The following is a 57,671-nucleotide window of genomic DNA, read 5'->3' on the forward strand; positions in this document are numbered from 1 at the left end:
CCAGCCGCGGCACCACGACCGGGCCTCCTCGCCCGACTCGGCATCCCGCACCCACTGCGCTGGGGCTTCCTGGGCGTCCTCATCTTCATGACCGGCGACGGCATCGAGTCGAACTTCATCGCCCCGCACATCGCGGGAGCCCTCGGCACGGGCGGCACCGACAGTGCCGCGATGGTCATCGGCCTGTACGGCGTCGCGGTCCTGGTGGCCTCGTACTTCGCCGGGGTGCTGTCCGAGCTCTGGGGCCCGCGTCGGGTCATGACGATCGGCGCGGTGCTCTGGGTCGTGTTCCAGGTCACGTTCCTGGCGGCGCTGCCCACCGGGTCCGTCGGACTCATCGCGCTGACGTACTTCCTGCGCGGACTCGGGTTCCCGCTGTTCGCGTTCTCGTTCCTGTGCTGGGTGAACCACACCGTCGCCCGCGAGCGGAACGCCACCGCCGTCGGCTGGTTCTACGTCGTGTTCACCGGCGGCCTGCCCACGCTCGGCTCCCTCATCGCGATCGGCAGCATCCCCGCGTTCGGCGGTGGTGCCACCGGGGAGACCGGGTCGATGGCGCTGTCGCTGCTCTTCGTCGCGGTCGGCTGGGCCGTCGTCCGGTTCGGGGTCCACGAGCGCACGGGTCTCGGCCGGATCGCCCCGCGTGAGCACTCCGCCGCCCGGGTCATCGCCAGCGGCATCGAGGTCTGCATCTCGCGCCCCAAGGTCCTGCTGGCCGTCGTCATCCGCCTCGTGAACACCGCGCCGGAGTTCGGCATGTTCGTGATCATGCCCGCGGTCATCGGCACCGAGCTCGGCTGGGGACAGTCGAAGTGGCTCACGATGACCGTCATCGTGTACGCCGGCAACATCCTGTTCAACGCCGTCTTCGGCGCGATCGGTGACCGCATCGGCTGGATCCGCACGGTCAAGTGGTTCGGGATCGCCGCATCGGGCGTCGGCCTGCTGGCCTGGTGGTACGTGCCGCACCTGGTACCCGCCGGGTCCGAGTGGGGGTTCTGGCTGGCGACGGCCGCGGGGACGGTCTTCGGCATCATGCTCGCGGGCTTCACACCGATGGGCGCGATCGTCCCGGCGTTCGCGGGGGAGGACCGCCGCGGCGCGGCCATGGCGATGTACGCGACGGCCGCCGGTGGCGCGACCTTCCTCGGCAACGCGGTCGTCAGCGCGGTGCTGCCGTGGGGCGGCGCCGCAGGCGTCGTCTGGACGTTCGTCGTGCTCTACGCGCTCGCGTTCGTGGTGCTCAGCTTCCTCAGGGTGCCCGCGCAGGCCGAGGCCGCCGGCCACTGACCGCCACCACCTGACGGACGGGAGGCACGGGGCCGGCCGGCACCGTGCCTCCCGTCCGTCGTGGGTCCGGTCCACCACCGTGGCCGACACGCCCGGGTGGGTGCTGGTAGAGTTGTGGACGACTTCGGCGAGGGCCGCGTACGCGCGGCCGTGATCGACGCGGCGGATGACCCGGCAAGCTCTGGGAACGTTCCTCACGCGTGCACGCGTTCGAGTTGCAACACCACAGACCCCCCACGATGCCGGCACCCCGGTGTCGTTCCCCAGACCAGGAGGCACCCATGGCCGACTACACCAAGCTCGCAGCGGAAGTCCGCACCAAGTTCGGCAAGGGCGCTGCCCGCAAGCTCCGCGCTGCCGACAAGATCCCCGCCGTCATCTACGGTCACGGCACCGAGCCGAAGCACGTCAGCCTGCCGGGCCACGAGACCATGCTGCTCGTCCGTACCGCCAACGCGGTCGTCGACCTCGACATCGACGGCACGGCGCAGCTCGCCCTCGTCAAGGACGTCCAGCGCGACCCGGTGCGCCAGATCATCGAGCACATCGACCTCGTCGTCCTGCGTCGTGGCGAGAAGGTCACGGTCGACGTCCCCGTCGTCGTCGAGGGCGAGTCCTTCTCCGGCACGATCCACGTGCAGGACCTCAACACCGTGTCCCTGCTGGTGCTCGCCACCGACATCCCCGAGCACGTCGTGGTCGACGTCGAGGGCCTCGAGGACGGCAAGCAGATCCACGCCTCCGAGCTCACGCTGCCCGAGGGCGCCGAGCTCGAGACCGACCCCGAGGCGCTCGTCGTCGCGATCGTCACCCCGCGTGGCACCGCTGACGACGAAGCCGCCGACGAGGCCTCCGCCGAGGCCGGCGCCGAAGCCGGTGCCGAGGGCGGCTCCGCGCCGGTCGACGAGTCCGAGTAACACCCGTTCGGGACATCTGGTCGACGCTGATGACGACGTCCGCATGACGGAACGACTGCTCGTCGTGGTCGGGCTCGGGAACCCCGGGCCCGACTACGCGGGGAACCGTCACAACGTCGGCCAGATGGTCCTCGACGAACTCGCCGCCCGGATGGGTGCGACGTTCAAGAAGCACAAGACCCCGAACACCGTCGCCGAGGGGCGTCTCGTCCCCGGTGGTCCCCGGCTCGTGCTCGCCAGACCGGGGTCGTTCATGAACACCTCGGGCGGCCCCGTCTCGAGCGTGCTCGGGTTCTACAGCGCCACACCGGCCGACCTCGTCGTCGTGCACGACGAGCTGGACCTGCCGTTCGACACCGTCCGACTCAAGGGCAACGGCGGACACGGCGGGCACAACGGGCTGCGCGACATCATCAAGGCCACCGGCACGAACGAGTTCGCCCGGGTGCGCGTCGGCATCGGCCGCCCGCCCGGACGCCAGGACCCGGCCGACTACGTCCTGCGCGACTTCTCGCCCACCGAGAAGAAGACGCTGCCGAACCTGCTGGCGGACGCCGCCGACGCGGTCGAGGCGATCGCCGACCTCGGCCTGCTCGCGGCCCAGCAGCGCGTCCACGCGCCGTCCTGACGCACTGCGGTCGCTGTCGGTCGTCGCCGGTACCATGTCCTGAGTGACGATCTCGGGCATCATCCCTGCGCTCTCGCGCGCCTCCGCGTTCGATCGCGTCCTGCGCGCCGCTCCTCGTGACGCCGACTTCTCGGTGGTCGACGGCCTCCGCGTGCCGCTCCTGGCGGCGCTCATGGCCGAGCGCAAGGGCCCGCAGTGCGTCCTCGTGATCACCGCCACGGGGCGCGAGGCCGAGGCCGTCCGAGGTGCCCTGTCGAGCTACCTGCCCGACACCCAGGTGCTCGAGTTCCCGGCGTGGGAGACCCTGCCCCACGAGCGACTGTCGCCCAGTGCGCAGACCGTCGGCACCAGGATCGCCACGCTGCGCGCCCTGCAGCGGTGGCAGGACACCGACGCTGCCGATCGCGCCACCACCGTCGTCGTGGCGAGTGTCCGTGCCGCGCTGCAGCCCATCGCCGACAACCTGACCGAGCTCGCACCGGTCGTGCTGCGCACCGCGTCGCGCGGCAACGACCTCTCCAGCATCGCGGCGCAGCTCGTCGACCTGGCGTACGCCCGCGTCGACCTGGTGACCCGCCGGGGCGAGTTCGCCGTCCGCGGTGGCATCCTCGACGTCTTCCCGCCCACGGCCGACCACCCGGTGCGCGTCGACTTCTTCGGTGACGAGATCGACGGCATCAAGGCGTTCTCCGTCGCCGACCAGCGCTCCACCGACGACGACCTCGGTTCGGTCGAGCTCACGGCCTCACGCGAGCTCCTGCTCAGCGAGGACGTCCGCCAGCGCGCCCGCGAGATGCTGCACGAGTTCCCGAACCTGTCCCAGATGCTCGCCAAGGTCGCCGAGGGCATCCCGGTCGAGGGCATGGAGTCCCTCGCGCCGGCACTGGTCCGCAAGCTGGTGCCGATGACGACGTACCTGCCGAGCGACGCGACCATCGCTGTCTTCTCACCCGAGCGGGTCAGTGGCCGTGCGCACAGCCTGGCTGAGACGAACCAGGAGTTCCTGCAGGCCGCGTGGAGCGCCGCCGTCGCCGGTGCCCAGGCGCCGATCGACCTCGACGCGGGCAACTTCCTGACGGTGCCGCAGCTCCGTGCCACCCGCGGCGACCGCACCTGGTGGACGATCTCGCCGTTCGACAGCGGGGCGGACGAACCCCTGAGCGACGCGGATGCCGCCACCGAGGCGGGGGAGTACGTCCGCGTCCGGGCCGATGCGGTCCCGAGCTTCGCCGGCAGTGCCGACGGGGCGGTCGCACACGTCAAGGCGCTGACCGACGACGGCTGGGCGGTGGTCGTCACCGCCCAGGGGCAGGGGCTCGTCGAGCGCGCCGTGCAGGTCCTCGCCGATGCCGGGGTCGCCGCCCGGGCCGAGGCCGTCACCGCACCGCCGCAGCCCGGCGTCGCGATCGTCACGACGGCGTCGGTCGAGCACGGCTTCTCGATCCCCGACCCCCGCATCGCGGTGCTGAGCGAGGCCGAGTTCTACGGCCGCACGGCGCAGCAGGGCGCCCGCACGGTCAAGAAGCTCGCCAGCCGGCGCAAGAACGTCGTCGACCCGCTGCAGCTCAAGCCGGGCGACGTGGTCGTGCACGCCACGCACGGCATCGGCAAGTTCGTCGAGCTCGTCTCGCGCGAGGTCTCGAGCGGCGGGCGCAACGCGGTCAAGACGCAGCGCGAGTACCTGGTGCTCGAGTACGCACCGTCGAAGCGCGGCTACCCGGGCGACAAGCTCTTCGTCCCGACCGACCAGCTCGACCAGCTCTCCCGCTACGTCGGCGGCGAGTCCCCGAGCCTGTCGAAGATGGGTGGCAGCGACTGGTCCGCGGCGAAGAGCAAGGCGCGCAAGGCCGTCCGCGACATCGCCGTCGACCTCGTCAAGCTCTACTCGGCGCGCATGGCGTCGAAGGGCCACGCGTTCGGTCCGGACACCCCGTGGCAGCGCGAGCTCGAAGAGGCGTTCCCGTTCGCCGAGACCGCCGACCAGCTCACCACCATCGACGAGATCAAGCGCGACATGGAGCGCCCGATCCCGATGGACCGGCTGCTCTCCGGCGACGTCGGCTACGGCAAGACCGAGGTCGCGATCCGCGCTGCCTTCAAGGCCGTGCAGGACGGCAAGCAGGTCGCCATGCTCGTCCCGACCACGCTGCTGGTCCGGCAGCACATGGAGACCTTCGCCGAGCGCTTCGCCGGGTTCCCCGTGCACCTCCGCGCGCTCAGCCGGTTCCAGACGGACAAGGAGTCCAAGGAGACCCTCGCGGGCCTGGCCGACGGCACCGTCGACATCGTCATCGGCACGCACCGGATCCTGTCCCAGGGCGTGCAGTTCAAGGACGTCGGTCTGGTCATCATCGACGAAGAGCAACGCTTCGGCGTCGAGCACAAGGACCAGCTCAAGAAGCTCAAGACCAACGTCGACGTCCTGGCGATGTCCGCGACGCCGATCCCGCGCTCGCTCGAGATGGCGGTGACGGGCATCCGTGAGATGTCCACCCTGGCGACCCCGCCCGAGGACCGCCACCCCATCCTGACCTTCGTCGGCCCGCAGTCCGACCTGCAGGTCGGCGCGGCGATCCGGCGCGAGATGCTCCGCGAGGGCCAGGTGTTCTACGTGCACAACCGCGTCAAGGACATCCAGTCGGTCGCCGCGCACCTGGCCGAGATCGTGCCGGACGCCCGCATCGCCGTCGCGCACGGGCAGATGTCCGAGCAGACGCTCGAACAGGTCATGGTCGACTTCTGGGAGCGCCGCTTCGACGTGCTCGTCTCGACGACCATCATCGAGACCGGGCTCGACATCGCGAACGCGAACACGCTCATCATCGACCGGGCGGACAAGTACGGGCTGTCGCAGCTGCACCAGCTCCGTGGTCGCGTCGGTCGAGGGCGCGAGCGCGGCTACGCGTACTTCCTGTACGACGCCGACAAGCCCCTGTCCGAGACCGCCCAGGACCGCCTCGAGACCATCGCGGCGAACAACGAGCTCGGCGCGGGCATGCAGGTCGCGATGAAGGACCTCGAGATCCGTGGCGCGGGCAACCTGCTCGGCGGCGAACAGTCCGGGCACATCGCGGGGGTCGGGTTCGACCTGTACCTCCGCATGATCGGCGAGGCCGTGTCGCAGTTCCGCGGGGACGTCGCCGAGGGGCAGACCGAACTGCGCCTCGAGATCCCCGTCGACGCGCACATCCCCGAGGACTACGTCGAGTCCGAGCGCCTGCGACTCGAGGCGTACCAGAAGCTCTCGGCGGCATCGGCCCCGACCGCGCAGTCCGACGCGATCGACCTGGTGCTCGACGAGCTGACCGACCGGTACGGCACGCCGCCACAGCCCGTGCAGACCCTGGTCGAGGTGTCCCGACTCCGTCGCATGGCGCAGCAGGTCGGCCTGTCCGACGTGGTCGTCATGGGCTCGAACCTGCGGGTCGCGGGCAAGGAGCTCGCCGACTCGTCCCAGGTCCGGCTCAAGCGGATGTTCCCCGGCGCCAGGTGGTTCCCCCAGCAGAACGCGTCGAGCATCCCGATGCCGCGTCCGCACGACCAGGCCCTGCCCGACGACGCCCTGATCCAGTGGGTCGAGAGCATCCTGACGGCCGTGTACGGCGCGACCACGCCGGCAGCGGCGGCGACGGCCCCGTAGTCCGCAGCTGACGGACGGGAGGCCCGGTGCCAGCTGGCACCGGGCCTCCCGTCGGCAGGTGGGGTCGCGTCCGCTTCGTTGCGACGATCCCGATGTCGTACGACAGCGACGCTGTCGCTCTGCTGGCTGGCTGCCGCTCGCGCGACGATCCCGATGTCGTACGACAGCGACGTTGTCGCTCCGCCGGGCGACAGCCGTGCCCGGCGACGATCCCGATGTCGTACGACAGCGACGTTGTCGCTCGGCTGGCGGCTGCCGCTCGCGCGACGATCCCGATGTCGTACGACAGCGGGGTTGTCGCTCTGCCGGGCGGCTGCCGCTCGCGCGACGATCCCGATGTCGTACGACAGCGACGTTGTCGCTCCGCCGGGCGACAGCCGTGCCCGGCGACGATCTACTCGGTCGCCTCGGCCTCGGAGAGTTCGCGCCGCGCACGGTGGTGCCGCGCCTTGAGACTGACCACGATCGCCGAGGCGACCATCGCGATGCCGGAGCCGATCAGCACGGCCAGGACCCCCTCGTCGACGATCTCGGCGTTGCCCGCGAAGGCCAGTTCGTTCATCAGCAGGGACACGGTGAACCCGATGCCGCCGAGCACCCCGACGGTGACGATCGACCAGAACGACAGCGACGGACGCCCAGGCCCCCGGAACACCCGCGTCGCGACGGCGCCGAACAGCGTGATCCCGATGACCTTGCCGACGGGGAGGGCCAGGACGACGGCCCAGAACGTGGGGGAGAGCTCGCCGATGCCGACGGCGGGGATGACCACCGCTGCGGACGCGAACGCGAAGACCGGCAGCACGATCGCGTTCGACCACGGCTCGACCCGCTCGTGCAGGGTGTGTCCCGGACGTCGCGGCAGCACGAGCCCGAGGGCGACCCCGGCGATCGTCGCGTGGACGCCCGAGTGGTACACGAGCCACCACGTCACGACGCCGAGCACGACCATGCCGGCGATGAGCCAGCCCTGCCCCGATCGACCCGGGCGGAGCATCCGGCCGAGCAGCCAGAACAGCACGAGCAGGACCGCCGCGCCACCGAGCGCGAGGAAGTCGGTGTCGTGCGCGAACACCACCGCGATGATGACGATCGCGATGAGGTCGTCGAGCACCGCGAGTGCCAGCAGGAACACCCGCAGCGTGGAGGGGAGCCCGCGGCCGAACATCGCCAGCACCCCGAGCGCGAACGCGATGTCCGTCGCCGTCGGGATCGGCCACCCGTGCGTGTACTGCGTGCCCGCGGTGACAGCGAGGTAGATGCCGGCGGGTACGACGACACCACCGACCGCGGCGATGGCCGGCACGATCGCCGTCTTGGGGTTCGAGAGCTCGCCCGCCACGAGCTCGTGCTTGAGCTCGATCGCGACGAGCAGGAAGAACACCGCGAGCAGCCCGTCGCTGATCCAGTGCGCAACGGACAGGTCAAGACCGACAGCACCCCACGGCGCGTGCAGGTCGAGGACGTGTTCGAGTCCGGGGCCGATCGGCGTGTTCGCCAGGACGAGGCCGAGGACCGCCGCTGCGAGGAGGGCGATCGCGCTGAAGCGCGGGGAACGGATTGCTGCGAGCATGGAACTCCGTGAGGGTACGGGAAACGGTCCGTCGACCAGACTTCCCGACACGCCTCGGTCATCGTATCCGATACTGATGCGATGACCGTCTCGGACCTGACCGCCGTCGTGGACCGCCTGCTCGACCCGGACGGCGGGTGCGTCTGGAACCGCGAGCAGACCCATGCCTCGCTCGCGCGCTACGCCGTCGAGGAGTCCTACGAACTCGTCGACGCGATCGAGGACGGGGACGTCGAGGACGTCCGCGAGGAACTCGGTGACGTGCTCTACCAGGTCGTGCTCCACGCCGGGATCGCCGCCCGTGCGGGGGAGTTCGACCTCGACGACGTCGTCGAGTCCGCCCGCGAGAAGATGGTCCGCCGCCACCCTCACGTCTTCGGCGACGAGCGCGCGGACACCGTCGAGGACGTGGTGCGCGTGTGGCGGGCGGCGAAGGCAGCCGAGAAGTCCGCGCGCACGAGCGTGTTCGACGGAGTCCCGAGGGCGATGCCCCCGATGGAGCGTGCGGTCAAGCTGCTGGAACGACTGGAGGAGCGGGGCGACGCCGACGAAGCCGTCGCCGCCGTCGTGGGGCCGGATGGGGCTGACGCCGACTGGGGCTCGGAGATGCTCGGAGCGATCGCGGCGGCGCGGCGGTCCGGGATCGATCCGGTGGAGAGCCTGCGGGCTGCGGTTCGTCGGCTCGAGGTGGAGGGACGCGCGGGTGACTGAGCGGATGTGGCAGCGAGCGCTGGGGCGGGAAGTGCGGGCGTCCTCCTAACCCGAAAAAGGAGGACGCCCGCGAGCGGGGCCGTCGGTGCAACCAGGGATTGTGCACCGACGGGGATCCCGCTCGAACCGCGGGGCACTCTGCAGCACGGTGCCCTCGCGAACGACACGGCGAGTGGATCAGGCACTCGCCATGCCGAGGTTCTGCATCCACAATATCAGTGGGTCGGTCGGCACGCAACTCGTGGGCCGATCTGACAGGATTGGCCCATGGCAACGACCGTGACGGCACCCCGTGGCATGCGTGACTTCCTCCCCGCGGACAAGGCGCGGCGCGAGCACGTCCTCGGTGTCGTCCGCGACGTGTACGCCCGACACGGGTTCGACGAGATCGAGACCCCCGTGGTCGAGGACGCCGCACGACTGCACTCGGGCCTCGGCGGTGACAACGAGAAGCTCGCATTCGGGGTCATGCGCCGCGGCCTCACGGTGGACGACCTGCGAACTGCGGCTGCGCCACTCGACCTCGCCGACCTCGGACTCCGCTTCGACCTGACCGTGCCGCTCGCCCGCTTCTACGCCTCGCACCGAGCCGAGCTGCCCTCGGTCTTCCGTTCGGTGCAGATCGCCCCCGTGTGGCGTGCCGAACGTCCGCAGAAGGGGCGCTACCGGCAGTTCGTGCAGTGCGACATCGACGTCCTCGGCGAGCCGGGGCAGCTCGCCGAGGTCGAACTCATCCAGGCGACGACGGCCGCGCTCGACGCGCTCGGGGTCACCGGGACGTCGATCCGGATCAACGACCGCCGGGTCCTGCTCGCGCTGTTGGCGTCGTGGGGCATCACCGACTCGGCAGCGGCCGACCGCGCGCTCATCACGGTGGACAAGCTCGACAAGATCGGGGCGTCCGGGGTCGCCGCCGAGCTCCGCGCTGACCTGGGGGCGACGCTCCCCGGACTTGAGGACACGATCGGTGCACTCGAGTCCGCCGACTGGGACAGCGTCGCGGGCGCGGACTGGCTCGACGTCGAGGCCTTCGACGACCTCGTCCACCTGCGCGACGCGCTGCCCGGCATCGACCTGCGCTTCGACCCGACGCTCGTGCGAGGGATGGGCTACTACACGGGGACGATCTTCGAGGTGGCGCACCCGGACTTCGCCTACAGCCTGGGTGGCGGCGGGCGCTACGACGGCATGATCGGCCGGTTCCTGGGGCAGGACGTCCCGGCCGTGGGGTTCTCCCTCGGGTTCGAGCGGCTCGTCGACCTGGTCACCCTGCCGGAGACGACGACCTCGGACGCCGTGGTGCTCGTGTACGACCGCGACGTCGACCCGGTGCGTCTGGCGGCGCTCAAGAGCGAGGCGCTCGCGCAGCACCAGCGCGTGCGACTCGAGCGGCGGACCAAGAACATGAAGAACCTGCTCGCCGGGCTGGCGGCACAGGGCTTCGGTGCCTTCGCCGTCGTGCAGCCCGACACCGAGTCGCTCGAGGGTGTGGAGTTCCGTCCGCTCGACTGAGTTCTCCACAGTCGTCACCCGGTGCAGCGAAACCGTTCACCGCGCGTCGGTAGGATCGTCCCGCAAGCACCACAACCGCAACGTGTAGGGAGTACCCCGTGGCCGTGATCGATGCCGTAGGAGCACGCGAAGTCCTCGATTCCCGAGGCAACCCGACGGTCGAGGTCGAGGTCCTCCTCGACGACGGCGTCGTCTCGCGCGCGCTCGTCCCGTCCGGTGCCTCCACCGGCGCCTTCGAGGCGTACGAGCTCCGTGACGGGGACAAGGCCCGCTACGGCGGCAAGGGCGTCCTCAAGGCGGTGGAAGCCGTGCTCGACGAGATCGGCCCGGCGCTCGAGGGCTTCGACGCCACCGACCAGCGCCTCGTCGACGCCGCGCTCATCGAGCTCGACGGCACCGAGAACAAGTCGCGCCTCGGTGCGAACGCGATCCTCGGCGCGTCGCTCGCCGTCGCCCGTGCCGCCGCCGACTCGGCCGACCTGCCGCTGTTCCGCTACCTCGGTGGCCCGAACGCGCACACGCTGCCCGTGCCGCTGATGAACGTCGTCAACGGTGGCGCGCACGCCGACACCAACGTCGACATCCAGGAGTTCTTCCTCGTGCCCTACGGCGCCGAGTCCTTCTCCGAGGCGCTCCGCTGGGGTGTCGAGACCTACCACGCCCTCAAGGGCGAGCTGAAGAAGCAGGGGCTGGCGACCGGCCTGGGCGACGAGGGCGGCTTCGCCCCCGAGCTCGCGTCGAACCGCGCCGCGCTCGACTTCCTGCTCTCCGCCATCGAGAAGGCCGGCTTCACCCCGGGCAAGGACATCGCGCTCGGGCTCGACGTCGCCTCCACCGAGTTCTTCGCCGACGGCAAGTACGCGTTCGAGGGCAAGCAGCTCTCGTCGCAGGAGTTCACCCAGTACTTCGTCGACCTGGCTCGCGACTACCCGCTCGCCACGATCGAGGACCCCCTCGCCGAGGACGACTGGGAAGGCTGGACGCACCTGACGAGCGAGCTGGGCGACAAGCTGCAGATCGTCGGCGACGACCTCTTCGTCACCAACCCCAAGCGCCTGCAGCGGGGCATCGACGACAAGGCCGGCAACTCGATCCTCGTCAAGGTGAACCAGATCGGCACGCTGACCGAGACCCTCGATGCGGTGTCGCTCGCACAGCGTCACGGCATGACCGCGATCCTGTCGCACCGATCGGGTGAGACCGAGGACACCACCATCGCGGACATCGCGGTGGCGGTCGACGGCGGTCAGATCAAGACCGGTGCTCCCGCCCGGTCCGACCGTGTCGCGAAGTACAACCAGCTCCTCCGCATCGAGGAAGAGCTCGGCGACGCCGCGGTCTACGCCGGCCGCACCGCCTTCCCGCGGTCCGCGTCGCTCTGGTCGTAGTCGAACCAGTCGGAGCGATCCCCGGAACGCCGTCCTCCTCTGGAGGGCGGCGTTCCGTCGCGTGCGCCGGGCTCCGTGCCTCTGGCCATCCCCTCTGGCCATCCCCTTCGGCCGGAGTCGCTGGCCATCCCCTCCGGCCGGAGTCGCTCGAAACGCCGCCCGCCGCGTGTCGAGGTCGCATGGAGCGTCGCTCCGACGCGCGGCACGCGACGCGTCGTGCGACGTCGACCGACTCCTTGCGGCGTGTTGCGCGACCACGGGGCGGTCTGGGCGGTGCGTGGCGGAGGGTTGCCGCGCCTCCCGGCCGCACCGCTCGCTGAGAGGGTGCGGAACACGCGCGCGGCGCAGCGAACGGCCGCGTCGGCCGGGTTATCGTCGAACCGTGCCGAACCAGAAGCCCCGCGTCCGCCGCGTGCCCGTGGCAATGCCCGAGGGCGCCACGGCGGAGCAGCCGTGGTACCGCACCATCCGGTTCTCCGGCTTCAGCCTGATCATGCTCGCGATCATCGTGCTGTTCGTCGTGGTGTTGGCGCCGTCGCTCCGGACGCTCATCCAGCAGCAGGAGCAGATCGCACAGAAGCAGCACGAGGTCGCCGCGCAGAAGTCCGACGTCGCGCAGAAGAAGAAGGACGTCGCACGCTGGGACGACCCCGCCTACATCGAGGCCCAGGCGCGTGACCGGCTGCTCTACGTGTACCCGGGCGAGCAGAGCTTCCTGGTGATGGGTGACGGCGAGAGCGCGGGGACCGGTGACACGAAGCCGACCACCGACTCGGGGACGCCGGTCAGCGCGACGGTGCAGACACCCAAGGTCGACTGGGTGCAGGCGATGATGTCCTCGGTCCTGCAGTCGGGGCTGTCGAAGGAGACCGCGCAGGAGCTCGTCGCTCCCGAGGTCTCGGGTACGGGCAGCACCGGCAAGTAGCCGCGGTGCGCGGGGGCCGTCATCTCCGGTAGCCTCTTGTCCCCGTGACGACCCCTCCGTTCGACCCGCCGTCCGACCACGACGTGCAGGTGGTCTCCGCACAGCTCGGCCGCCCTGCCCGCGACGTCGTCGGCATCGCGGCACGCTGCGTCTGCGGCAACCCCACGGTCGTCGCGACGAAGCCGCGGCTGGGCAACGGCACCCCGTTCCCGACGCTGTACTACCTGTGCCACCCGGCTGCCACCGCTGCCGTCAGCACGCTCGAGGCGACGGGCGTCATGCCCGAACTCGCCGAGCTGCTCGAGGACCCCGACATGGCCGATCGCTACCGCGCGGCCCACGAGTCCTACCTCGCCGACCGCGAGTCGATCGAGCACGTCGACGAGATCGACGGCATCAGCGCGGGCGGCATGCCCGTCCGCGTGAAGTGCCTGCACGCCCTCGTCGGCCACACCCTCGCTGCCGGACCCGGCGTGAACCCCATCGGCGACCTGGCGCTCGCCCGCGCCTCGTGGTCGCCCGACCGGTGCGAATGCCGGGCGTATGATGGGCTCGCAGACGCTGGAGTCGGGGCGGGTGGCGGCGAAGTCTGACCAGCCGCCCGGCAACCACCCCACTCCAAGGAGATCATCCCCCGTGCCCAAGATCCTCGTCGTCGGCGGCGGTTACGCCGGCTTCTACACCGCCTGGAAGCTCGAGAAGCACCTTCGTCAGGGCGAAGCCGATGTCGTCATGGTGGACCCGCTGCCGTACATGACCTACCAGCCGTTCCTCCCCGAGGTCGCCGCCGGCTCGATCGAGCCGCGTCACGCGATCGTGTCGCACCGTCGGCACCTCAAGAAGACGCGCGTCGTCACGGCGAAGGTCACGAACGTCGACCACGCCACCAAGACGGCGACGATCACCCCCGAGCTCGGCGAGCCGTGGGAAGAGTCGTACGACCAGATCGTGATGACCGCCGGTGCGGTGTCGCGCACGTTCCCGATCCCGGGTGTCGCGGACGAGGCGATCGGCCTCAAGACCATCGAGGAAGCGGCCGCGATCCGCGACAAGGTCCTCACCAACTTCGCCAAGGCCTCGAACCTGCCGGCGGGTCCCGAGCGTGACCGGCTGCTCACGGTCGTCGTCGTCGGCGGTGGCTTCGCGGGCATCGAGGTCTTCGCCGAGCTCCGCTCCTTCGTCACCGACCTGCTCAAGAGCTACCCGCAGCTGTCGTTCGACGACACACACTTCCACCTGGTCGAGGCGATGGGCCGGATCATGCCCGAGGTCTCGCTCGAGACCTCGCACTGGGTGCTCAAGAACCTGGCCGAGCGTGGCGCGACCGTGCACCTCGAGACCCAGCTCGCGTCGGCCGAGGGCGGCGTCTGCCAGCTCAAGGCGAAGGACGACTCGATCGAGACGATCCCGTCCGACCTGATCATCTGGACCGCCGGCGTCATGGCGAACCCGATGGTCAAGGGCACCGACTTCCCGCTCGAGCCCCGCGGCCGCATCACCGTCCAGCCCGACCTGCGCATCGTCAACGAGGGCGCGGTCGTTCCCGACGCCTGGGCCTGCGGCGACGTCGCGGCCGTGCCGGACCTGACCGGTGGCGGCGTCGGCGGCATGTGCGTCCCGAACGCCCAGCACGCCGTGCGCCAGGCCAAGCAGCTCGCGAAGAACCTCGTCGCGATCATGCGCAACGAGGCAACGGTCGACTACAAGCACAAGAACCTCGGTGCCGTCGCGGGGCTCGGCCTCGGCATCGGTGTCTTCCAGTCCGGCAAGTTCGCCATGACGGGCTTCCTCGCGTGGGGCGCCCACCGTGGCTACCACGGGCTGGCGATGCCGTCGTGGGAGCGCAAGATCCGCGTCGTCGGCGACTGGGTCGGCGGTTTCTTCCTCGGCCGCGACATCGCGTCGCTCGACGACCGCGAGACCCCGCGTGCGGCGTTCGAGACCTTCGCCTCGCGCCCGAAGCCGGCCACGGCCGACGAGCCCAAGGCCGTCGCCGCCGGTCCGGAGGAGGGCAAGCCCGCCGACGCAGCCGGCCCGGTCTACGCGACCCCGGCCGAGGACGTCTCGAAGGACGCCGAGCCGATCAAGGCCGACTCGAAGTAGTCCTCCCGCAGCGCCAGAGACGGCGGCCACCCCTCGGGGTGGCCGCCGTCGTCGTCGCTAGGCTGTTGCAGCTGCGCCCCCGTGGCCCAATCGGTAGAGGCATGCGACTTAAAATCGCCGAGTTGTGGGTTCGAGTCCCACCGGGGGTACCGAAGAGAACCGCGCACAGTGCGACTGGATGCCGTGCGTGCGGCGCGCGCCGAGCCTCCGGTCGGTCTCGGTGCGGGCTTGGCGACGTGGTGCTGGCTTGTTTCACTGCACGGTCCGGACAAGCTCGCACCGACTGCGAACCGCGCACGGTGCGACTGGAGGCTGTGCGTGCGGCGCGCGCCGAGCCTCCGGTCGGCCTCGGTGCGGGCTTGGTGACGTGGTGCTGGCTTGTGTCGCTGCACGGTCCGGTCAACCTCGCACCGGCTGCGAACCGCGCACGGTGCGCCCGCGCACGGTGCGCCCGCGCACGCCGCAGACACCGGAACGGCGCGACCCCGAGGGGCCGCGCCGTTCCGGTTGCGCGAAGTGCGCTGGACTCAGTGGATCCGGTAGCCGGTCACCATCGGGCACGTGAACGGGTCACGCGCGGCGAGTCCGACGCGGTTGAGGTAGGCGACGACGATCGCGTACGACTGGCCGAGCGTCGCCTCGGTGTAGGGGATGCCGTGCTTGGCGCAGTGCGCCTTGACCATCGGCTTCGCCAGGCGCAGGTTCGGCCGCGCCATGTTCGGGAACAGGTGGTGCTCCGCCTGGTGGTTCAGCCCGCCGAAGAGGTGGTCGGCCCAGATGCCGCCCGTGATGTTGCGCGAGGTGCGCACCTGGCGCGACAGGAAGTCGATGCGGGCGCCCTCGGCGATGACCGGCATGCCCTTGTGGTTCGGGGCGAACGAGCCGCCCATCATCACGCCGAAGACCGCCATCTGGACGCCGATGAAGGCCGCGCCGACGCCGAACGGCATGAACGTGAAGACGGCCCAGAAGTACAGGCCAAAGCGGGCGACGAGCAGGATGCCCTCGATGACGCGGTCGCGGCCGGTGCCCTTGATGTGCTGTCCGGTGACCAGCGCCTTCGCTCCGAGGAAGTGCAGGTTCGCGCCTTCCATCGTCAGGAGCGGGAAGAACGCCCAGCCCTGCACACGGGTGAGTGCGCGGAGCAGTCCACGGCGCTCGGCGGCGTCCTCTTCGATGAAGGAGACCGTGTCCTGCGCGATGTCCGGGTCCTTGCCGATGGTGTTCGGGTTGCCGTGGTGGCGGTTGTGCTTGTTCATCCACCACGTGTACGACAGCCCGACCACGAAGGTCCCGAGGACCCGACCGGCGTGGTCGTTCCACTTGCGCGACGCGAACACCTGTCGGTGCGCGGCTTCGTGGGACAGGAACGCGAACTGCGTGAACAGCGCTCCGAGCACGGCAGCCGGGATGAGCTGGAACCACGAACCGCCGAGCATGGCGACGGCGACCCAGCATGCGGCCACGAGGACGACCAGGACGGCGAAGACGCCCCAGTAGAAGCCGGTGCGGCGTTCGAGCAGGCCGGCGGACCGGACCTCTTCGAGCAGGTCCTTGTAGGTCGAGGTGCCGGAGGTCGCTCCGGGAGCTCGGGGAGTCGTGGGTCGGTACAGGGTCGATGAAGACGGCAAGAGCGCTGCTTCCATCAGGGACAGCCCTTCGGCCGAACAGGAGAGTTCCCGCGATTGCGATTGCTAGGGAACCTAGGGGCAGAACCTGGGCAGAGACCGTGGAGTGCGCGTACCGTCTGCGCAAGGTCGCTCGCGCTCCCGGCGATCCGCGGACCGGAGGTCTCGACGGTTGAAGCACATCATCTACGGCTTGGCCAGCGTCCTGACCACGGACGATGCCGCGTACGCGGTCCTCGACTACGCTGCGGCCCTCGCGCAGGCCGGGCTGTCGGACACCGTGCACGTCCCCACGGTCGACCGGTGGGGCATGCCGTCGACGTCGAGCATCCTCCTCGCGCCGGCGATCGGGGTCCTGGTGCAGGCGGCTCCCGACGACGAGCTGCAGCCCGAGACGTCCCAGTTCATCAGCGAGCTCCGCTGGCGCACCGAGGCCGTCCGCGCGGGCGGATGACGCGAGCGCTGACCGGCCCGCCGCGTCGGTAGCATGGCGGTCGTGGTGGGATTCGGCAGCGCGCTCGCGAACCTGCGTGGGGTCCTCCGGCAGCCGGAGTCACACGTCGAGGTCGTCGACGGCGAGACCGTCCCCGTCGGCATGCTGCTCGGGACGCTCGGGGCGCTGCTGCTCGACGCGGGCAGCTCCGTCACCGACGTGCGGTCGGCGCTCGAGAAGGCCCGGGAAGCCGCCGGCATCGGTCCCGGACTCGCGGTCGGGGTGTTGCCCGCGCTGGTGATCGTCAGCGAGACCGCCACCGGCTCGGCGACGATCGTCAACGCCGAGGGTGTGGAGCTCTCCTTCCGCCAGGCGGCCCGGGCGAACCGACTCGTCCTCGGTCTCGAGAGCGGGTCGATCGCCCTCGCCGAGATCCCGGCGCGGGTGCGCGCCATCCGAGCCGGCACGCGCCCACCGGCAGCGCTGCCCTGGATCGCCGGCAACGCCCTGACCGCCGCAGGCCTGGCCGTCGTGTTCCGCTGCCCGTGGTGGGCGATCCTGGTCACGCTCGGCGTCGGCGCACTCGTCGGCGTAATCGGCCTGCTGCTCCGCCGCTTCCGCGAGGCGGTGGCGATCATCCCGTTCCTCGCGGCGTTCATGTCGACCGCGGTCGTCGGGATCGTGGCCGCCGCGACCGGGTTCGACCACGTCCCGCTCTTCGCGGTGTGCGCTCCGGTCGCCGTGTTCGTGCCCGGTGCGCTCATCACGAACGCCCTGCTCGAACTAACGGCTGCCGACATCGTCACCGGGTCTTCGCGACTCGTCCAGGGCGTGATCATGCTCGGGTTCATGGCCGCGGGGATCGCCGCCGGCAGCGCCCTCACCGGGCTGCACGTCGACCCCTCGTCAGCGGCGCTCGTCGGTGAGGTCGCCGGCGTCGGGACCGACCGCGGCGGCTGGGAGGCCGTGCCGTCCTACTGGGTCTCGTGGGTGGCGGTGGTCGTGCTGGCGCTCGGCCTCGGCCTGGTCTTCGGTTCCGGCTGGCGTCTGACGCTCGTCTCGGTCGCGGTCATGGTGACGGCGTACGCGCTGGTGAGCGGCACGAGTCCGCTCTGGGGCAGCGTCGTCGCCACCGGAGCGACGGCTGCGCTGCTCTTCATCGCGACCCGCCTGCTGGAACGGCTCGTCCCGGTCATCCCGGCGACGGTCTCGTTCTTCCCTGCGTTCCTGCTGCTGGTGCCGGGCACGGTCGGGCTGGTCGCCGTGTCGACCCTGGACCCCGTCGCCCTCGCGACGCCGCTGGCGACGTTCGTCAGCCTGTGCGTCGGCACGAAGATCGGCGGGCTGCTGCCCGGCCTGTTCGCGCGGAACGCGCCGACCCACTGATCCGGCGACCGCCGGAGGCTCCGGTCGCGACCAGCGTCGGACTGGAGGTCCGTGGCGGGCCCGCCACGGGCCTCCAGTCCGATGCGTCAGGGCTCGATGAAGCGGTCCGCTTCGTCCTGGGCCGTCGCCTTGGCCAGGTAGTGCACCTTCTTGCCGGTCGCGTTGTAGGGGAGCTCGTCGACGAAGCGGTAGCGGCGCGGACGCTTGTAGCGCGCCAGGCCCGGGTGGTCGCTCGTCCACGTCTCGAGCTCCGCCGCCGCTTCGGTGTCGCCCTGCGGCAGACCGCGGTCGGCGCGCACGACGAACGCGACGACGACCTCGCCCCAGCGCGCGTCCGGGACACCGACGACGATCGAGTCGGCGACGCCCGGGTGCTCCTGCAGCACGGCCTCGACCTGGACGGGGTGGACGTTCTCGCCGCCGGAGATCACCATGTCGTCCTTGCGGCCGACGATGGTGACGCGCTCGTGCTCGTCCCAGGTGGCCAGGTCGCCCGGGTAGAACCAACCGTTCGAGAACTTCTCGGCCTCGAGCCCGGGGTTCCGGTACGAGTAGCCGGACTTGACCGTGCGGACCGCGAACTCACCGATCTCACTGCCGTCCTTGGGCACGGTGTCCGTCGGGTCGGCGAGCCGGTCCTGGTACACGCGGACGACCGCGACGTCGTCGTCCGTCGATGCCCGACCGGTCGAACCGGCGCCGTCCGGGAAGTCCTCGGGGCGCAGGAACGTGTTCCAGAACGTCTCGGTCGTGCCGTAGCCGTTGAAGATGCGCGGGGAGAGCAGCTCCTGGTAGCGCAGGGCGGCGGCACGGTCGAGCGGGGCCCCCATCGTGACGATGCCGCGCAGGCTGGACAGGTCGCGCGGGTTGCGCTCCTGGGCGTTCGCCAGCTGGACGAGGTTCGGCGGGGCACCGATCAGGAACGTCAGCTGCTCGGACTCGACCAGGTCGAGCACGCGGTCCGCGTCGAAGTGCCGCAGCGTGGTCAGCTCGGCGCCGACGTAGAACACCGGGTTCGGGCCGCCGGAGTACAGGCCACCGCGGTGGAAGAGCGGCGACATGTTGAGCGTCTTGTCGAACGGGCTCAGCGGGAAGTGCATGATCACGTCGTGCGCGCTGAGGACCTCGACCAGGCTCGGGAGCGGGACGGGCTTGGGACGGCCGGTCGTGCCCGAGGTGTAGAGACGGGTGGTCTCGGCGAACGTGTCGCGCGGTTCCGTGGCGGCGAGTTCCTCGACCGAGACGGGGTCGGCGGCCAGCAGTGCGTCGAAGCCCGTGGCCGTGGGGTCCTGCCCGCCGAGGACGACGACGTGGTCGGGCCGGTGGGCGGCGCTCGAGAGGGCCGCGCCGATCTCGGCCGTGCGTCCGGCGTCGTGGACGAGCACGACGGGTGCGGAGTCCTCGATGATGAAGGCGACCTCGTCGGGCGCGAGCCGGAAGTTCGTCGGCGAGAAGACGGCGCCGATGCGGTGACAGGCCAGGTAGAGCATCGCGAACTCGGGCGAGTTGAACAGCTCGACCATGACGACCGACCCGCGCTCGACCCCGTGTCGCAGGAGCCAGCCGCCGATGCGGTCGACGGTCGCACCCAGTTCGGCGTAGGTCCACGAGCGGTCGGTGTCCGGGTCGCGCAGCGCCGGTCGGGTCGCGAAGCGGTGGGTGTTCCGGGCGAAGCCGTTGGCGTAGGTGTAGCTGTGCTCGAAGACGTCACGGAAGCGCGTGGCGTCGTAGTCGGATCGGGTCTCGGTCATCGTCGCTCCCTGGGCTCGTCCGGTGCTCCTGCGCACCGTCGTCGTGCGTCGCACCGTCGACGATGCGCGCCGCCCGCCACTGTAATGGTCGGTCGAACCCGGCGCCGGGGGGGGGGGGGGCTGGCAGGCGCTGCGTCGAGGCCGCCGGTGCCGATGCCGATGCCGGTGCCGGTGCTCGGCACCGCGGGTGTCCGGTGTCCGCGCCGCGGACGTCAGGCCCGGGCGCTGTCGGCGTCCGCGGTCCGGACCCACAGCCACGTCCCGAGGGCCGCCGCGACGCACACGCAGGCGATCAGTGCCAACGCGACGGGGGAGACGTGCGTGCCTCCCGGGCCGGAGTAGACCGCTGCGCCCAGCGCCACACCGACCGTGGCGACGGCCGCGTAGCGGGTCCGCGAGCGGGACCACAGCGCGCTGCCGGCCGAGCCCGCGAGCGGCAGGAGCGTCGCCACGAGGGAACCGAGGCCGCCGACGCAGAGCGTGATCGCGAACTCGGAGACGAGCGCGGTCCAGAACCCGGGCCCGGTCGTCACGCTGTGCAGGAGCCAGCCCGTCGCGGCGAGGACCAGCAGCGCGCAGGACCGCCAGGTCGCGCTCCTGGCGCAGGCGGCGACCCCGGCACCGAGCCGCATCGCACCCGTGTCCACGTCGGTCCGCCCGACCGGGACCAGCAGGACGCCGAGCACCAGGGCGGGGGACAGGTCGGCCGCGCGGGTGACGGCGCATGCGACGAGGGCGGCGAGGACGAGCCATGGCGACACCCGGAACCCCACGGTGTGGCGGTCGGCACCCGCAGCCCACCGGGTGGCGATCACGACCGCTGCGGCGAGGACACCTGTCCCCAGCAGGACCGCGATCGCCAGGCGGACGTAGCGGGCCTCGAGCGAGACCCCGACGCCGAGCAGCGTCAGCACGGACGCCAGCACCACGGCGATCGACACCGATGCCCACGCGGGCAGGGCATCGTCGCCGCGCCGACGTTCCGACCGAGGGCGGTTGCGACCGGTGAACGAGCCCAGCCGCAGCGTGACCCGTCCGCGCAGGGTCCGTGCGACGAGACGCGCGGGTCCGGCGACCAGCAGCAGGAACCCGACCGCGACGGCGCCCGCGACCGCGAGCGTGTCCCACGAGGCCGCCGCCTGGATCGTCGGGACGGTGCGACCGAACGACGTCGCCACGGACCAGTCGCCGGCCGGGCCGGACCAGTCCACTCCCGGCCGGCCGCCCGCGGTAGCGCCCCCGGACGCATCGCCGGTGCCGGTGCCGGTGCCGTCCGTGGTCCCGCCGGCCGAGCTGCCCGGGCCGCCCGACCCGGGCACGGTGCCGGTGGTCGGACCACCCGTGCCGCCGGTCGCGGGCCCGGAGCTGCCGCCCGTCGCGCTCCCGCTGCCCGGGCTGCCGGACGGCGACACCGTCGAGCCGGGCGTCGTCGCCACGACGTCGACGGTGACCGGCGTCGAGGAGGGGGAGTGGTTGCCCGCGGCGTCGTGCTGCAGCGCGGTGACGACGTGCGCTCCGACGGTGAGCGGGCCTCCCGACGTCGAGCACGCCCAGGAGCCGTCGGCGCGGACGGTCGCGCCGCACACCGGGGCGCGGTCGACGTACACGGTCAGCACCGCCCGGGGCTCCCCGGCCCCGCGCACGACCAGGGCCTGCGCCGCGACGCGGTCACCGGTCCGGGGCGACGTGACGGTCGGGGCATCCGGCGGGGTGCGGTCGAACGTGACGGTCGCCGGGGCGGAGGCTGCGCTGCGGAGGTCGGAGCGGAACCCGTCGGCGGTGCTGGCCGTCGCGGTCGCCGTCATCGTCACGGTGCCGCTCGGTCGCGGTGCCGCGCCGGTCGACCAGGACACGATCCACCGGCCGTCGCTGCCGACCGCGGCGGTGCGGACGGCGGACGACCCGGAGACCGAGACGGTGACGGTCGTCCCGACGTCGCCGGTGCCGACGACGGTGCCCGTCGTCGGCTCGCGCGTGCTGATCACCGGCGGGACGACGACGTCTGCGGCCGGCGCGTCGGCGGTGCGGCGGGACGCGTCGGAGAGGTCCTGCACGGTGAAGACCTGCTGCGGTCCCGTGGCGACCGGGCCGGAACAGGTCCAGGTGCCGTCGCCGTCCGTCGTGGTGGTGCAGACCGACCGACTGGTGACCGCCGGGTCGATCACCCGGACGCGGTGGCCGGGCGTCGCCGTGCCCTGGAACCGTCCGGTCGCGCTCGTCAGGTCGCCGGGGTCGGCGATGGTCGGGTCGACGGCGGGGGTGCCGGACGGCGGCGGGGTCGGGGTGGGGGAACCGGACGTCGGCGCCGCCCCGGGGGTCGGTTGCACGTGCAGGTCAGCCTGGGTGTCGCCGGGCGCCGTGGTGGGATCCGGTGCGGGCGTTGCCGCCCGGTCCTGGTCCTGGGGCTGCGTCGTGTCGGCAGTGGCTGGCGCCGTGTCCGTCGTGCCCCGGGTCGTGTCGGCAGCGGCTGCCGCCGTGTCCGTCGTGCCCCGGGTCGTGTCGGCAGCGGCTGCCGCCGCCGGGACGACGGCGAGGGCCAGGAGGCCCGTCACCAGCGCCGCAGTCAGCGCACCGACCAGGGACGCACGGGGACGCCGACCGCGACGGCCGCCCCCGACCGTCGCGGATCCCGAGGACTCCCCACGTGTGCTCATCTCCCTCCATCCCACGCGACAGAACGGGATCGGTCAATCCCCCGCGCGGATGATCGCGCTCCTTCGCATGGTCTGGCCGGACGCCGGGTGTGCATGACTCGGGAATCGGCCGTGAACCGCGCCCGTGACGATGAGGAGCCCCACGGAGCGTCGGTACAATCGCCGGTGGTTCACCGCCCCCGACGCAGACCAGGAGCTCACCCGCATGGACACCGGACTCATCACGACCCTGATCGTCATCGGCGTCGTGGTCGTGGTCCTCGTGGTCGTCGGCATCTACCTCTGGGTCACTTACAACGCACTCACCACGCTCAAGGTGCGCGTGGACGAGGCCTGGAGCGACATCTCGGTGCAGCTCAAGCGGCGGGCGGACCTCATCCCCACGATCGTGGACACGGTCAAGGGGTACGCGACGCACGAGAAGGCCGTGTTCACCGACGTCACCGCGGCCCGTGCGGAGACGCTGAGCGCCGGTGACGCCGATGCCGCGTCGGCGGCCGAGGGCCACATGCAGAAGGCGTTGAAGAGCGTGTTCGCGGTCGCCGAGGGCTACCCGCAACTGCAGTCGAGCCAGAACTTCCTGCAGCTGCAGACCGAGCTGGTCGACACCGAGGACAAGATCCAGGCGGCGCGCCGGTTCTACAACGGTGGCGTGCGTGAGCTCAACACGAAGATCCGGGTCTTCCCGAACTCGACGTTCGCCAAGCGCCGCGGGTTCGAGCAGGCGTCCTTCTTCGAGACCTCCGAGCCGGCCGCGATCGCCGAGCCCCCGCGCGTCCAGTTCTGACCCGGTCGACCACCGCCGCCCGTGTACCGCGCCGTCGCGCGCAACAAGCGCAACACCGTCCTGATCGTCCTGGTGTTCCTGCTGGTCATCGGCGCGCTCGGCTTCCTCGGCGGGTACCTGGCGGGCAACACGTCGATCGGCATCGTGGTCCTAGTGGTGGCCCTCGGGTACGCGGTGCTGCAGTACTTCACGGCGGCGCGGCAGGCCACGGCGATCGCTGGCGGCATCGAGATCGACCGGACGACCGAGCCACGGCTGTGGCGCACGGTCGAGAACCTGGCGATCACGACCGGCATGCCGATGCCGCGCGTGTTCGTCGTGCCCGACCCGTCGCCGAACGCCTTCGCGACCGGCCGTGACCCCGAGCACGCCGTGGTTGCCGCGACGACCGGCCTGCTCGAGCTCATGGACGACCAGGAGCTGCAGGGCGTGATGGCCCACGAGCTCGGGCACGTCCGCAACTATGACATCCGTGTGTCGACGATGGTGTTCGGCCTGGTCGTGGCAGTCGGACTGGTCGCCGACGTGCTCCTGCGCATCTCCCTGTTCAGCGGGCTGAGCGGCGGGCGGAACCGGTCCAACGACAACGGCGGCGGGTCGAACCCGGTCCTGCTCGTCGCAGGGCTCGTGGCTCTCCTCGTGGCACCGGTCGCCGCGATGGGCATCCAGGCCGCGGTGTCCCGGCAGCGTGAGTACCTGGCCGATGCGACCGGCGCCCTGACGACCCGTCACCCCGAGGGGCTCGCTCGCGCGCTCGAGAAGCTCGGCGCGTACGGACGGCCGATGCAGACGCAGAACTCGTCGATGGCCCACCTGTGGATCAGCGACCCGATGCGGCCCGGTGTGATGGACCGGCTGTTCTCGACCCACCCGCCGCTGCCCGACCGCATCGTGCGACTGCGGACGAACCAGGACCGCTTCTAGGCTGCGGGGTCGGGGTCGTCCACCGCAACGGCCGCGTCGGTCGAGCCCTCGGCCGGGCCGTCGTCGGCGGCGACGTGGGGCACCAGCGGCACACCGAGGGCGCCGGCGACCTGCGCGGCAGCCGTCCCCCGGTCGGTGACCTGGACCGCGTCGAGCCCCTGCCATGCGGCGACCCGGCGGAGCGTGTCGGCGAGCCGCTCCGGGTCGAGCGTCGTGCCCGGCTCCTGCCACGCCGTGCGGACGCGCAGGACCCCCTGCTGCCGGTCGCTCTTCAGGTCGACGCGTCCCACGAGCGCGTCGTCCTGCAGCACCGGCAGGACGTAGTACCCGAACACCCGCTTCGGCGCGGGCGTGTAGATCTCGATCCGGTAGTGGAAGCCGTACATCCGCTCGGCCCGTCGGCGGAACCACACGACGGGGTCGAAGGGGCTGAGCACCGCGTCGGCCGTGACGGCGCGCGGGACCCGGGCGTCGGCGTGCAGCCACGCCGGTTCGCGCCAGCCCTCGACGCGCACCGGCAGCAGGACGCCCGCGTCCTGCAGGTCGGCGATCGCGGCGGCGGTGTCGTCCGCACGCAGCCGGTAGTAGTCGGCGATGTCGGCACGGGTCCCGACGCCGAGGGCGCGGGCAGCGCGGCCGACGAGCTCGCGGACTGCGTCCGGTCGCCCCGGCGCGGACTCGAGGAACCCGCTCGGCAGGACCTGGTCGGGCAGGGCGTAGACGCGCTCGAAACCCGATCGCCCGGCGCTGACGGCGTCTCCCCAGCGGAACATCTGCTCGAGTCCGAGCTTCACGTCGCTCCACCCCCACCATGGGCCCCGTCGGACGTTCGACTCGTGCTCGACGGCGCTGGCGGGCATCGGTCCCTCGGCATGCAGCAACGCGTGGAGTTCGCGCCGCACGACCGCGGTCCGCTCGACACCCTCGGCGCGGGTCGGCCCGGCGTCGCGCGCACGGAAGGCGTCCATCTTCCAGCGGAACAGCCGCAGGTCGTCGCGCGGGATGAACGCGGCTTCGTGCGCCCAGTACTCCACGTGGGGCGAACGCCCGGTCATCGTGAGGCGGTCGAGGGCCCGGCGGTCGTAGGCCCCGAGGCGAGCGAACAGCGGCAGGTAGTGGCTGCGCTCGAACACGTTGACCGAGTCGATCTGCAGGAGCCCCAGCCGGCCGATGCCCGCCCGGAGGGTCCGGGTCGAGACCGTGTCGGGCGTCGGTCGGCCGAACCCCTGGGCAGCGAGTGCGACGCGACGGGCCTCGGCCGCGGAGAGCGTTGACCTGGGCATGCACCGACCCTACTGAGCGCCGCCGACGAGACCCGACCAGCCCGTATGCCGCATCTGGAACGGGACCGCACGGGAATGGTTACAGTGGCGGAATGGCATGGGGCAAGAAGAAGACGACGCGAACCGACCCCGTGGTCGAGACACCGGCGACGGGCCGGAACCGCCCCGACCCCGTGGTCGAGCAGTCGGTGCCGGTCGGCATGCGCATCGCCGGGGCGTGGTCCTGGCGTGTCCTGGTCGTGGTCGGGGTCATCGCCCTGTTCATCTACCTCGTCACGGTGTTCAGCGAGATCCTGATCCCGTTCCTGGTCGGCATCGTCGTGTCGGCGCTGCTCATCCCGATCTCCAACTGGATGCAGCGGCACCACGTCCCGAAGTGGCTGGCCGTGGTGATCAGCCTGCTCGGTGGACTCGCGGCCATCGGCGCGCTCGTCTGGCTCGTCGTCGACCAGGTCATCGCGTCCTACCCGTCGCTGCGTGACCGGACGGTGTCGCAGTACGCCAACATCAAGGACTTCGTGCTGAACTCCGGTCTCGGCATCAGCCAGTCGGACGTCAACGGCTGGCTGAACGACGGTGCGAAGTGGCTGCAGGACAACGCATCGTCGATCCTGTCCGGGGTCGCCAGCGCCGGATCGGGCGCCACGCATGCGTTCGAGGCGCTGTTCATCATCCTGTTCACGACGATCTTCCTGCTCATCGACGGCAAGAACGTCTGGCGCTGGACCGTGCGGCTCTTCCCGAAGAAGGCCCGCGCCGCCGTCGACGGCGCCGGTGTCGCCGGGTGGATCACGCTGACGAGCTTCATCCGCGTGCAGATCTTCGTCGCGTTCGTCGACGCGGTCGGCATCGGCCTGGGCGCCTACATCGTCGGGCTGTTCTTCGGCGGAATGCCGCTCGTGATCCCGATCGCCGCGTTCGTGTTCCTCGGTGCGTTCATCCCCGTCGTCGGTGCGATCGTCACCGGGTTCCTCGCGGTGTTCATCGCGCTCATCTTCAACGGTCCCGTCGCGGCGGTGCTGGTGCTGGCCGTCGTGCTGCTCGTGCAGCAGATCGAGGGGCACATCCTGCAGCCGCTCGTGATGGGCAACGCCGTCAAGGTGCACCCGCTCGCGGTGGTGCTCGGTGTGACGTCGGCGTCCGGGCTCGCCGGCATCGCGGGCGCGTTCTTCGCCGTGCCGCTCATCGCCACGCTGAACGCCATGGTCACGACGATCGCAAGCGGCCGGTGGCGTCGACTCGACTCCGACCACGTGCTCGAGGCCACCCCGAAGCGCGGCCAGCACGGGCAGCTCCAGCTGTTGCGACGACGGCGGCACACGACGAACGACGACGTCCCGGCACCGGGCAGCGACAGGGACGCGACCGCGACTGAGGGAACCGCCAGCACCAACTAGCGCCATCCGTTCGTCACGGGCCCGCCGACCGACGATGATGGGACCGTGACCGACACCACGACGACGATCCCGACCCTCGACGACATCGAGCGGGCACAGAAGACCATTGCGGGCGTCGCGCGGGTCACCCCGATGGAGACGTCCCAGTTCCTCGGCGAGCTCCTGGGGTCGCCGGTGCACCTGAAGTGCGAGAACCTGCAGCGCACCGGCGCCTACAAGCTGCGCGGCGCGTACAACCGCCTGTCGGCGCTGACGCCCGAGCAGCGGGCCAAGGGCGTCGTGGCGGCCAGCGCGGGCAACCACGCGCAGGGCGTCGCCCTCGCCGCACGTGAGCTCGGCATCCCCGCGACGATCTTCACGCCGGTCGGTGTCGCCCTGCCGAAGCTGCAGGCGACGCGGCACTACGGCGCCGAGGTCGTCCTGCGCGGGCACTCCGTTGAAGAAGCGCTCTCGGCGGCCAAGGACTTCGGACACCGCACCGGGGCCGTCTTCATCCCCCCATTCGACCACCCCGCCGTGATCGCCGGCCAGGGCACCCTGGGGCTCGAGATCGTGGACCAGGTCCCCGACGTCGACACGGTCATCGTGCCGATCGGCGGCGGTGGTGTGATCTCCGGCATCGCGATCGCGGTCAAGGGACTGGCCGAGCGCGCCGGGCGGTCCATCCGGGTCATCGGGGTGCAGGCGGAGAACGCCGCGTCCTACCCCGACTCGCTCGACGCGGGCGAGCCGGTCACGATCGCCACCACGCCGACGATCGCCGACGGTATCGCCGTGGCGCGTCCCGGTGACATGAACTTCCCGATCATCCGTGACCTGGTCGACGAGATCGTCACCGTCGCTGACGACGACGTCGCCCGGGCACTGCTGGTGCTGCTGGAGCGCGCGAAGCTCGTGGTCGAGGCCGCGGGCGCCGTCGGGGTCGCGGCGATCCTGTCCGGAGCCGTCCGCGACACGGGTCGGACCGTCGTGCTGCTGAGCGGCGGCAACATCGACCCGCTCATGATGGAGCGGATCATCACGCGCGGGCTCGTCGCGGCCTCGCGGTACATCGGCATCCGGATCATGCTGCCGGACCGCCCGGGGCAGCTCGCCCGCGTCGCCCAGGTCATCTCGGACGCCGGCGCCAACGTGGTCGAGGTCCTGCACACCCGGCACGGCCAGGGTCTGGTCATCAACGAGGTGGTCTTGGACCTGTCCATCGAGGCACGCGGTCCCGAGCACGCCGACGAGGTCATCCAGCGCCTGCACGAGGCCGGCTTCCGCCCGGAGCAGCTGCTGCACTGACGCCCGGACGTCAGCACGGCGTAGGGGTTCGACGTGCCGGCGTGAGGATCCCGTCAGCACCGGGTCCGACACCACCGTACCGGACCGAAGCTGTCCGCATGACCCTCACCGCGCTCATGCCGTCGCTCCGCAGGAGCATCCCCGACCCGATCGACGCGGCCCGCTGGCCCGTCCACACCGAGCCCACGCCGACCGACGTCCGCGTGTGCGCGGTGTCGATGGCGCGGCTCGCCGAGGTCGCCGGCACCCCGTGCGTGCACACGGCCGAGGAGGCCCCGCCCCGCTTCCGTCCGCGTGACTGGACACCGCGCGGGATGAGCGTCACCGTCGCGGCCGTCACCGACGTCACGTGGGTGGACGGCACGGTGCAGGTGGGGCTGGACGCCGTCGTTCCGGCGTGCGCCGTCCTCGACCAGGTCCGGCTGATCGGCCGGTGCAGCACCGTGGCGACCGCGCCCGCACGGTTCACCACCACTCCGGACGCGGCGACCTGCGGCACCGAGGCGACGGCGCTGCCGGCCGACGTCGCCGTCGGCGACCTGGTCTGCTTCCCCTGCCGGCGCGCCCTGACCCACCGGGACGTCGCCGCGATCGTGACGGGCGTGTCCCGATGACCGCCACCGCCGTCGCGGGCGTCACCCGGGCCTCCCGGGTCTGGCACCGTCTCGCGGACGGGCCGCACCGCTGGGGCCGGTCGTCGGTACGGCCCGTCGGGCGCACCCTGTGGAGCGGGCGGACCCTGGTGGTGTTCGCACCGGGCACCGACCGGCGCGAGCGCGCACTGCTGCGGGCTTGGCACGCGTGGGGGACTGCCGGCGCGGTCCTCGCCCTGGTCGCGATGGCCGCCACGTCCGCCGCCACCGGCACGGTGACGATGCCGGGCCTGGCCGTGGGACTGCTGCTCTACGGCGCGGGGTTCGCGGTGCTCGGCGCGGCGACCCGGCGGCTCCGTCCGACCATCCGCACACTGACCGTCACCACGTTCCACGGCAACGGGCGACCCGAGGTGCACGGCGATGCCCGGTTGCTGTCGCTCGCGTCGGACACGCTGTCGACGACCGAGACCGCACTGCTGGACGGACGGATCACGCCGCTGGAGTTCGAACTGGTGTGGGGCGACGTGTGGCGCTCATTGCCGCGGTGACGCCTACGGCTCGTAGCGCTCGACGTTCGTGACCTCGACCGCGATCTCCTTGCCGTTCGGGGCGGTGTAGCTCGTGGAGGCGCCGGCACGGAGCCCCACGATCGCTGCGCCGACTGGGCTGACGGGGCTGTAGACCGTCAGGTCCGAGCCCTCGGCGACGATCTCGCGGCTGCCGACCAGGAAGGTGGAGGGGTCCCCGGCGATGGTGGCGGTGACGACGGTGCCCGGTTCGACGGTGCCGTCGAACTCGGCTTCGGTCACGGTCGCGGTCTTCAGCAGGTTGGTGAGGACGCGGATGCGGGCCTCGATCTTGCCCTGCTCGTCCTTGGCGGCGTGGTAGCCGCCGTTCTCCTTGAGGTCGCCCTCTTCGCGTGCGGCCTCGATGCGGTTCGCGATCTCGGCACGGCCCGGGCCGCTCAGCTCCTCGAGCTCCGCCTTGAGACGGTCGTAGGCGTCCTGGGTCAGCCAGGTGGCCTGCGTGTCGTTGCTCATGATGGTCATCCCTTCGGCCATGAAAGAACGAGACCGACCGGAGCGGTCGATCTCGTCAGGCGAATCAGGGCAGTCTAGGGAACCCAGCAGGTGTGGATCAAGCCGGTCACGCCGCGTGTCGTCGTGTTGACGGTGGTCGTGATCGACCGCGTGCGCTCGGTTGCCGGAGGCAGCGTGACGACCTTCCACCCGACGATCGTGTACGACTTGTCGAGCACCTGGACGGCGCACTTCATGGTCTGGCCGGGGTCGACCGACACCTGCGAGTCGACGGTGGCGCGGTGCTCGGAGACGATCTTGTACCCGACGTCGTCGGAGTCGATGCCGTGCGAGGTCTGGCCGGGGCCGGCCCAGATCACCCAGGCGCCGAAGACCACCACGATCGCGGCCGCGACGAGGATCGCGACCAGCCGGGTCCGACGCGACCGGCCCGGGGTGCGGCCGTAGCGGTCGTCGAGGGTGGTGGTGGCGCTGGGGGTGGGGGTGTGTTCGGACAGTTGGGGGCTCCCGGGGTGGATATCCTGGTCCCAGGGTAGTTCACGTGCTTGCGTGTCCACCCGGGTCCCCGTTCGCCAGCAGTGAGGAACATCCGTGGCCTACCGCCTGATGGCCGTGCACGCCCACCCCGACGACGAGTCGAGCAAGGGAGCGGCCACCGCGGCGAAGTACGTGGCCGAGGGCAACCAGGTGCTCGTGGTCTCCTGCACGGGCGGCGAAGCGGGCGACATCCTCAACGACCAGCTCGGCGAACCCGCCACCAGCCGCGCGCACCGGGACATGGCGGGCTTCCGTCGCGGCGAGATGGCCGCGGCACAGGCGGCGATGGGCATCCAGCACGTCTGGCTCGGGTACCACGACTCCGGGCTGCCCGACGCCGACAAGGGGGAGACGGTCCGCCCGGGCACGTTCTCGACGGTGCCGCTCGAGTACTCCACCGAGGCGCTCGTCCGGGTCGTCCGCCGGTTCCGTCCGCACGTGCTCGTCACCTACGACGAGAACGGCGGCTACCCGCACCCGGACCACATCCGCACGCACGAGGTCTCGATGGCGGCCTGGCGGGACGCCGGCGACCCGACGAAGTACCGGGACGCGGGCGAACCGTGGCAGATCGCGAAGCTCTACTACGAGCGCACGATGAACCCGGTCCGCTTCCGCACGATCTTCCAGGCGCTGCAGGAACGCGAGCCGGACAGCCCGGCCGTTGCACAGCTGGGCGAGTGGGTCGAGCGGTTCGCCGACCGGCCCGACCTGTCGACGACCCACGTCGACGTGCACGAGTACTTCGACGCCCGCGACGCGGCGCTGCGCGCCCACGCCAGCCAGGTCCCGCCGGACAGTGCCTTCTTCCACCTGCCGAACGACCTCGCCGCCACGCTGTGGCCGACCGAGGACTACCAGCTGGTCGACGCCCGCGTGCCCACCGAGGTGCCGGAGTCCGATCTCTTCACGGGCATCCCGCCGGAACAGGACGACAAGGCGTGAGTCTCATCGCAGCGGTGCTCGCCGCCACCCCGAGCCCCAGCCCGACCTCCACGGTGCCGGACGTCGACGTCACCCCGGGCGTGGTCGGCTTCATCGCGATCGCCCTGGTCGCCGTCGTCACGATCCTGCTGGTCGTCGACATGACCCGGCGCATCCGGCGCACGCGCTACCGCGCCGAGATCCGCGACCGGCTCGAAGCCGAGGCGCGGGGCGAGTTCCACGACACTGACGAGCCCGCTCGTCGTGCCGACGAGGACGGCCGCGCCGACGTCGGCGACGACACCGAGCGCGGGTAGCCGCGCACAGGACGGACGGGAGGCCCGTGGCGATGCCGCCACGGGCCTCCCGTCCGTCTGTCGTGCGCCTGCGAGGTGTGCTCTCCCGCGGAGGGGGTCGAATCGTGCGTGGTTGGCCGGATCTTCCGGCCAACCACGCGCGGATCGACATCCCACAGCGGGCGTGACGGGACAGATCGCGCGCGGTCGGTCAGCGTACCGGGTCGATCGCGACCAGCAGGATGCCGGCCCACTGCGCGGCGAAGGCCGCGACGGTCAGAGCGTGGAAGACCTCGTGGAACCCGAAGACCGTCGCCGAGGGGTTCGGCCACTTGAAGCCGTAGACGACCGCGCCGATGACGTACGCCAGCCCGCCGGCGAGCACGAGCACGGTCATCGGGACGCTCGCGGCGAAGAGCTGCGGCAGGATGCCGAGCGCCGCACACCCGAGTGCCAGGTAGAGCGGCACGTAGAGCCATCGCGGGGCGTTGATCCAGAACACGCGGAACGCGATGCCGAGCAGGGCGCCGCCCCACATCACCCACAGCACCACGACCATGAGCGTGTGGGGCAGGGCGCAGACCGCGACGGGTGTGTAGGTGCCGGCGATGAGCAGGAAGATGTTCGTGTGGTCGATGCGCTTGAGCACCCGCTTGACCACCGGGCCCCACGGGAACCGGTGGTACGTCGCCGAGACGCCGAACATCACGAGCGAGGTCGCCATGAACACGGCCGAACCCGCCTTCGCCGCGGGGGTCGCCGCGAGCGTGACGAGCACGATGCCCATCGCCAGCGCGAACGGGAACGCTCCGAGGTGGATCCAGCCGCGCCAGGCAGGACGGTCGTCGGTGGACGTCGCTGCTGCTTCGGTGAACGGGACGTGGGGCAGGGTCTGGGGGTCCCGGTCGTGCTGCATGCCCCGACGATATGGCGGCCGGACGCTGCTCTGCTGGGAGTCCGCACCGAGGCCCGGTGCACTACGCTCGTCGCGTGACGGGCAGGCTGGGATGGGCAGGACGCGGGATCCTCTACCGCGCGTACCAGCAGCGCATCCGCAAGGAGATCGAGAACGCCCCGAAGCCGAAGCACGTCGCGATGATCGTGGACGGCAACCGTCGGTGGGCGAAGCAACTCGGCCTCGAGACCGCCGCGCACGGGCACCGCGCCGGCGCTGCGAAGATCCCCGAGTTCCTGTCCTGGTGCGACGACCTCGGCGTGCAGGTCGTCACGCTGTACCTGCTGTCGGCGGACAACCTCAAGGGCCGCGGTGGCGACGAGCTCGAGCAGCTCATCGACATCATCGCCGCGCTCGCCGACCGGCTGTCCCACCACCGCTCGTGGCGGGTGCAGCACGTCGGGTCGAACGACGGCCTCCCGGACGACCTGGTCCGCGCCCTCACCGACGCCGAGGCCCGCAGCGCCGACCACACGGGGCTGCACATCAACCTGGCGGTCGGGTACGGCGGGCGCCGCGAGATCGCCGACGCCATGCGCAGCATCGTCCGCGCACACGGCGAGGACGGCGGCACGCTCGACACCCTGGCCGAGGTCCTGACGCCCGAGCTCATCGGCGACCACCTGTACACGCAGGGGCAGCCCGACCCGGACCTGATGATCCGGACGTCGGGCGAGCAGCGCCTGTCCGACTTCCTGCTGTGGCAGAGCGCGCACAGCGAGTTCTACTTCGTGGAGGCCTTCTACCCCGACCTGCGCGAGGTCGACTTCCTGCGCGCGGTCCGCGACTTCGGGCTGCGGTCGCGCCGGTTCGGCGGCTGACCGCGTCGGCGGCTGACCGCGCCGGCGGCTGACCGCGTCGGCGGAGCTGCTGCGGCGGTCCGCGGTGCTCCGAGTGCGCGCAGCGGCGTGGGAGTCGCCCGGTCCGAGGCGTCCCAGTAGTCTCTCAGGGTTCAAGTTCCCCCGAAAGGTGCGCCCTGTGACCACGATCGACGAGTACGCGGCCGGCTTCGCCGAGGACCCCGGCTACCTCGACCACGCGGCGTTCGGCCCGGTCCAGACCGCCGTGCTCGAGGAACAGCGCGTCCTCGGGACCATCCAGGCGCACATGCGGTTCGGCGCGATGGACACGCTCGACGAGCAGGACGCCCGGGTCCGGGCCGTCGCCGCCCGGCTGGTCGGTCGGCGCGAGGACCAGGTCGTCTCGCAGACCGCGACGACGCCCGGGCTGCTGCACACCGCGTTCGGGATCACCGGTGGCGTGCTCGTCGCCGCCGACGACTACCCGTCGATGCCGCTCGCACTGGCCAGCGCGGCCTCGGCGACCGGTGGCCGCGTTCGTCCCGTCGTCATCGAGTCGGGTGCCGGTTGGGTGACACCGTCGCTCGTCCGTGAACGGCTCGAGGGAGCCGGCGACGAGGTCACCGCCGTCGCCGTCTCGCTGGTCGACTGGCGGACCGGGTACCTGACCGACCTGGCGGCGATGCGCGACGCCGTCGGTGACCGGCTGCTGATCGTCGACGCCATCCAGGGCTTCGGCGTGGTGGATGCTCCCTACGAAGCCGCGGACGTCGTGGCGACGGGCGGGCAGAAGTGGCTGCACGCGGGCTGGGGCACGGGGTTCGTCTCGTTCAGCGACCGTGCGCTCGACCGTCTGCGTCCGGCACTGTCGGGGCCGCACGGCACGACCGGGTGGCCCGTCGAGGTCCCCTCGGTCAAGCCCGGCGCCGCGGGATTCACCATGACCCGGATCGACCCGGTCGCCCAGGCGCGGATGGCGGTCGCCCTCGAACGCCTGACCGCGGTCGGGGTCGCCGCGGTGCAGGAGCGTGTGACCGACCGCGTCGAGCGGGTCTTCGCGATCGCCGACGAGTTCGGGCTCGAGGTCGAGTCGAGCCGCGACCCCGCCGAGCGCGCGGGCATCGTCGTCCTGCGCCCGTCCGAGGGACGGCTGACCGCACTGTCGGCCGCGCTGCACAACCACGGGGTGACGACGAGCACCCGCCTCGGGACCGTCCGGGTGTCGGTGTTCGCGTCGACGACGGACGAGACGCTCGACATGTTCCGCGACGCCTGCATCTCGTACGCCACCTCCTTCTGAAGCGCGCGAGCCGGGCCGCCGTCGACGGGCCCTGGACGCGAGCACACGCCCGACGGGAGGGCCGTGGCGGACCGGCACGGGGCCTCCCGTCCGCCGGTCGCTCAGGTCCCGTTCACGCGACCGTAACCGAGGAATCCGCGTGTCGCTGCCCACCTGTCGGTGGGCCGACGTAGCTTGACCACATCGGGCACCGCGCCCGATCGAAGCGGCCACAGTCGGTGCTTCGGGACCCGCTCCGTGGCCGTGTCGAGGACAAGGACCGGGCCCGTCGCGGCCCGGGGATGGAGTGGTCGTGACCTCTCAGAACGTCTCCCACGGAACCTCGTCAGCAGCGTCGACCTCGGCTTCGGCCGCGCGGTCGACCGACACCGTCCAGCGCACCTACGTGCTGGACACCTCGGTGCTGCTGAGCGATCCGCGGGCCCTGTTCCGCTTCGACGAACACGCCGTGGTGCTGCCCGTCGTGGTCGTCAGCGAGCTCGAGTCCAAGCGCAACGACCCCGAGATCGGGTACTTCGCCCGACAGGCCCTGCGCATCCTCGACGAACTCCGCATCGAGCACGAGCGCCTCGACTTCCCGGTCGCGGTCGGCGACGGCGGCTCGCTCCGGGTCGAGCTCAACCACTCCAACCAGTCGGTGCTGCCGTCCGGCCTGCAGCTCGGCGACAACGACTCGCGCATCCTGGCCGTCGCCATGAACCTGGCGAACGACGGCCTGGACGTGGTCGTCGTCTCCAAGGACCTCCCGCTGCGCGTCAAGGCGGCGTCGGTCGGTCTCGCTGCCGAGGAGTACCGCGCCGAACTCGCGGTCGACTCCGGCTACACGGGCATCACGGACCTGCAGGTGTCGGGCGAGCAGATGGCCGACCTGTACGAGCACGAGGAGGTCTCCTCCTCGCAGCTGGCCGGCGTCCCGGTGAACACCGGCGTCGTCATCCACTCCGAGCGCGGGTCGGCGCTCGGTCGCGTGCACGCCGCCGGGTCCGTGGGTCTGGTGCGGGGCGACCGCGAGGTCTTCGGCCTCCGCGGACGGTCCGCCGAACAGCGGCTCGCGATCGACGCGCTGCTCGACCCGGCGATCGGCATCGTCTCGCTCGGTGGCAGCGCCGGCACGGGCAAGTCGGCGCTGGCACTGTGCGCCGGACTCGAAGCCGTCCTCGAGCGCCAGCAGCACAAGAAGATCATGGTCTTCCGGCCGCTGTACGCCGTCGGTGGCCAGGAGCTCGGGTTCCTGCCGGGTGACGCCAGCGAGAAGATGAACCCCTGGGCGCAGGCGGTCTACGACACCCTCGGCGCGCTGGTGTCGGACAACGTGCTCGACGAGGTCGTCGAGCGCGGCATGCTCGAGGTCCTGCCGCTCACCCACATCCGTGGGCGGTCGTTGCACGACGCCTTCGTGATCGTCGACGAGGCGCAGTCCCTCGAGCGCAACGTCCTGCTCACGATGCTGTCCCGGATCGGGCAGAACTCGCGGGTCGTGCTCACCCACGACGTCGCCCAGCGCGACAACCTGCGGGTCGGTCGGCACGACGGTGTCGCCTCGGTCATCGAGCGACTCAAGGGCCACCCGCTGTTCGCGCACGTCACGCTGACACGGTCCGAGCGGTCGGCGATCGCCGCGCTCGTGACCGAGATGCTGGACTCGCCCGACCTGGCGTAGCGCGCCGCCGCCCGCCGGCCCGCCAGCCGCCGCGGCTGGTGCGGGCCGGATCCGCACAACAGAAACCGCCTCGAACCAGGGACTTCCGTGGTTCGAGGCGGTTTCCGTTGTGCGCCACCAGAACGCGCCGGCCGCCGTGGGGATGCCGGGACGGACGGGAGGCCCGGTGCCGGCTGGCACCGGGCCTCCCGTCCGTCCCGTGGTCGCGTCAGCCGTCGTGGCGGCGACGCGTGTCGGCTCAGTTCGGGTGCGTCATGCTCAGGACGTCGAGGGCCTCGTCGAGCTGCGCCTCGGTCACCTCGCCGCGCTCGACGTGGCCGAGGGCCACCACCGCCTCGCGGACGGTGACGCCCTGGGCGACGGCGTACTTCGCGACCTTGGCCGCGGCCTCGTAGCCGATGACCCGGTTGAGCGGGGTGACGATCGAGGGCGACGACTCCGCGAAGGCCCGGGCGCGCTCGAGGTTCGCCTGGAGACCGTCGACGGTCTTGTCCGCGAGCACCCGCGAGCTGTTCGCCAGCAGGCGGATCGACTCGAGCAGCGCCGTGCCCATGACCGGGATCGCGACGTTGAGCTCGAACGCACCGGAGGCGCCGGCCCAGGTGACGGTGGCGTCGTTGCCGATCACGCGCGCCGCGACCATGAGCGTGGCCTCGGGGATGACCGGGTTGACCTTGCCGGGCATGATCGACGAGCCGGGCTGCAGGTCGGGGATGTGCAGCTCGCCCAGCCCGGTGTTCGGCCCCGAGCCCATCCAGCGCAGGTCGTTGTTGATCTTCGTCAGGCTGACCGCGAGCACCTTGAGCGCGCCGGACGCCTCGACCAGTGCATCGCGTGCACCCTGGGCCTCGAAGTGGTCGACGGCCTCGGTGACGGGCAGGCCGGTGTCGTTCGCCAGCTGGGCGATGACCTGCTGGGGGAAGCCCTTCGGGGTGTTGATGCCGGTGCCGACGGCGGTGCCACCGAGCGGGACCTCGGCGACGCGGGGGAGGGTCGCGTTCACGCGCTCGATGCCCAGGCGGATCTGCCGCGCGTACCCGCCGAACTCCTGTCCCAGCGTGACCGGGGTGGCGTCCATCAGGTGGGTGCGGCCGGACTTCACCGCGTCGGCCCACAGCGACGCCTTTGCCTCGAGCGCTTCGGCCAGGTGCTCGAGCGACGGGACCAGGGAGCGGATCAGCGCCTCGGTCACGGCCACGTGCACCGAGGTCGGGAACACGTCGTTCGAGGACTGCGAGGCGTTGACGTGGTCGTTCGGGTGCACCGGGGCGCCGGCGATGTCCGAGGCCAGGGTCGCCAGGACCTCGTTCATGTTCATGTTCGACGAGGTGCCGCTGCCCGTCTGGTAGACGTCGACCGGGAACTGGTCGTGGTGCTCGCCGGCGATGATCGTGTCGGCCGCACGCTGGATCGCGTCGGCGACGCTGCCGTCGATGATCCCGAGCTGCCCGTTCACGACCGCGGCCGCACGCTTGATCCGGGCGAGGGCGACGATCTGCGCCGACTCGAGCCCGGTGCCGGAGATCGGGAAGTTCTCGACGGCACGCTGCGTCTGGGCCCGGTAGAGCGCCGAGGCCGGCACGCGGACCTCGCCCATCGTGTCGTGCTCGATCCGGTACTCGGCGGTCGTCTCGGTGGTCTCGGTCACGTCGTCGTGGTCCTTCCTGGTGGTGCGCCGACCGCGGTCGCGGCCGGGTGGTGGTCGTGGCGGGGTGGTGGTCAGGCGTCGCCCACGACGGTGTCGATCGACACTTCGCCCGTGGTCAGGTCGTAGGTCGCGCCGACGACGGCCAATCTACCCTCGGCGATGGCGTCCGACACCGCGCCGGAGCGCTCGAGCACGGCGCGCAGTGTGGCTTCGAGGTGAGCCGCGCCGATCGCTTCCTGGGGGATGTCGGCATCGGTCGCGCGGACGCGCTCGACGCTCGGCGTGATCGCGTCGACCAGGGCCTGCAGGTGCGGGGCCGGGACGGGTTCGCCCGATCGTGCGGCAGCGACCGCGCCGCACTTGGTGTGGCGGAGGACCACGACGAGCGGGGTGCCGAGGGCGACGACCGCGAACTCGATGGAGCCGAGGACGACGTCGTCGACGATCTGGCCGGCGTTGCGGATGGCGAACACGTCACCGATGCCCGCGTCGAACACGTGCTCGAACGGGACGCGGGAGTCGGAGCAGCCGAGCACGGTCGCGAACGGTGCCTGCGACCCGGCGAGCTCGCTGCGGCGTTCGGGATCGATGCGTCCGGTGCGGCGCTTGTCCGAGGCGAACCGGGCGTTGCCCTCGACGAGCAGGCGGAGGGCGTCGGCGGGGGTGGACGCGGCGCGGTCGGTCATGGGCTCGGCTCCTGGATGCTGCTTCGGGTGTCGGGTGTCGGGTGTCGGGTGTTGGGTGTTGGGTGTTGTGCGGTGCGGTGCGGTGCAGTGCGGTGCGGTGCGGTGCGGTGCGGTGCGGTGGGGCGTGCTGCGAGCGTGCGTCAGCCGAGCTGTTCGGCGACGGCTGCTGCCACCGTGCGGAACGAGCGGTCGTCGGCGGTGCCGGCCAGGACGACGGTGTTGCGTCCGAACGTGGTCACGAGGGCGTAGGCCTGGTTGCCGGCGTCCTTGCCCTCGTCGCGACGGTCGTACACGGTCCACTTCGTGCCGTCGATCGTGCGGCTTCCGGTGGCGGGGTGCCGGTCGAGCTGGTTCGCCACCCAGGTCGGGTTCGCCTTGATGCCCTGCTGCATGCCGATGTACTGCTTGTCGGGCGTCAGCAGGCCGACGGTCCACACGTCGACGCCGTCGGCACCGCGGTCCGCGTAGTCGGCCCGGTTCGACGTGTACGAGTCCGGCAGGTCCGGGACGGCGAGCGTCACGCCCGGTACCGCTGCCTGCGATGCGACCTGGCGGTAGTCGACGTCGCGGTCGACGGTCGTGCCGGGGCGGGCGACGACGGCGACGAGGAAGACGACGATGCCGAGCGAGGCGATCAGCGCCAGGACGAGGTTGAAGGCCGTCTGGTGCTGACGACGGGCCCGTCGGGCGGTGTCCTTGCGCGACCAGGTCTCTTCTGCCGTCTCGGGGCGACCGAGTTCGGCGACGATCGGGCGGCCGGTGTCGGGGTCGGTCATCGGGCAGCGCCCCCGTCGGTGGCCGAGGTGCCGTCACCGGAGGCGCGAGCGGCATCGAGTCGCGCCCGTGCGCCGACGAGCCATTCCTCGCACCGTGCGGCGAGGGCTTCGCCGCGTTCCCACAGCGTCAGCGAGCGCTCCAGCGTGGCGGAGCCCTGCTCGAGCTCGGCGACGACGCGCATGAGTTCGTCGCGAGCGGCTTCGTAGCTCAGGGAGCTGACGTCAGTCGGCTCGGACTGCACGGACTGTTCCTCGGATGGCACGCTCCGATCCTACCGAGCGCCCACCGACCCTTCCGTGCTGGTGCTGCGCCTGTGGAGAACGCGGTTCAGGCAGCGCCGTCCGGACCGGGCCCGTCGGGCTCGAGCGTTCCGGTCGCGGTGCCGGCGCCGAGCGTGACGCGCACCGGCGTCCGGCCGTCGAGGTCGGACGCCGCCCGGAGGACGGCTCCGTCCGGTGCCTGCACGATGGCGTACCCGCGACGCAGGGTGTCCCGCGGCGACAGCGCCCGCAGGCGTCCTGTCAGGTGCCCGACGTCGGCGTGCGAGCGTTCGATCCGCCGGTCGAGCAGTTCACGGGCACGGGACAGGTCGCGCGCGACCTCTTCAGCGCGGGTGTCGACGAGCCACGCGGTGGACGCCAGCGCCGGACGCGAGCGCAGGGCCGCGATCCGGTCGGCCTCGACGGAGAGCGTGTGCGAGAGCCGGAGCCCGATCCGAGCGCGCGCCTGGCGCACGTTGGCGAGCTCCTCGGCGACGTCGGGGACCACGCGCTTGGCCGCGTCGGTCGGGGTGGACGCCCGCAGGTCGGCGACGTCGTCGAGCAGCGGGCGGTCGGCTTCGTGACCGATGGCGGAGACGATCGGCGTGGTCGCGGCGGCCGCGGCGCGGACGAGTCCCTCGTCGCTGAACCCGAGCAGGTTCTGGAAGTCGCCACCGCCCCTGGCGATGATGATGACGTCGACGGTGGGGTCGGCGTCGAGCTCGAGGATGGCCGCGGTCACCTCGGGCACGGCGCGTTCGCCCTGCACCGCCGTGTGCACGGTGCGGAACTCGACCTGGGGCCACCGCAGCTGCGCGTTCCGCAGGACGTCCTTCTCGGCGTCGGAGTCCCTGCCGGTGACCAGCCCGATGCGGTGCGGCAGGAAGGGGAGACGCCGCTTGCGGGCGGGGTCGAACAGGCCCTCTGCCGCCAGGGTGCGACGCAGGCGTTCGAGCCGCTCGAGCAGGTCACCGAGCCCGACGTGCTTCATCTCGACGACCTGCATCGTCAGGGAGCCGCCCTTGACCCAGTAGTTCGGCTTCAGGGCCGCGACGACCCGGGCGCCCTGGCCCAGGTCGGCCGGGACCCGCGCGCGCACGCTCGACCAGATCGAGAACGAGACCGTGGCGTCGACCTCGAGGTCCTTGAGCTTGCCGTAGACGTTGCCGCCGGCGACGTTCCACTGCGTGATCTCGCCTTCGACCCAGGCCGTGCCGAGCCGGTCGATCCAGTCCCGCATCTTGGCGCCGAGCAGCGCAACCGGCCACGGGTCATCGGCCGTCGGGGGTCCCTGTTCGATCGCCATGTGCTCCTCCTGGTGGTGCGCTCCCATGGTGCCGGACACCGCCGACGCCCGCTGGCGGAGTGCCGCCGCCGTCCCGGTGGCGCCCAGGCCGTGTCGGTGCCGCTCACCTATCATCGGGGACGTGACGATCACGAACGGCCACTCGGTCCCCCTGGCCCCGCCGCGCAGCCCAGCGCCCCGCGGGCGGCTGCGGGACGAGCCGGTGTCGGGCGCCAAGAAAGTGCTTCTCGCGGCGCCGCGCGGGTACTGCGCCGGTGTGGACCGTGCCGTCATCGCGGTGGAGCAGGCACTGGAGCAGTACGGCGAGCCCGTCTACGTCCGCAAGCAGATCGTCCACAACGTGCACGTCGTCTCCACGCTCGAGCAACGCGGTGCCGTCTTCGTGGACGACGTCGCCGAGGTGCCCCGCGGTTCGCACGTCGTCTTCAGCGCCCACGGTGTCTCGCCCGCGGTCGTCGCCGGCGCCGCGGAGCGCGACCTCCACGCCATCGACGCAACCTGCCCGCTGGTCACGAAGGTGCACCGGGAAGCGACCCGCTTCGCCCGCGCCGAGCGCACCATCATCCTGATCGGGCACACCGGCCACGAAGAGGTCGAGGGCACGATGGGCCACGCACCCGACCGCACCATCCTGGTGAACGGCCCCGAGGACGTCGCCGCCCTGCAGGTCGACGACCCCGACAACCTGGTCTGGCTGTCGCAGACCACCCTCAGCGTCGACGAGACCATGGAGACGGTCCGGTTGCTGCGCGAGAAGTTCCCGACGATCGAGAACCCGCCGTCCGACGACATCTGCTACGCCACGCAGAACCGCCAGGTCGCGATCAAGAAGGTCGCCCCGCAGGCCGACCTGGTGATCGTGGTCGGGTCGGCGAACTCGTCGAACAGCGTGCGTCTGGTCGAGGTCGCGCTCGAGCACGGTGCCCGTGCGGCGCACCGGGTGGACTACGCCGAGGAGATCCAGCAGGCGTGGCTCGACGGCGTGGGCACGGTCGGTGTCACGAGCGGCGCCTCCGTCCCCGAGGAACTCGTGGACGAGGTGCTCGAGCAGCTCGCCGACGCCGGCTACGACAGCGTCGAAAAAGTCGTGACCGCACACGAGGACCTGATGTTCTCCCTGCCCAAGGAACTCCGCACCGACGCCGCGGGCAACCCGACCCGCGCGCTCGGCGGGCGGCGCGCATGAGTCGCGACGACTGGTCGTCGGTCCCGGCGCGCGACGCCGGTGCCGTCGCGGACGCCCCTTCCGGTCAGGAGGCCCGGCGCGCCTCCGCCACGGCGGCGTCTGTGCCCGGGTGGGGTCGCGTCCAGGGCCGCCCGGCGCCGCAGTACGGCGAGTACGCGCCCGCTGGCTGGGTCAACCCGGTGCTCGCCGAACAGGAGCGCGCCGAGCGAGCGACGGGGACCACACCGTCCCCGGCGCCGTCCTCGGCGTCCCGCCCCGCGGCACCGGCTCGCGACGGTGGCGGGCGACCCGCCACGACCAGGCGCCTCGGGGCGTCGCCCGGTGACCTCTTCCTCACGCTCATGCTGCTCGGGCTCGGCCTGTGGTCGGTCGTCGGGTACTTCCGCACGGGCCAGCTCGCATCGACCGTGCGCCGGGCGATCGAGCAGCAGTACACGGAGCTGTCGGACCCGTCCGTCCTGTCGACCGCGGCGAACGTCAACCTGGTCGGGGCGCTGGCGATCCTGGTCCTCACCGTGACGTGGACCGTCGCGCGGCTGCGTGCCGGCAAGCGTTCGGCCTGGGTCCCCGTGCTCGGTGGTGTCGTCGCGACGGTGTTCAGCACGGTCGTGTTCATGGTCGCCCTGTCCCACGACCCGGCCTTCGCCGCCTGGTGGGCTCAGCGCACCGGCTGACCGTGTCCCGTCCCGCCGGTCGACCGGTCCGGCTCAGGCGCCGAGGACGGCACGCATCCGTCCGGCTGCACGATCCAGGTGCTCGCTGAAGGGCGCGTCCGAGTCGTCCGCCAACCAGCACGTCAGCGTGGTCTGGAAGAGCTCGGCCGTCACGCCGGCCAGGACCTCGGCCGTGAGCGGTTCCTCGCCCCGACGGAGGAACCCGTCACGGACGGCCAGGCGCAGATCCGCCTGTTTGCGGAGGTCGCGTTCGCGCAGGGCCGGCTCGCTGTCGATGATCTGCCGGGCCGCCCGGATCTCGGCGCGCTGCGGTTCGAAGCGGTGCGCTGCGAGGTCCCGCAGTCCGCGCAGCACGACCGTGACGGGATCGACGTCGCGCGGTGCTGCTGCCAGCATCCGTGTCGCGATCGCCGGGATCTCGTCGTCACCGAAGAAGACTTCGCGTTTGTCGCTGAAGTGCCGGAAGAACGTGCGTCGGGTCAGCCCGGCACGATCGACGATGTCCGGGACGGTGGTCGCGGTGAAGCCGCGCTCGGCGAACAGCTCCATCGCTGCCGTGCGCAACCGGTCGCGGGAGTCAGGAGCCCATCTCGCCATGGCGCTCAGCTTAGGGGTGATGGCACTCCGTGTCATCGTGGGCTAGTGTGATGACACTAGGTGTCATCACCACCAGCGAGAGGTCCACCATGCCCCACAACACCGCCGCCGTGCTCCGCGCACCGCGGACCCCGCTCGTCGTCGAGTCCGCACCCATGCCCGAACCGCGCCCGGACGAGGTCGTCGTCCGGGTCCGTGCGGTCGCGGTCAACCCAGTCGACTGGATCATCCAGGGGACGGGATCGGTGACGTACCGCTGGTTGCCGACCCCCGCGGTCCTCGGGTCGGACGTGGCGGGCGAGGTCGTCGCCGTCGGGTCCGGCGTCACGCGGTTCGCCGTCGGCGACCGGGTGTTCGGGCTCGCGACGGGGACGGACCGGGGGCGTGACCCTCGGCACGAGGGTGCGTTCCAGCAGTACACCGCGCTCCTCGAACGGCTGACGGCGCCCACGCCGGACGGGATGTCCGACGAGCAGGCCGTCGTCGTGCCGCTCGGCGCGTCGACGGCGGCGTGCGCGCTCTTCCAGCCGAGGCACCTCGGGCTGTCGATGCCCGGCGGGGCAGCGCACGTGGACGCAGCGCGCGGGTCGGGCGTCGTGCTCGTGTGGGGAGGGTCGACGAGCGTCGGGATGAACGCCGTGCAGCTCGCGCGTGCCGCCGGGTACGACGTCGTCAGCACCGCGTCGCCGCGGAACGCCGACGCGGTGCGGGCTCTCGGCGCCGACGTCGTCGTCGACCACCACGATCCGGACGCGGTCGCCCAGCTCGTGCAGGGCATCGCCGGGCGCCGCGTCCTGGGGGCGGTCGCGATCGGCACCGGGTCCGCGGACGCCTGCCTGCGGGTGCTGCGTCGGACCGGAGGTGACGTCCTGGCGATGGCGAGCACGTCCGTGTCGCTCGACGGGCTCGCCGGACGCCGGCGCTTGTTCCCGGCGATGCTCCCCGTCTTCACCCGCATCGGGCTCGGCATGGCGGGCTTCACGATCCGTGCGCGTCGTGCCGGGGTGCGCACCGCGTTCATCTGGGGGAGCAGCCTGCGGGACGACGAGGTCGGACGTCGGCTGTGGTCCGAGACGCTGCAGGCAGGGCTCGCCGACGGGACCCTGCAAGCGGTCCCTGCACCCGTGGTCGCCGGCACGGGGCTCGGCGCCGTGCAGGGCGCCCTCGACCGCCAGCGTGCTGGGGTGTCGGCGCAGAAGGTCGTCGTGACCCTCTGACCGGCGGTGGCTCAGCCGGCGAGGAAGGCCCCCACGGCACCGTGCAGCGCGGCGAGGTCCTCGACGTGCACGAGTTCCCGCGCCGAGTGCATCGACAGCAGCCCCACGCCGATGTCCACCGTCGGGATCCCGAGGCGCGTCGCCGCGATCGGGCCGATCGTCGAACCGCCGGGGATCGTGTTGACGTTGACGAACGGCTGGAACGGCACGCCGGCAGCGGCACAGGCGGCAGCGAAGACGGCCTCCCCCTTGGCCTCGGTCATGTAGCGCTGGTTCGCGCTGATCTTGAGGAGCGGACCGCCGCCCGGCCGCGGACGGTTGGTCGGGTCGTGCTTCTCCGAGTAGTTCGGGTGGACCAGGTGCCCGGCGTCGCTCGACAGCAACCACGACGCACGGAACGCCCGCGCGGCATCGGAGCGGCTGGCGCCGAGTCCTTCCTGGACCCGGGCGAGGACGTCCTCGAGGAACGGCCCGCCCGCGCCGGACGGCGTCGCGGACCCGACCTCTTCGTGGTCGAACGCCGCGAACACCGGGATGTGCTCGCCGTCCGCCGGGGCGTCCACGATGCCGCGGAGCCCGGCGTGCACGCTCGTCAGGTTGTCCATGCGGCCGGACGCGAGGAACGACCCGTCGATCCCCACTCGAGCCGGGGCCTGGGTGTCGGCGAGGAAGAGGTCCCACGAGACGGCGGACGCACCGACGCGGGCACGCAGCCAGGCCAGGGCGTCGACGCCGCTGGCCTCGGAGCCGTCGGTGCCGACGACCGGGAGCGTGTGCCGCTGTCGGTCGATCTCGTTGCCGGCGTTGACGCCGCGGTCGAGGTGGATCGCGAGGTTGGGGATCCGCGCCACGGCGTCGGTGCTGAGGAGCGTCACGGTGCCGTCCGTGTGCACGACGCGTCCGGCGATGCGCAGGTCACGGTCGAACCAGGTCGACAGGATCGGGCCGCCGTAGACCTCGACGTTGAGCTGCTCCCAGCCACCGACCCGGACGACGGGGTTGGGCTTGAGGCGGAAGCCGGGGGAGTCCGTGTGGGCGCCGAGGATGCGGAACGGCGTGGTCGCCGTGGCGCCGTCGGGCAGTCGCCAGGCGATGACGGCACCGTCGCGGACGACGACGTACGCACCGGGCTCGGTCGGCCAGGCGTCCTGCTCCGCGAGTTCGACGAACCCGGCGGCGAGGAGCCGGTCGCGGGCCACGGCCGCGGCGTGGAACGCCGTCGGCGACTCGGTGACGAAGTGGGCGAACTCGGAGGCGATGGCGTCGACGGTCACCGGACCATCGTGGCACGGGCCCCTGGCACCCCGACGCAGAACGGGGCGCGTCCGTCGGACGCGCCCCTGTGCCCACGCCGGCCGGTACCGGGGCGACGCGCCAGCGGCGGCCCGGCCGTGACCGGTGGGGAGCCTCCGGTCCGGGCTGGACTAGCTCTGGCTGTGGCCGGCCGAGCCGAGGACCGTCGCGGCCTCACCCACGCGGGCGGCCATCGCCGTCTCGGCGACCTTGCCCCAGGCGCGCGGGTCGTACTGCTTCTTGTTGCCGACCTCGCCGTCGATCTTGAGGACGCCCTCGTAGTTGCTGAACATCGAGCCGGCGATCGAGCGCGTGAACGCGTACTGCGTGTCCGTGTCGATGTTCATCTTGATGACGCCGTTGCGCACCGCCTCGTGGATCTCGTCGTCGGTCGAACCGGAGCCGCCGTGGAAGACGAGGTCGAGCGGGTTCTCGCCGGTGCCGTGCTTGGCGGCGACGGCGGCCTGGATCTCACCGAGGAGTTCCGGCCGGAGCTTGACGTTGCCGGGCTTGTACACGCCGTGCACGTTGCCGAAGGTCAGTGCGGCGATCCAGCGACCACGGTCGCCCAGCCCGAGCGCGTCGACGACCCGCTCGACGTCGCCCGAGGTCGTGTACAGGGCGTCGTTCGTGCCCTCGTGCTCGACGCCGTCCTCTTCGCCGCCGACGACGCCGATCTCGACCTCGAGGATGGCGTTGATGTTGCGGGTCTTCTCGATCATCGTGCGCGCGATCTCGATGTTCTCGTCGAGCGGCACGGCCGAGCCGTCCCACATGTGCGACTGGAAGATCGGGTTGCGTCCGTGGCGGACCTCTTCCTCGCTGGCCGCGATGAGCGGGAGCACGAAGCCGTCGAGGGCGTCCTTCGGGCAGTGGTCCGTGTGCAGCGCGACCGTGATCGGGTAGTTCTTCGCGACCTCGTGGGCGAACTTCGCCATGGCGAGCGCACCGGCGGCACGGTTCTTGACGGTGTGCCCGGCGAAGTAGTCGGCGCCGCCCGTCGTCACCTGCAGGATGCCGTCGGAACCCGCCTCGGTCAGGCCCTGCAGGACCGCGTTGATGGTCTGCGACGAGGACACGTTGACCGCGGGGTAGGCGAACTTGCCGGCCTTCGCGCGGTCGATCATCTCGGCGTACTGTTCCGGCGTTGCGATGGGCACGTGGATCTCCTTCGACTCGGTGGCGTCCGCTCCGATCGTAGTCAGGGCATCCGGGGTGTGACCTGGTCTGCACATCCGTCCGCGCCGTGCGGCCGCTGGGTCTGCCCTCGGTAGGCTGCACGACGTGACTCCCACCACTGAGACCGGCTCCCTGTTCCTCCAGCCCGACCGCAACCTGGCGCTCGAACTCGTGCGTGCGACCGAGGCGGCGGCGATCCGAGCGCAGCCGTGGGTGGGGCGTGGCGAGAAGAACCTGGCCGACGGCGCCGCGGTCGACGCGATGCGCAAGTTCCTCGGCACGGTGAACTTCGACGGTGTCGTCGTGATCGGCGAGGACGAGAAGGACAACGCCCCGATGCTCTACAACGGCGAGCACGTGGGCAACGGCCACGGCCCGGCGTGTGACATCGCGGTCGACCCGATCGACGGCACCTCGCTCACCGCCGCCGGCCGCCAGAACGCCATCTCGGTGATGGCCGTCTCGGACCGTGGCTCCATGTACGACCCGAGCGCCGTGTTCTACATGGACAAGATCGCCGCCGGCCCCGAGGGGCGTGGCGTGCTCGACCTCGAGAAGCCGATCGGCGAGAACATCCGTGCGCTGGCGACGGCGAAGGGCAAGGACCTCGAGGACATGGTCGTCGCCGTGCTCGACCGTCCGCGCCACGACGAGCTCATCCGGGCGATCCGTGCCACGGGCGCCGGGACCCGTCTGCTGCTCGACGGCGACGTCGCCGGCGGGATCGCTGCGGCACTGCCCGGATCGAACATCGACATGTGCGTCGGTGTCGGCGGCACCCCCGAGGGCATCATCACCGCGTGCGCGATCAAGGCGCTCGGCGGGGTCATCCTCGGCAAGCTGCAGCCCAAGGACGACGAGGAGCGCGAGCGCGCGGTCGCGGCCGGTCACGACCTGGACAAGGTCCTCGACCAGGACGACCTGGTCACGGGCGACAACACGTTCTTCGTCGCGACGGGTGTGACCGACGGTGTGCTGGTGGACGGCGTCCGTCGTTCGCGCGGTGTGATCCACACGGACTCGCTCGTGCTGCGGTCGCGCTCGAACACGATCCGTCGCATCCAGGCGGACCACCGCGCCGAGAAGTGGTTCTGATCCGCAGGGTCTGACCCGCTGATCCCGGCCGGCCGGCCGGCCGGTTGGCCAGCCCGAGTCGCGCCCCCGCATGACCATCGCGCCCCGTTCCCACGGGGCGCGATGTGCGTCAGGGGGTGCGATGCGGCCGGGCCGGGCCGGCAAGCGCGGGCCGCCCGCCGGGCCGGGCTGCGCGGCCGGCTAGTCCTCGTCGAGGGCGCCGACGAGCTCGGGAGCGGTCAGCAGGCGCGGCTCGTCCTCGACGGTGGCGGGAGCCGCGATGACCTTCGACTCGTCGAGCAGCGACAGCCGTCGGGCACTCGGGAGCACCTGGCGCTCGAGCGACCCCACGAACCGGTTGTAGTCGACGACGCTGCCCCGGATCGTCCGGCCCAGCTTGTCGACGTGCCCCGCCATCGTCGACAGCCGTCCGTACAGCTCGCGCGACACCCGGAACAGCTCGCGTGCCTCGGCGGTGACGACGTCCTGCTGCCACGAGAACGCCACTGTCTTCAGCACCGACCAGAGGGTGACCGGCGAGGCCAGGGCCACCCGCTGCCGGAACGCGTGGTCGAGCAGCCCGGGGTCGGCGGCCAGGGCGCTCGCGATCAGGGACTCGGACGGGATGAACGCGATCGTGAGCTCGGGGGAGGCGTCGTAGCCGGACCAGTACTCGCGCGCGGCCAGTGCGTCGACGTGCGCCCGCAGCGCCTTGACGTGCTGTGCGATCAGGGCGTCACGTCGGGCACCCTCGGCGCCGCCGGCGGTCGCGGGGATCTCGGCGGCCTGCAGGTAGGCGCTGAACGGCACTTTGGCGTCGACGGCGATGCTCTTGCCCCCGGGCAGGTGCACGATCATGTCGGGTCGCGCGGCACCGGCTGAAGTGGTGACGGAGGACTGCACGTCGAAGTCGACCCGCTCGAGCAGCCCCGCGGCCTCGACCACGTTGCGCAGCTGGGTCTCGCCCCACACGCCGCGCGTGTTGTTCGACGACAGGGCGCTCGCGAGGGTCTCGGCGGTGGCACGCAGGCGCTCCCCGGACTCGGCGGCGGAGCGCAACTGCGTCGCGATCGCGCCGTACTGTTCGCTGCGGGACCGTTCGAGCTCGGCGATCTTGGCGCGCATGACGTCGAGCGTGTCGGCGACGGGGCTGAGGGCGGTCAGGACCTTCGACTCATCCTGGGCCCGGGCGGACTCGGCACCGTGCATGCGCTGCACGAGGTGCTCGAGCTCGGCGGCGCGACGTTCGAGCGAGTCGACCTGTCGCCGGTACTGGGTGTCCTGGGCGTCGAGGCGGTCGTCCGCGTCGTGGCGGACCTCGTCGAGGCGGACACGCAGGGCGTCAGCGGTCGCGACGGCCGTGGCGGCAGTCGCGCCGGAGCGTGCGCGAGCGACCGCGGCGCCCGCCAGGGCGCCGACCAGCAGGCCGAGCAGCAGGCCGATGAGCAGCGCGGTGAAGTCCATGCCCAGACCTTCCCAGGTCCCACCGACAGCGGCGGGGCGGGGCCGTGGCGAGCCTCCAGACCGGTCCAGGACCTGCGGTCCCGCTGCACCGCAGCCATGTAATGACATTAGGCCAAGCACGGTGTACAGTCGTGACCGTCCGCCGATGAAGCCGCACGGAAGGTCCCTCGCGTCGCATGACCAATGAAGCTCCCCACGCCTACGACGTCATCACCATGGGGCGCGTGAGCGTCGACATCTACCCGCAGCAGACCGGCCCGCTCGAGGACGTGACCTCGTTCTCCAAGTCCGTCGGCGGCAGTGCCACGAACGTCGCGATCGCCGCGGCGCAGCACGGCGCGGACACGGCGGTCATCACCCGCACGGGCAACGACCCCTTCGGCCGCTACATCGCCCGGACCCTGCCGGAGTTCGGGGTCGCGAACGCGTTCGTCGAGACGGTGGACGGCCTGAACACCCCCGTGGCGTTCTGCGAGGTCTTCCCGCCGGACGACTTCCCGCTGTACTTCTACCGCGCGCCCAAGGCCCCCGACCTGATGATCACCGCGAAGTCGCTGCCGCTGCACGAGATCGAGCGCGCGCGGGTGTTCTGGACCACGGTCACCGGCCTGAGCGAGGAGCCGAGCCGACAGGCGCACCACGTCGCGTACGCCGCCCGCACCGCCTCCGAGCACGGCACGAAGTCGCACACCGTGCTCGACCTGGACTACCGAGCGATGTTCTGGTCCTCGCCCGAGGCCGCGACGCGCGAGGTCGCCGTCGCCCTCGAGCACGCCACCGTCGCCGTCGGCAACCGCGAGGAGTGCGAGGTCGCGGTCGGCGAGACCGACCCCGTCCGCGCCGCCGACGCGCTCCTCGAGCGCGGCGTCGAGGTCGCGATCGTGAAGCAGGGTCCGAAGGGCGTCCTCGCCAAGACCCGCGACGAGTTCGTCGAACTCCGCCCGCACCGCATCGACGTCGTCAACGGGCTCGGTTCCGGCGACGGCTTCGGCGGTGCACTCACCCACGGACTCCTGCAGGGGTGGGGCCTGGAGCGGACGCTCGCGTTCGCGAACGCCGCCGGCGCGATCGTCGCCACGCGGTTCGAGTGCTCCACGGCGATGCCGACGAGCGACGAGATCGAGCAGTTCCTGCAGCAGAACCCGACGGAGGAGGCAGTCAGTGCCTGAGATCAGCAGCACGACGTTCCAGCGGCTCCGCGACGCGCGCGCGAACGCGCCCGAGACCATCGCGGACACCCTCGCGGCCCGGACCAGGCGCCCGCTGCTCGGTGACGACGGCAAGCTCTTCATCGTCGCCGCCGACCACCCGGCCCGCGGCGCCCTCGCCGTCCGCGACGACGAGTCCGCGATGGCCGACCGCTACGACCTGCTCGAACGGCTCGTGGTGGCGATCGGGCGGCCCGGCGTGGACGGCGTGCTCGGCACACCGGACATCCTCGAGGACCTCGCGCTCCTCGGCGCCCTCGACGGCAAGGTCGTCGTCGGTTCCATGAACCGCGGAGGGCTCCGCGGTTCGACGTTCGAGATGGACGACCGCTACACCGCGTACTCGGCGGCCGCCATCGCCCGTGCCGGGCTCGACTTCGCCAAGCTCCTGGTGCGCGTGAACCTCGCCGACGCCGGGACCGCACCGACGCTCGAGGCCACCGCCCGCGCGGTGTCCGAGGCCGCGGCGCACCGGCTGCCGATCATGCTCGAGCCCTTCATGTCGGACTGGCGGGACGGCCGCGTCGTCAACGACCTGTCGGCCGAGGCCGTCATCACGTCCATGGCGATCGCCGCGGGGCTCGGCGAGACGAGCGCGTACAGCTGGCTCAAGATCCCGGTGGTCGACGACATGGAGCGCGTGATGGCGGCGACGACGCTGCCCACGCTGCTGCTGGGCGGCGACCCGTCGTCCCGACCGCTCGAGACGTACGCCCGGTGGGCGGACGCGCTGGCCCTGCCGGGGGTGCGCGGACTCGTCGTCGGACGCACCCTGCTGTACCCGCCCGACGGCGACGTGGCCTCGGCCGTCGACGTCGCCGCCGGTCTCGTCCACAGTGACGCCGCGCGCAGCGGTTCCGTCGACAGCGGTGCCGTCCACAGCCTGGAGGCCCGGACCGGGTCGTCCACAGATCCGTACGACCCAGCCGCGCGGCTCGCCGGCGCCAGCACCATGGACTCGTCCATCCCGGAAGGAAGCACCGCATGACGACCACCGACCAGGTCACCACCACCGTCGGCCACTGGATCGACGGCACGCACGTCGCCTCGACCTCCGGCCGGACCGCTCCCGTGTACGACCCCGCCCTCGGCGTCGCGACGAAGCAGGTCGCCCTGGCGGACGAGCGCGAGATCCAGGCAGCGATCGCCAGTGCCAAGGCGGCGTTCCCCGCGTGGAGCGAGCTGTCCCTGTCCAAGCGCCAGCAGATCCTCTTCGCCTTCAGGGAGGTCCTGAACCGCGACAAGGCCGAGCTCGCCGAGATCATCACGAGCGAGCACGGCAAGGTCATCGACGACGCACTGGGTGAGATCGCCCGTGGTCAAGAGGTCGTCGAGCTCGCGACGAGCATCCCGCAGCTGCTCAAGGGCGAGTTCAGCGACCAGGTGTCCACCGGGATCGACGTCTACTCGATCCGCCAGCCGCTCGGTGTCGTCGGCATCATCAGCCCGTTCAACTTCCCGGCCATGGTGCCGCTGTGGTTCCTGCCGATCGCGATCGCCGCGGGCAACACCGTCGTGCTGAAGCCGAGCGAGAAGGACCCGAGCGCCGCCATCTGGCTCGCGCGGAAGTTCCAGGAAGCCGGGTTGCCCGACGGGGTCTTCACCGTCCTGAACGGCGACAAGGCCGCGGTCGACGGGCTGCTCACCAGCCCCGACGTCGAGTCGATCTCCTTCGTCGGGTCGACCCCGATCGCGCAGTACGTCTACGAGACCGGCACGAAGCACGGCAAGCGCGTGCAGGCCCTCGGCGGCGCGAAGAACCACATGCTCGTGCTCCCGGACGCCGACCTCGACCTGGTCGCGGACAACGCGATCAACGCGGGCTTCGGGTCGGCGGGCGAGCGCTGCATGGCGATCTCGGTCGTCGTCGTGGTCGAGCCCGTCGCCGACGAGCTCATCCAGAAGATCTCCGAGCGCGCGGCGACGCTGCGCATCGGCGACGGTCGTCGCGGCTGCGACATGGGTCCGCTCGTCACGCAGCAGCACCGCGACAAGGTGGCCTCCTACATCGAGGTCGCCGAACAGGACGGTGCCGTGGTCGTGGTCGACGGCCGTGACGTGCAGCCCGACGGTGACGAGAACGGGTTCTGGCTCGGCCCGACGCTGATCGACCGCGTCCCGACGACCAGCCGCGTCTACACCGAGGAGATCTTCGGCCCCGTGCTGTCGGTCGTCCGTGTGGACTCGTACGAGGCGGGCCTCGAGCTCATCAACTCCGGCGCCTTCGGCAACGGCACCGCGATCTTCACCAACGACGGTGGCGCTGCCCGGCGGTTCCAGCGCGACGTGCAGGTCGGCATGATCGGCATCAACGTCCCGATCCCGGTCCCCGTGGCGTACTACTCGTTCGGCGGCTGGAAGAACTCACTGTTCGGCGACCACAAGGCGTACGGCGCCGACGGCGTGAGCTTCTTCACCCGCCAGAAGGCCATCACCTCGCGCTGGTTGGACCCGTCGCACGGCGGCATCAACCTCGGCTTCCCGTCGAACGGCTGATCGCGGCATGACGAACGACACCTGGTTCATCCCCCGGGGGAGCCGGTCCGAAGACGGCTGGACCGACGTGGTCGACGACCGCATCGACGGCTGGACGCACACCGGTCTGCGCACGGGCACCGTCACGGACGGCGGCGAACTCCGCCTGGCCTCGGCGGCGGTCGAGCGCATCGTCGTGCCCCTCGCCGGCAGCTTCCACGTCGCCTTCGCCGGCAGTGCGGGCACGGGGTCGCAGTCGCTCGAGGGTCGCGCGAGCGTCTTCGACGGCCCGACCGACGTGCTCTACCTGGGCTCCGGTTCGTCGGCCACGATCACCGGCTCCGGTCGGATCGCCGTAGCCGAGGTCCCGACCGACCAGGTCAAGGCGAGCACGTACATCGCGCGCCAGGACGTGCCGGTCGAGCTCCGCGGCGCCGGACAGTCCAGCCGTCAGGTGCACAACTTCGGCACCCCGGCCGCGCTCGATGCGGTGAAGGCGATCGTGTGCGAGGTCATCACGCCGGCGGGCAACTGGTCGTCGTACCCGCCGCACAAGCACGACACGACCGTGCCGGGCCACGAGTCCGACCTCGAGGAGATCTACTACTACGAGTCCGCCGTGGCCCGTGGTGTCGACGCTCCCGACACCGCCGAGCCGTTCGCGCTGCACCGCACGTACGCCTCGGACGACCGCCCGATCGACGAGTTCCGCCAGGTCCGCACCGGCGACATCGCGCTGGTGCCGTACGGCTGGCACGGTCCCGCCGTGGCCGCCCCGGGCTACGACATGTACTACCTCAACGTGATGGCCGGGCCCGACCCGGAGCGCGTCTGGAACATCACCGACGACCCTGCGCACGGCTGGGTCCGGCAGGTCTGGGAGTCGGAAGACATCGACCCGCGCCTGCCCTACGGAAGGAAGAACGCGTGACCGAGACGCGCCGCATGACCGTCGGCCAGGCCCTGGTCGAGTTCCTGGCGAACCAGTGGACCGTCGACGGTGACGTCCGCGAACGCACCATCCCGGGGATCTTCGGCATCTTCGGGCACGGCAACGTCGCCGGCGTGGGCCAGGCCATCAAGCAGCTCCACGTCGAACAGCCGGGCCTGCTGCCCTACCACCAGGCCCGCAACGAGCAGGCCATGGTGCACCAGGCCGTGGCGTTCGCGCGGATGCACCGTCGTCGCGCGACCTTCGCCGCCACGGCGTCGGTCGGTCCCGGCGCGGCCAACATGCTGACGGCGGCGGCACTCGCCACGACGAACCGGCTGCCCGCGCTGCTGCTGCCGTCGGACACCTTCGCCACCCGCACGACCGATCCGGTGCTGCAGCAGATCGAGATGCCGCACGACACCTCACTCCAGGTCACGGACGCGTTCCGCCCGCTCTCGCGCTACTTCGACCGGGTCGAACGCCCCGAGCAGCTCTTCTCGATCGCGCTCGCCGCGATGCGGGTCCTGACCGACCCCGCCGAGACGGGTGCGGTCACGATCGCGCTGCCCGAGGACGTGCAGGCCGAACAGTTCGACGTCCCGGTCGCCTTCCTGCAGCCGCGCGACTGGCACATCCGCCGACCGCTGCCCGAACGCGGCCCGCTGGCGCGAGCCGTCGCCGCGATCCGTGGCGCATCCCGTCCCGTGGTCGTTGCCGGCGGTGGCGTGCTGTACTCCGACGCCGCGGCCGAGCTCGCCGCGTTCGTCGAGGCGACCGGCATCCCCGTCGGCACCTCGCAGGCCGGCGGCGGGTCACTCGTGTGGGACCACCCGCAGTACCTCGGCGGCATCGGTGCGACCGGGACCGCCGCGGCCAACGCGATCGCCGCACAGGCCGACGTCGTGATCGGGATCGGTACGCGGTACAGCGACTTCACGACGGCGTCACGCACCGCCTTCCAGGACCCGGACGTCACGTTCGTCAACGTCAACGTCGCCGCGTTCGACGCGTACAAGCACGGCTCGCAGCTGCCGCTGGTCGCGGATGCGCGGGAGTCGCTGGTCGCGCTGCACGAGGAGCTCGCGTCGTACTCGGTGGACGCCGGGTACGCCGACGAGGTCGCGACACGCAAGCGGGACTGGGACGCCGTCGTCGACGCCGCGTTCGCCCCGTCGGGCAATGCCCTGCCGGGCCAGACGGAGATCATCGGCGCGGTGCAGTCCGTCACGGACCCGCGCGACGTCGTGATCCAGGCAGCCGGGTCGTTGCCCGGGGACCTGCACAAGCTCTGGCGCGTGCGCGACGAGCTCGGGTACCACGTCGAGTACGCGTTCTCGTGCATGGGCTACGAGATCGCCGGCGGGATCGGAGTCCGTCGAGCCGCTCCGGACCGCGACGCGATCGTGATGGTCGGCGATGGCTCGTACCTGATGCTGCACACCGAACTCGTCACGGCGGTGGCCGAGGGGATCAAGATCATCGTCGTGCTCATCCAGAACCACGGGTACGCCTCGATCGGGCACCTGTCCGAGACCGTCGGGTCCGAGCGCTACGGCACGCGGTACCGCTACCTGGACGAGACGCAGTCGTTCGAGAACGGGGACCCGCTGCCCGTCGACCTGGCGGCGAACGCCCGGTCGTACGGTGTCGACGTCATCGAGGTCCAGCCCGGTCCGGACGCCATCCAGGGCCTCAAGGCCGCAGTGCGCCAGGCGAAGGCGAACGACCACACCACCCTCGTCCACGTCAACTCCGACCCGCTCGTGTACGCACCGGACGGCAACGGGTGGTGGGACGTGCCCGTCGCACAGACCTCGACGCTGCCGAGCACCCAGCAGGCCCGATCCGCGTACGAGCAGCAGGTCGCCGCCCAGCGGCCCCTGCTCGGTTGATCCACACCGCCCCGCACAGAAGGAAGACGACGCCGTCATGACCGACACCGCCAACGCCGCCTCGATCCGCATCGGCACCGCCCCTGACTCGTGGGGCGTATGGTTCGCCGACGACCCGAAGCAGGTGCCGTGGCAGCGCTTCCTCGACGAGGCCAGCGCCGCCGGGTACCAGTGGATCGAGCTCGGCCCCTACGGGTACCTGCCGACCGACCCGGCACAGCTGTCCGACGAGCTCGAGTCGCGCGGGCTGCAGCTGTCCGCCGGCACGGTGTTCACCGGGTTCCACAAGGGCGACGACCAGTTCCAGCGTGCCTGGGACCAGGCCGTCGCGGTCGCCGGGCTGGCAGCAGCGCTCGGCGCCGAGCACCTGGTCACGATCCCCGACCTGTGGCGTTCCGACGCCACCGAAGCGGTCCTGGAACCGCGCACGCTCGACGACGACCAGTGGCAGCGTCTGGGCAAGGGGCACGACCAGCTGGGCAAGGCGCTGCTCGAGGAGTTCGGCGTCCACCAGCAGTTCCACACCCACGCCGACAGCCACGTGGGCACGTACAAGGAGACCGTGCGGTTCCTGTCCGTCACGGACCCGCAGTACACGAACCTGTGCCTCGACACCGGGCACTTCGCCTACTACGGCGGCGACAACCTCAAGCTGATCGCGGAGCACCCCGACCGCATCGGCTACCTGCACCTCAAGCAGGTCGACACCGACCTGCTGTTCGACGTCCTGAAGAACGACGTGCCGTTCGCCACCGCCGTGGCCCAGGGCATCATGACCGAGCCGCCGAACGGCACCCCGGAACTCGCCCCGGTCATCGAGGCCGTCGCCCGGATCAACCCCGACGTCTTCGGCATCGTCGAACAGGACATGTACGGCTGCTCCGTCGACGCACCCGGGCCGATCGCCGAGCGCACGTTCCAGCACATCCTCGGCTCGACCTCGGCCGCTCGCGCGTCCTGACGCACCGCGATCCACCACACCACTGCAGGAGCACAGCATGAGCACCACTGACAACCTCCGCGTCGCCGTCGTCGGCGCGGGCGCCATGGGCAGCGACCACATCCGTCGCATCACCGCGACCATCGCCGGCGCCGACGTCGTCGCGATCGTCGACCCTGACACCGCGCGTGCGACCGCCGCCGCCGGGAACGCACCGGGCGCGATCACCGCCGCGTCGTTCGAGGACGCACTCGACAGCACCGAGATCGACGCGGTCATCGTGGCCACGCCGGGCTTCCTGCACGAGCCGGTCCTGGTGCCGGCGATCGAGCGCGGTCTGGCCGTGCTGTGCGAGAAGCCGCTCACGACGAGCGCCGAGGACTCGCTGCGGATCATCGAGCTCGAACAGTCCTCGTCGGACCGGCCGAAGATCCAGGTCGGGTTCATGCGTCGGTTCGACAAGGGCTACCAGGAGCTCCGCGCCCTGCGGCAGTCCGGCGCCAACGGGGCACTGCTCGCGCTGCACCACGCGCACC

At 71.4% G+C, this 57,671-nt stretch carries 51 protein-coding genes and 1 tRNA gene (2 of these 52 running past the window's edge); 35 read left to right on the top strand and 17 right to left on the bottom strand.

Annotated elements, in window-relative coordinates; genetic code table 11:
• The 4 genes from DEJ13_RS04140 to mfd all read left to right on the top strand — a co-directional run.
• Positions 1-1,290, top strand: partial view of an RbtT/DalT/CsbX family MFS transporter gene (locus DEJ13_RS04140; protein ID WP_111106923.1) — the 3' portion only. It extends 54 nt beyond the left edge of the window; the window shows 1,290 of its 1,344 coding nt (coding positions 55-1,344); its start codon lies beyond the left edge, outside the window; its stop codon occupies positions 1,288-1,290.
• 281 nt (positions 1,291-1,571) lie between these two features.
• Positions 1,572-2,207 (top strand): 50S ribosomal protein L25/general stress protein Ctc, encoded by a 636-nt coding sequence (locus tag DEJ13_RS04145; RefSeq protein ID WP_056122434.1) that lies wholly within the window; start codon positions 1,572-1,574, stop codon positions 2,205-2,207.
• Between the two features lie 43 nt (positions 2,208-2,250).
• Entirely contained in the window at positions 2,251-2,835 is a 585-nt protein-coding gene (gene pth, locus DEJ13_RS04150; RefSeq protein ID WP_111106924.1) for an aminoacyl-tRNA hydrolase, read from the top strand.
• A 43-nt stretch (positions 2,836-2,878) separates the two neighbouring features.
• Positions 2,879-6,475, top strand: coding sequence for a transcription-repair coupling factor (gene mfd, locus DEJ13_RS04155; protein WP_111106925.1), 3,597 nt, complete (start codon positions 2,879-2,881; stop codon positions 6,473-6,475).
• Between the two features lie 394 nt (positions 6,476-6,869).
• Here mfd and nhaA read toward each other — a convergent pair whose 3' ends face one another.
• On the bottom strand, positions 6,870-8,048 hold the full coding sequence (gene nhaA / locus DEJ13_RS04160) for a Na+/H+ antiporter NhaA (protein ID WP_111106926.1): 1,179 nt from the start codon (positions 8,046-8,048) through the stop codon (positions 6,870-6,872).
• 81 nt (positions 8,049-8,129) lie between these two features.
• Here nhaA and DEJ13_RS04165 point away from each other — a divergent pair, with 81 nt between their 5' ends.
• From DEJ13_RS04165 to DEJ13_RS04195, 7 genes are all read left to right on the top strand, one after another.
• Positions 8,130-8,759, top strand: a complete 630-nt coding sequence (locus tag DEJ13_RS04165) for a MazG family protein (RefSeq protein WP_111106927.1) — start codon at positions 8,130-8,132, stop codon at positions 8,757-8,759.
• A 267-nt stretch (positions 8,760-9,026) separates the two neighbouring features.
• On the top strand, positions 9,027-10,271 hold the full coding sequence (hisS, locus tag DEJ13_RS04170; RefSeq protein WP_111106928.1) for a histidine--tRNA ligase: 1,245 nt from the start codon (positions 9,027-9,029) through the stop codon (positions 10,269-10,271).
• A 98-nt stretch (positions 10,272-10,369) separates the two neighbouring features.
• Positions 10,370-11,659, top strand: coding sequence for a phosphopyruvate hydratase (eno, locus tag DEJ13_RS04175; protein WP_056122420.1), 1,290 nt, complete (start codon positions 10,370-10,372; stop codon positions 11,657-11,659).
• 382 nt (positions 11,660-12,041) lie between these two features.
• Positions 12,042-12,584 (top strand): FtsB family cell division protein, encoded by a 543-nt coding sequence (locus DEJ13_RS04180; RefSeq protein ID WP_181437030.1) that lies wholly within the window; start codon positions 12,042-12,044, stop codon positions 12,582-12,584.
• Positions 12,585-12,628: 44 nt separating this feature from the next.
• On the top strand, positions 12,629-13,177 hold the full coding sequence (locus tag DEJ13_RS04185) for a DUF501 domain-containing protein (RefSeq protein ID WP_056122415.1): 549 nt from the start codon (positions 12,629-12,631) through the stop codon (positions 13,175-13,177).
• A 43-nt stretch (positions 13,178-13,220) separates the two neighbouring features.
• A complete protein-coding gene (locus DEJ13_RS04190; protein ID WP_056122412.1) occupies positions 13,221-14,687 on the top strand; it encodes an NAD(P)/FAD-dependent oxidoreductase in 1,467 nt (488 codons plus the stop codon).
• Between the two features lie 75 nt (positions 14,688-14,762).
• A tRNA-Leu gene (locus tag DEJ13_RS04195) sits at positions 14,763-14,836 on the top strand.
• A gap of 378 nt (positions 14,837-15,214) precedes the next feature.
• On the opposite strand, the gene DEJ13_RS04200 is transcribed toward DEJ13_RS04195, so the two are convergent.
• Positions 15,215-16,333, bottom strand: coding sequence for a fatty acid desaturase family protein (locus DEJ13_RS04200; protein WP_111106930.1), 1,119 nt, complete (start codon positions 16,331-16,333; stop codon positions 15,215-15,217).
• A 154-nt stretch (positions 16,334-16,487) separates the two neighbouring features.
• Between DEJ13_RS04200 and DEJ13_RS04205 the strand changes: the two genes are divergently transcribed.
• Both DEJ13_RS04205 and DEJ13_RS04210 read left to right on the top strand, forming a co-directional pair.
• On the top strand, positions 16,488-16,769 hold the full coding sequence (locus tag DEJ13_RS04205) for a hypothetical protein (RefSeq protein WP_111106931.1): 282 nt from the start codon (positions 16,488-16,490) through the stop codon (positions 16,767-16,769).
• A 42-nt stretch (positions 16,770-16,811) separates the two neighbouring features.
• On the top strand, positions 16,812-18,134 hold the full coding sequence (locus DEJ13_RS04210) for a threonine/serine exporter family protein (RefSeq protein ID WP_181437031.1): 1,323 nt from the start codon (positions 16,812-16,814) through the stop codon (positions 18,132-18,134).
• Between the two features lie 86 nt (positions 18,135-18,220).
• On the opposite strand, the gene DEJ13_RS04215 is transcribed toward DEJ13_RS04210, so the two are convergent.
• Together DEJ13_RS04215 and DEJ13_RS04220 are read right to left on the bottom strand one after the other, a co-directional pair.
• Positions 18,221-19,885 carry a class I adenylate-forming enzyme family protein gene (locus tag DEJ13_RS04215; protein WP_111106933.1) on the bottom strand — a complete coding sequence of 555 codons (1,665 nt, stop codon included), beginning with the start codon at positions 19,883-19,885 and terminating at the stop codon, positions 18,221-18,223.
• A 212-nt stretch (positions 19,886-20,097) separates the two neighbouring features.
• Entirely contained in the window at positions 20,098-22,539 is a 2,442-nt protein-coding gene (locus DEJ13_RS04220; protein WP_284158136.1) for an Ig-like domain-containing protein, read from the bottom strand.
• 205 nt (positions 22,540-22,744) lie between these two features.
• Between DEJ13_RS04220 and DEJ13_RS04225 the strand changes: the two genes are divergently transcribed.
• Both DEJ13_RS04225 and DEJ13_RS04230 read left to right on the top strand, forming a co-directional pair.
• Positions 22,745-23,326, top strand: coding sequence for a LemA family protein (locus tag DEJ13_RS04225; protein ID WP_056122400.1), 582 nt, complete (start codon positions 22,745-22,747; stop codon positions 23,324-23,326).
• A 21-nt stretch (positions 23,327-23,347) separates the two neighbouring features.
• Positions 23,348-24,250: a M48 family metallopeptidase gene (locus DEJ13_RS04230; protein WP_111107240.1), complete on the top strand. Its 903-nt coding sequence runs from the start codon at positions 23,348-23,350 to the stop codon at positions 24,248-24,250.
• Here DEJ13_RS04230 and DEJ13_RS04235 read toward each other — a convergent pair.
• Positions 24,247-25,533, bottom strand: coding sequence for a winged helix-turn-helix domain-containing protein (locus DEJ13_RS04235; protein WP_111107241.1), 1,287 nt, complete (start codon positions 25,531-25,533; stop codon positions 24,247-24,249). The two genes, DEJ13_RS04230 and DEJ13_RS04235, sit on opposite strands and share 4 nt — an antisense overlap.
• A 92-nt stretch (positions 25,534-25,625) precedes the next feature.
• On the opposite strand from DEJ13_RS04235, the gene DEJ13_RS04240 reads away from it, so the two are divergent.
• The 4 genes from DEJ13_RS04240 to DEJ13_RS04255 all read left to right on the top strand — a co-directional run bounded on the left by DEJ13_RS04240 (position 25,626) and on the right by DEJ13_RS04255 (position 29,361).
• A complete protein-coding gene (locus tag DEJ13_RS04240) occupies positions 25,626-26,930 on the top strand; it encodes an AI-2E family transporter (RefSeq protein ID WP_258374123.1) in 1,305 nt (434 codons plus the stop codon).
• Positions 26,931-26,975: 45 nt separating this feature from the next.
• Positions 26,976-28,217 (top strand): threonine ammonia-lyase, encoded by a 1,242-nt coding sequence (ilvA, locus tag DEJ13_RS04245; protein WP_111107242.1) that lies wholly within the window; start codon positions 26,976-26,978, stop codon positions 28,215-28,217.
• 98 nt (positions 28,218-28,315) lie between these two features.
• Entirely contained in the window at positions 28,316-28,831 is a 516-nt protein-coding gene (locus DEJ13_RS04250; protein ID WP_056122388.1) for a hypothetical protein, read from the top strand.
• Positions 28,828-29,361, top strand: coding sequence for a DUF6611 family protein (locus tag DEJ13_RS04255; RefSeq protein ID WP_146245258.1), 534 nt, complete (start codon positions 28,828-28,830; stop codon positions 29,359-29,361). Before DEJ13_RS04250 ends, DEJ13_RS04255 begins: the two co-directional genes overlap by 4 nt.
• Positions 29,362-29,364: 3 nt before the next feature.
• Here the strand turns inward: DEJ13_RS04255 and greA are convergent, their stop codons facing one another.
• Together greA and DEJ13_RS04265 are read right to left on the bottom strand one after the other, a co-directional pair.
• Positions 29,365-29,853 carry a transcription elongation factor GreA gene (greA, locus tag DEJ13_RS04260; protein WP_056123870.1) on the bottom strand — a complete coding sequence of 163 codons (489 nt, stop codon included), beginning with the start codon at positions 29,851-29,853 and terminating at the stop codon, positions 29,365-29,367.
• 74 nt (positions 29,854-29,927) lie between these two features.
• Positions 29,928-30,410 carry a DUF4307 domain-containing protein gene (locus DEJ13_RS04265; protein ID WP_284158137.1) on the bottom strand — a complete coding sequence of 161 codons (483 nt, stop codon included), beginning with the start codon at positions 30,408-30,410 and terminating at the stop codon, positions 29,928-29,930.
• A 34-nt stretch (positions 30,411-30,444) separates the two neighbouring features.
• Here DEJ13_RS04265 and mca point away from each other — a divergent pair, with 34 nt between their 5' ends.
• Both mca and DEJ13_RS04275 read left to right on the top strand, forming a co-directional pair.
• Positions 30,445-31,335, top strand: a complete 891-nt coding sequence (gene mca, locus DEJ13_RS04270; protein WP_111107245.1) for a mycothiol conjugate amidase Mca — start codon at positions 30,445-30,447, stop codon at positions 31,333-31,335.
• A complete protein-coding gene (locus DEJ13_RS04275; protein ID WP_111107246.1) occupies positions 31,332-31,631 on the top strand; it encodes a hypothetical protein in 300 nt (99 codons plus the stop codon). The genes mca and DEJ13_RS04275 overlap by 4 nt, the downstream gene beginning before the upstream one ends.
• A 190-nt stretch (positions 31,632-31,821) precedes the next feature.
• Here DEJ13_RS04275 and trhA read toward each other — a convergent pair whose 3' ends face one another.
• Complete coding sequence (trhA, locus tag DEJ13_RS04280; protein WP_111107247.1) at positions 31,822-32,526, bottom strand: PAQR family membrane homeostasis protein TrhA; 705 nt, start codon at positions 32,524-32,526, stop codon at positions 31,822-31,824.
• Positions 32,527-32,600: 74 nt separating this feature from the next.
• Between trhA and DEJ13_RS04285 the strand changes: the two genes are divergently transcribed.
• The 3 genes from DEJ13_RS04285 (at position 32,601) to phoH2 (ending at position 36,325) form a co-directional block, all read left to right on the top strand.
• Entirely contained in the window at positions 32,601-33,386 is a 786-nt protein-coding gene (locus DEJ13_RS04285; RefSeq protein ID WP_235515483.1) for an isoprenyl transferase, read from the top strand.
• Positions 33,387-33,543: 157 nt separating this feature from the next.
• A complete protein-coding gene (locus DEJ13_RS04290) occupies positions 33,544-34,665 on the top strand; it encodes an aminotransferase class V-fold PLP-dependent enzyme (RefSeq protein ID WP_111107248.1) in 1,122 nt (373 codons plus the stop codon).
• Between the two features lie 286 nt (positions 34,666-34,951).
• Positions 34,952-36,325: an RNA 5'-3' helicase PhoH2 gene (gene phoH2 / locus DEJ13_RS04295; protein ID WP_181437064.1), complete on the top strand. Its 1,374-nt coding sequence runs from the start codon at positions 34,952-34,954 to the stop codon at positions 36,323-36,325.
• A gap of 238 nt (positions 36,326-36,563) precedes the next feature.
• Here phoH2 and DEJ13_RS04300 read toward each other — a convergent pair whose 3' ends face one another.
• The 5 genes from DEJ13_RS04300 to xseA all read right to left on the bottom strand — a co-directional run bounded on the left by DEJ13_RS04300 (position 36,564) and on the right by xseA (position 41,002).
• The gene (locus tag DEJ13_RS04300) at positions 36,564-37,973 is read right to left on the bottom strand and encodes a class II fumarate hydratase (RefSeq protein WP_111107249.1); all 1,410 of its coding nucleotides are present in this window, start codon (positions 37,971-37,973) and stop codon (positions 36,564-36,566) included.
• Positions 37,974-38,044: 71 nt separating this feature from the next.
• Positions 38,045-38,659: a carbonic anhydrase gene (locus DEJ13_RS04305; RefSeq protein WP_056122375.1), complete on the bottom strand. Its 615-nt coding sequence runs from the start codon at positions 38,657-38,659 to the stop codon at positions 38,045-38,047.
• Between the two features lie 140 nt (positions 38,660-38,799).
• Positions 38,800-39,435: a DUF4245 domain-containing protein gene (locus DEJ13_RS04310; protein ID WP_056122370.1), complete on the bottom strand. Its 636-nt coding sequence runs from the start codon at positions 39,433-39,435 to the stop codon at positions 38,800-38,802.
• Entirely contained in the window at positions 39,432-39,698 is a 267-nt protein-coding gene (locus tag DEJ13_RS04315; protein ID WP_111107250.1) for an exodeoxyribonuclease VII small subunit, read from the bottom strand. The genes DEJ13_RS04310 and DEJ13_RS04315 overlap by 4 nt, the downstream gene beginning before the upstream one ends.
• Before the next feature lie 65 nt (positions 39,699-39,763).
• Entirely contained in the window at positions 39,764-41,002 is a 1,239-nt protein-coding gene (gene xseA, locus DEJ13_RS04320) for an exodeoxyribonuclease VII large subunit (RefSeq protein WP_056122367.1), read from the bottom strand.
• Positions 41,003-41,123: 121 nt separating this feature from the next.
• On the opposite strand from xseA, the gene DEJ13_RS04325 reads away from it, so the two are divergent.
• Positions 41,124-42,188, top strand: a complete 1,065-nt coding sequence (locus DEJ13_RS04325; protein ID WP_502868725.1) for a 4-hydroxy-3-methylbut-2-enyl diphosphate reductase — start codon at positions 41,124-41,126, stop codon at positions 42,186-42,188.
• Complete coding sequence (locus tag DEJ13_RS04330) at positions 42,185-42,862, top strand: DUF6264 family protein (protein WP_111107251.1); 678 nt, start codon at positions 42,185-42,187, stop codon at positions 42,860-42,862. The genes DEJ13_RS04325 and DEJ13_RS04330 overlap by 4 nt, the downstream gene beginning before the upstream one ends.
• 33 nt (positions 42,863-42,895) lie before the next feature.
• On the opposite strand, the gene DEJ13_RS04335 is transcribed toward DEJ13_RS04330, so the two are convergent.
• Positions 42,896-43,459 carry a TetR family transcriptional regulator gene (locus tag DEJ13_RS04335; RefSeq protein ID WP_111107252.1) on the bottom strand — a complete coding sequence of 188 codons (564 nt, stop codon included), beginning with the start codon at positions 43,457-43,459 and terminating at the stop codon, positions 42,896-42,898.
• Positions 43,460-43,548: 89 nt separating this feature from the next.
• On the opposite strand from DEJ13_RS04335, the gene DEJ13_RS04340 reads away from it, so the two are divergent.
• Positions 43,549-44,676, top strand: a complete 1,128-nt coding sequence (locus DEJ13_RS04340) for a zinc-binding alcohol dehydrogenase family protein (protein ID WP_111107253.1) — start codon at positions 43,549-43,551, stop codon at positions 44,674-44,676.
• A gap of 11 nt (positions 44,677-44,687) precedes the next feature.
• On the opposite strand, the gene DEJ13_RS04345 is transcribed toward DEJ13_RS04340, so the two are convergent.
• Together DEJ13_RS04345 and fbaA are read right to left on the bottom strand one after the other, a co-directional pair.
• Entirely contained in the window at positions 44,688-45,950 is a 1,263-nt protein-coding gene (locus tag DEJ13_RS04345) for a M18 family aminopeptidase (RefSeq protein ID WP_111107254.1), read from the bottom strand.
• A 150-nt stretch (positions 45,951-46,100) separates the two neighbouring features.
• The gene (gene fbaA, locus DEJ13_RS04350; protein ID WP_056122350.1) at positions 46,101-47,129 is read right to left on the bottom strand and encodes a class II fructose-bisphosphate aldolase; all 1,029 of its coding nucleotides are present in this window, start codon (positions 47,127-47,129) and stop codon (positions 46,101-46,103) included.
• Between the two features lie 124 nt (positions 47,130-47,253).
• Between fbaA and glpX the strand changes: the two genes are divergently transcribed.
• Positions 47,254-48,243, top strand: coding sequence for a class II fructose-bisphosphatase (gene glpX, locus DEJ13_RS04355; protein ID WP_111107255.1), 990 nt, complete (start codon positions 47,254-47,256; stop codon positions 48,241-48,243).
• A gap of 180 nt (positions 48,244-48,423) precedes the next feature.
• On the opposite strand, the gene DEJ13_RS04360 is transcribed toward glpX, so the two are convergent.
• Positions 48,424-49,686, bottom strand: coding sequence for a DNA recombination protein RmuC (locus DEJ13_RS04360; protein ID WP_111107256.1), 1,263 nt, complete (start codon positions 49,684-49,686; stop codon positions 48,424-48,426).
• Between the two features lie 176 nt (positions 49,687-49,862).
• Between DEJ13_RS04360 and iolC the strand changes: the two genes are divergently transcribed.
• The 7 genes in view from iolC to DEJ13_RS04395 are tightly spaced (at most 37 nt apart) and all read left to right on the top strand, a layout consistent with a single transcriptional unit that may run on beyond the window.
• Positions 49,863-50,855 carry a 5-dehydro-2-deoxygluconokinase gene (iolC, locus tag DEJ13_RS04365; RefSeq protein ID WP_111107257.1) on the top strand — a complete coding sequence of 331 codons (993 nt, stop codon included), beginning with the start codon at positions 49,863-49,865 and terminating at the stop codon, positions 50,853-50,855.
• Positions 50,848-51,882 carry a class I fructose-bisphosphate aldolase gene (locus tag DEJ13_RS04370; protein ID WP_111107258.1) on the top strand — a complete coding sequence of 345 codons (1,035 nt, stop codon included), beginning with the start codon at positions 50,848-50,850 and terminating at the stop codon, positions 51,880-51,882. The genes iolC and DEJ13_RS04370 overlap by 8 nt, the downstream gene beginning before the upstream one ends.
• Positions 51,879-53,390 (top strand): CoA-acylating methylmalonate-semialdehyde dehydrogenase, encoded by a 1,512-nt coding sequence (locus DEJ13_RS04375; protein ID WP_111107259.1) that lies wholly within the window; start codon positions 51,879-51,881, stop codon positions 53,388-53,390. The genes DEJ13_RS04370 and DEJ13_RS04375 overlap by 4 nt, the downstream gene beginning before the upstream one ends.
• Before the next feature lie 7 nt (positions 53,391-53,397).
• Positions 53,398-54,300 (top strand): 5-deoxy-glucuronate isomerase, encoded by a 903-nt coding sequence (gene iolB / locus DEJ13_RS04380; RefSeq protein WP_111107260.1) that lies wholly within the window; start codon positions 53,398-53,400, stop codon positions 54,298-54,300.
• A 14-nt stretch (positions 54,301-54,314) separates the two neighbouring features.
• Positions 54,315-56,195: a 3D-(3,5/4)-trihydroxycyclohexane-1,2-dione acylhydrolase (decyclizing) gene (gene iolD / locus DEJ13_RS04385; RefSeq protein WP_181437069.1), complete on the top strand. Its 1,881-nt coding sequence runs from the start codon at positions 54,315-54,317 to the stop codon at positions 56,193-56,195.
• Between the two features lie 37 nt (positions 56,196-56,232).
• Positions 56,233-57,156 carry a sugar phosphate isomerase/epimerase family protein gene (locus DEJ13_RS04390; RefSeq protein WP_111107262.1) on the top strand — a complete coding sequence of 308 codons (924 nt, stop codon included), beginning with the start codon at positions 56,233-56,235 and terminating at the stop codon, positions 57,154-57,156.
• A 37-nt stretch (positions 57,157-57,193) separates the two neighbouring features.
• A protein-coding gene (locus DEJ13_RS04395; RefSeq protein ID WP_111107263.1) for a Gfo/Idh/MocA family protein crosses the window boundary here: on the top strand, positions 57,194-57,671 show its start. Its footprint extends 575 nt past the window's final position; the window shows 478 of its 1,053 coding nt (coding positions 1-478); it begins with the start codon at positions 57,194-57,196; the stop codon falls past the right edge of the window.

Source organism: Curtobacterium sp. MCLR17_007 (assembly GCF_003234655.2).
Classification (GTDB): Bacteria; Actinomycetota; Actinomycetes; order Actinomycetales; family Microbacteriaceae; genus Curtobacterium.

Coding starts and splice junctions, on each gene's coding strand:
- DEJ13_RS04200 (WP_111106930.1), bottom strand. CDS start 16,333: ATGGAAGCAGCGCTCTTGCCGTCTTCATCGACCCTGTACCGACCCACG.
- iolC (WP_111107257.1), top strand. CDS start 49,863: ATGACCAATGAAGCTCCCCACGCCTACGACGTCATCACCATGGGGCGC.
- DEJ13_RS04250 (WP_056122388.1), top strand. CDS start 28,316: ATGACCCTCACCGCGCTCATGCCGTCGCTCCGCAGGAGCATCCCCGAC.
- DEJ13_RS04240 (WP_258374123.1), top strand. CDS start 25,626: ATGGCATGGGGCAAGAAGAAGACGACGCGAACCGACCCCGTGGTCGAG.
- DEJ13_RS04310 (WP_056122370.1), bottom strand. CDS start 39,435: ATGACCGACCCCGACACCGGCCGCCCGATCGTCGCCGAACTCGGTCGC.
- DEJ13_RS04330 (WP_111107251.1), top strand. CDS start 42,185: ATGAGTCGCGACGACTGGTCGTCGGTCCCGGCGCGCGACGCCGGTGCC.
- DEJ13_RS04305 (WP_056122375.1), bottom strand. CDS start 38,659: ATGACCGACCGCGCCGCGTCCACCCCCGCCGACGCCCTCCGCCTGCTC.
- trhA (WP_111107247.1), bottom strand. CDS start 32,526: ATGCAGCACGACCGGGACCCCCAGACCCTGCCCCACGTCCCGTTCACC.
- hisS (WP_111106928.1), top strand. CDS start 9,027: ATGGCAACGACCGTGACGGCACCCCGTGGCATGCGTGACTTCCTCCCC.
- iolD (WP_181437069.1), top strand. CDS start 54,315: ATGACCGTCGGCCAGGCCCTGGTCGAGTTCCTGGCGAACCAGTGGACC.
- DEJ13_RS04145 (WP_056122434.1), top strand. CDS start 1,572: ATGGCCGACTACACCAAGCTCGCAGCGGAAGTCCGCACCAAGTTCGGC.
- DEJ13_RS04220 (WP_284158136.1), bottom strand. CDS start 22,539: ATGAGCACACGTGGGGAGTCCTCGGGATCCGCGACGGTCGGGGGCGGC.
- nhaA (WP_111106926.1), bottom strand. CDS start 8,048: ATGCTCGCAGCAATCCGTTCCCCGCGCTTCAGCGCGATCGCCCTCCTC.
- pth (WP_111106924.1), top strand. CDS start 2,251: ATGACGGAACGACTGCTCGTCGTGGTCGGGCTCGGGAACCCCGGGCCC.
- DEJ13_RS04390 (WP_111107262.1), top strand. CDS start 56,233: ATGACCGACACCGCCAACGCCGCCTCGATCCGCATCGGCACCGCCCCT.
- DEJ13_RS04225 (WP_056122400.1), top strand. CDS start 22,745: ATGGACACCGGACTCATCACGACCCTGATCGTCATCGGCGTCGTGGTC.
- xseA (WP_056122367.1), bottom strand. CDS start 41,002: ATGGCGATCGAACAGGGACCCCCGACGGCCGATGACCCGTGGCCGGTT.
- DEJ13_RS04165 (WP_111106927.1), top strand. CDS start 8,130: ATGACCGTCTCGGACCTGACCGCCGTCGTGGACCGCCTGCTCGACCCG.
- DEJ13_RS04235 (WP_111107241.1), bottom strand. CDS start 25,533: ATGCCCAGGTCAACGCTCTCCGCGGCCGAGGCCCGTCGCGTCGCACTC.
- iolB (WP_111107260.1), top strand. CDS start 53,398: ATGACGAACGACACCTGGTTCATCCCCCGGGGGAGCCGGTCCGAAGAC.
- DEJ13_RS04215 (WP_111106933.1), bottom strand. CDS start 19,885: ATGACCGAGACCCGATCCGACTACGACGCCACGCGCTTCCGTGACGTC.
- DEJ13_RS04340 (WP_111107253.1), top strand. CDS start 43,549: ATGCCCCACAACACCGCCGCCGTGCTCCGCGCACCGCGGACCCCGCTC.
- DEJ13_RS04375 (WP_111107259.1), top strand. CDS start 51,879: ATGACGACCACCGACCAGGTCACCACCACCGTCGGCCACTGGATCGAC.
- greA (WP_056123870.1), bottom strand. CDS start 29,853: ATGAGCAACGACACGCAGGCCACCTGGCTGACCCAGGACGCCTACGAC.
- DEJ13_RS04360 (WP_111107256.1), bottom strand. CDS start 49,686: ATGGACTTCACCGCGCTGCTCATCGGCCTGCTGCTCGGCCTGCTGGTC.
- DEJ13_RS04335 (WP_111107252.1), bottom strand. CDS start 43,459: ATGGCGAGATGGGCTCCTGACTCCCGCGACCGGTTGCGCACGGCAGCG.
- DEJ13_RS04255 (WP_146245258.1), top strand. CDS start 28,828: ATGACCGCCACCGCCGTCGCGGGCGTCACCCGGGCCTCCCGGGTCTGG.